The 56,895-nt window shown below is 57.2% G+C and carries 56 protein-coding genes and 1 other RNA gene (2 of these 57 running past the window's edge); 20 read left to right on the forward strand and 37 right to left on the reverse strand.

The window, feature by feature from the left end; translation table 11 throughout:
- Positions 1-412: the 3' portion of a 1-acyl-sn-glycerol-3-phosphate acyltransferase gene (locus L881_RS0101500; protein ID WP_025731955.1), read on the forward strand. It extends 770 nt beyond the left edge of the window; the window shows 412 of its 1,182 coding nt (coding positions 771-1,182); the start codon falls outside the window, past its left edge; the stop codon is at positions 410-412.
- A 111-nt stretch (positions 413-523) separates the two neighbouring features.
- Here L881_RS0101500 and L881_RS0101505 read toward each other — a convergent pair whose 3' ends face one another.
- Positions 524-2,023: a TrkH family potassium uptake protein gene (locus tag L881_RS0101505; protein WP_025731956.1), complete on the reverse strand. Its 1,500-nt coding sequence runs from the start codon at positions 2,021-2,023 to the stop codon at positions 524-526.
- A 372-nt stretch (positions 2,024-2,395) separates the two neighbouring features.
- Between L881_RS0101505 and L881_RS12620 the strand changes: the two genes are divergently transcribed.
- Together L881_RS12620 and L881_RS0101515 are read left to right on the forward strand one after the other, a co-directional pair.
- Entirely contained in the window at positions 2,396-3,571 is a 1,176-nt protein-coding gene (locus L881_RS12620; RefSeq protein WP_025731957.1) for a cation diffusion facilitator family transporter, read from the forward strand.
- A 61-nt stretch (positions 3,572-3,632) separates the two neighbouring features.
- On the forward strand, positions 3,633-3,908 hold the full coding sequence (locus tag L881_RS0101515) for a hypothetical protein (protein ID WP_025731958.1): 276 nt from the start codon (positions 3,633-3,635) through the stop codon (positions 3,906-3,908).
- 149 nt (positions 3,909-4,057) lie between these two features.
- Here L881_RS0101515 and L881_RS14020 read toward each other — a convergent pair whose 3' ends face one another.
- A complete protein-coding gene (locus L881_RS14020; RefSeq protein WP_281172164.1) occupies positions 4,058-4,552 on the reverse strand; it encodes a pilin in 495 nt (164 codons plus the stop codon).
- 134 nt (positions 4,553-4,686) lie between these two features.
- Here L881_RS14020 and L881_RS13315 point away from each other — a divergent pair, with 134 nt between their 5' ends.
- From L881_RS13315 to yacG, 4 genes are all read left to right on the forward strand, one after another.
- A complete protein-coding gene (locus tag L881_RS13315; RefSeq protein ID WP_051464760.1) occupies positions 4,687-6,141 on the forward strand; it encodes a GspE/PulE family protein in 1,455 nt (484 codons plus the stop codon).
- The gene (locus L881_RS0101530) at positions 6,131-7,324 is read left to right on the forward strand and encodes a type II secretion system F family protein (RefSeq protein ID WP_084055358.1); all 1,194 of its coding nucleotides are present in this window, start codon (positions 6,131-6,133) and stop codon (positions 7,322-7,324) included. The genes L881_RS13315 and L881_RS0101530 overlap by 11 nt, the downstream gene beginning before the upstream one ends.
- A gap of 25 nt (positions 7,325-7,349) precedes the next feature.
- Complete coding sequence (coaE, locus tag L881_RS0101535; protein WP_025731962.1) at positions 7,350-7,955, forward strand: dephospho-CoA kinase; 606 nt, start codon at positions 7,350-7,352, stop codon at positions 7,953-7,955.
- A gap of 98 nt (positions 7,956-8,053) precedes the next feature.
- Positions 8,054-8,281 (forward strand): DNA gyrase inhibitor YacG, encoded by a 228-nt coding sequence (yacG, locus tag L881_RS0101540; protein WP_025731963.1) that lies wholly within the window; start codon positions 8,054-8,056, stop codon positions 8,279-8,281.
- A 125-nt stretch (positions 8,282-8,406) separates the two neighbouring features.
- Here yacG and L881_RS0101545 read toward each other — a convergent pair whose 3' ends face one another.
- From L881_RS0101545 to L881_RS13320, 4 genes are all read right to left on the reverse strand, one after another.
- Positions 8,407-9,414, reverse strand: a complete 1,008-nt coding sequence (locus tag L881_RS0101545) for a Nudix family hydrolase (protein WP_025731964.1) — start codon at positions 9,412-9,414, stop codon at positions 8,407-8,409.
- 156 nt (positions 9,415-9,570) lie between these two features.
- Positions 9,571-10,779, reverse strand: a complete 1,209-nt coding sequence (gene argJ / locus L881_RS0101550) for a bifunctional glutamate N-acetyltransferase/amino-acid acetyltransferase ArgJ (protein WP_025731965.1) — start codon at positions 10,777-10,779, stop codon at positions 9,571-9,573.
- Positions 10,780-10,884: 105 nt separating this feature from the next.
- Entirely contained in the window at positions 10,885-13,626 is a 2,742-nt protein-coding gene (gene secA / locus L881_RS0101560) for a preprotein translocase subunit SecA (RefSeq protein WP_025731966.1), read from the reverse strand.
- Positions 13,627-13,725: 99 nt separating this feature from the next.
- Complete coding sequence (locus L881_RS13320; RefSeq protein WP_025731967.1) at positions 13,726-14,088, reverse strand: hypothetical protein; 363 nt, start codon at positions 14,086-14,088, stop codon at positions 13,726-13,728.
- 98 nt (positions 14,089-14,186) lie between these two features.
- Here L881_RS13320 and L881_RS0101570 point away from each other — a divergent pair, with 98 nt between their 5' ends.
- A complete protein-coding gene (locus L881_RS0101570; protein WP_025731968.1) occupies positions 14,187-14,681 on the forward strand; it encodes a DciA family protein in 495 nt (164 codons plus the stop codon).
- A gap of 87 nt (positions 14,682-14,768) precedes the next feature.
- Here the strand turns inward: L881_RS0101570 and lpxC are convergent, their stop codons facing one another.
- From lpxC to rsmI, 16 genes are all read right to left on the reverse strand, one after another.
- The gene (gene lpxC, locus L881_RS0101575; protein ID WP_025731969.1) at positions 14,769-15,677 is read right to left on the reverse strand and encodes a UDP-3-O-acyl-N-acetylglucosamine deacetylase; all 909 of its coding nucleotides are present in this window, start codon (positions 15,675-15,677) and stop codon (positions 14,769-14,771) included.
- A 210-nt stretch (positions 15,678-15,887) separates the two neighbouring features.
- Positions 15,888-17,090, reverse strand: a complete 1,203-nt coding sequence (gene ftsZ / locus L881_RS0101580; protein ID WP_025731970.1) for a cell division protein FtsZ — start codon at positions 17,088-17,090, stop codon at positions 15,888-15,890.
- 34 nt (positions 17,091-17,124) lie between these two features.
- On the reverse strand, positions 17,125-18,432 hold the full coding sequence (gene ftsA / locus L881_RS0101585; RefSeq protein ID WP_025731971.1) for a cell division protein FtsA: 1,308 nt from the start codon (positions 18,430-18,432) through the stop codon (positions 17,125-17,127).
- A 418-nt stretch (positions 18,433-18,850) separates the two neighbouring features.
- Positions 18,851-19,561: a cell division protein FtsQ/DivIB gene (locus tag L881_RS0101590; RefSeq protein WP_025731972.1), complete on the reverse strand. Its 711-nt coding sequence runs from the start codon at positions 19,559-19,561 to the stop codon at positions 18,851-18,853.
- A 24-nt stretch (positions 19,562-19,585) separates the two neighbouring features.
- Entirely contained in the window at positions 19,586-21,049 is a 1,464-nt protein-coding gene (gene murC / locus L881_RS0101595; RefSeq protein ID WP_051464775.1) for a UDP-N-acetylmuramate--L-alanine ligase, read from the reverse strand.
- 4 nt (positions 21,050-21,053) lie between these two features.
- Positions 21,054-22,148 carry an undecaprenyldiphospho-muramoylpentapeptide beta-N-acetylglucosaminyltransferase gene (gene murG, locus L881_RS0101600; protein WP_025731974.1) on the reverse strand — a complete coding sequence of 365 codons (1,095 nt, stop codon included), beginning with the start codon at positions 22,146-22,148 and terminating at the stop codon, positions 21,054-21,056.
- Positions 22,141-23,355, reverse strand: coding sequence for a putative lipid II flippase FtsW (gene ftsW / locus L881_RS0101605; RefSeq protein WP_025731975.1), 1,215 nt, complete (start codon positions 23,353-23,355; stop codon positions 22,141-22,143). The genes murG and ftsW overlap by 8 nt, the downstream gene beginning before the upstream one ends.
- A gap of 2 nt (positions 23,356-23,357) precedes the next feature.
- Positions 23,358-24,734 (reverse strand): UDP-N-acetylmuramoyl-L-alanine--D-glutamate ligase, encoded by a 1,377-nt coding sequence (murD, locus tag L881_RS0101610; protein ID WP_025731976.1) that lies wholly within the window; start codon positions 24,732-24,734, stop codon positions 23,358-23,360.
- 10 nt (positions 24,735-24,744) lie between these two features.
- Positions 24,745-25,827 carry a phospho-N-acetylmuramoyl-pentapeptide-transferase gene (mraY, locus tag L881_RS0101615; RefSeq protein ID WP_025731978.1) on the reverse strand — a complete coding sequence of 361 codons (1,083 nt, stop codon included), beginning with the start codon at positions 25,825-25,827 and terminating at the stop codon, positions 24,745-24,747.
- A gap of 136 nt (positions 25,828-25,963) precedes the next feature.
- Positions 25,964-27,337: a UDP-N-acetylmuramoyl-tripeptide--D-alanyl-D-alanine ligase gene (locus L881_RS0101620; protein WP_034578152.1), complete on the reverse strand. Its 1,374-nt coding sequence runs from the start codon at positions 27,335-27,337 to the stop codon at positions 25,964-25,966.
- A 1-nt stretch (position 27,338) separates the two neighbouring features.
- A complete protein-coding gene (locus L881_RS0101625; RefSeq protein ID WP_156926472.1) occupies positions 27,339-28,871 on the reverse strand; it encodes a UDP-N-acetylmuramoyl-L-alanyl-D-glutamate--2,6-diaminopimelate ligase in 1,533 nt (510 codons plus the stop codon).
- The gene (locus tag L881_RS12640; protein ID WP_084055359.1) at positions 28,864-30,705 is read right to left on the reverse strand and encodes a peptidoglycan D,D-transpeptidase FtsI family protein; all 1,842 of its coding nucleotides are present in this window, start codon (positions 30,703-30,705) and stop codon (positions 28,864-28,866) included. Before L881_RS12640 ends, L881_RS0101625 begins: the two co-directional genes overlap by 8 nt.
- Entirely contained in the window at positions 30,702-31,046 is a 345-nt protein-coding gene (ftsL, locus tag L881_RS12645; protein ID WP_025731981.1) for a cell division protein FtsL, read from the reverse strand. Before ftsL ends, L881_RS12640 begins: the two co-directional genes overlap by 4 nt.
- A 10-nt stretch (positions 31,047-31,056) precedes the next feature.
- The gene (gene rsmH, locus L881_RS0101645; RefSeq protein WP_025731982.1) at positions 31,057-32,031 is read right to left on the reverse strand and encodes a 16S rRNA (cytosine(1402)-N(4))-methyltransferase RsmH; all 975 of its coding nucleotides are present in this window, start codon (positions 32,029-32,031) and stop codon (positions 31,057-31,059) included.
- A 140-nt stretch (positions 32,032-32,171) separates the two neighbouring features.
- An RNA gene (gene rnpB, locus L881_RS13355) (RNase P RNA component class A) lies at positions 32,172-32,546 on the reverse strand.
- A 73-nt stretch (positions 32,547-32,619) separates the two neighbouring features.
- Positions 32,620-33,513 (reverse strand): 16S rRNA (cytidine(1402)-2'-O)-methyltransferase, encoded by an 894-nt coding sequence (gene rsmI / locus L881_RS0101650; protein WP_025731983.1) that lies wholly within the window; start codon positions 33,511-33,513, stop codon positions 32,620-32,622.
- Positions 33,514-33,782: 269 nt separating this feature from the next.
- Between rsmI and L881_RS0101655 the strand changes: the two genes are divergently transcribed.
- The 4 genes from L881_RS0101655 to L881_RS12650 are packed head-to-tail and all read left to right on the forward strand — an operon-like array spanning position 33,783 to position 37,126.
- Positions 33,783-35,492 carry a penicillin-binding protein activator gene (locus L881_RS0101655; protein ID WP_025731984.1) on the forward strand — a complete coding sequence of 570 codons (1,710 nt, stop codon included), beginning with the start codon at positions 33,783-33,785 and terminating at the stop codon, positions 35,490-35,492.
- A 12-nt stretch (positions 35,493-35,504) separates the two neighbouring features.
- A complete protein-coding gene (locus L881_RS0101660) occupies positions 35,505-35,873 on the forward strand; it encodes a YraN family protein (RefSeq protein WP_025731985.1) in 369 nt (122 codons plus the stop codon).
- Positions 35,874-35,913: 40 nt separating this feature from the next.
- Positions 35,914-36,507, forward strand: a complete 594-nt coding sequence (locus L881_RS0101665; protein WP_025731986.1) for a phosphoheptose isomerase — start codon at positions 35,914-35,916, stop codon at positions 36,505-36,507.
- Between the two features lie 58 nt (positions 36,508-36,565).
- The gene (locus tag L881_RS12650) at positions 36,566-37,126 is read left to right on the forward strand and encodes a BON domain-containing protein (RefSeq protein ID WP_025731987.1); all 561 of its coding nucleotides are present in this window, start codon (positions 36,566-36,568) and stop codon (positions 37,124-37,126) included.
- A gap of 266 nt (positions 37,127-37,392) precedes the next feature.
- On the opposite strand, the gene L881_RS0101675 is transcribed toward L881_RS12650, so the two are convergent.
- The 5 genes from L881_RS0101675 to zapE all read right to left on the reverse strand — a co-directional run bounded on the left by L881_RS0101675 (position 37,393) and on the right by zapE (position 40,983).
- Entirely contained in the window at positions 37,393-37,857 is a 465-nt protein-coding gene (locus L881_RS0101675; RefSeq protein WP_025731988.1) for a ClpXP protease specificity-enhancing factor, read from the reverse strand.
- Positions 37,858-37,941: 84 nt separating this feature from the next.
- On the reverse strand, positions 37,942-38,574 hold the full coding sequence (locus L881_RS0101680) for a glutathione S-transferase N-terminal domain-containing protein (RefSeq protein ID WP_025731989.1): 633 nt from the start codon (positions 38,572-38,574) through the stop codon (positions 37,942-37,944).
- Between the two features lie 200 nt (positions 38,575-38,774).
- Positions 38,775-39,161: a 30S ribosomal protein S9 gene (rpsI, locus tag L881_RS0101685; protein ID WP_025731990.1), complete on the reverse strand. Its 387-nt coding sequence runs from the start codon at positions 39,159-39,161 to the stop codon at positions 38,775-38,777.
- A gap of 16 nt (positions 39,162-39,177) precedes the next feature.
- Positions 39,178-39,606, reverse strand: coding sequence for a 50S ribosomal protein L13 (rplM, locus tag L881_RS0101690; RefSeq protein WP_025731991.1), 429 nt, complete (start codon positions 39,604-39,606; stop codon positions 39,178-39,180).
- A 213-nt stretch (positions 39,607-39,819) separates the two neighbouring features.
- On the reverse strand, positions 39,820-40,983 hold the full coding sequence (zapE, locus tag L881_RS0101695) for a cell division protein ZapE (RefSeq protein ID WP_025731992.1): 1,164 nt from the start codon (positions 40,981-40,983) through the stop codon (positions 39,820-39,822).
- Between the two features lie 313 nt (positions 40,984-41,296).
- Here zapE and L881_RS0101700 point away from each other — a divergent pair, with 313 nt between their 5' ends.
- Positions 41,297-41,749: a Z-ring associated ZapG family protein gene (locus L881_RS0101700; RefSeq protein WP_025731993.1), complete on the forward strand. Its 453-nt coding sequence runs from the start codon at positions 41,297-41,299 to the stop codon at positions 41,747-41,749.
- A 138-nt stretch (positions 41,750-41,887) separates the two neighbouring features.
- On the opposite strand, the gene L881_RS0101705 is transcribed toward L881_RS0101700, so the two are convergent.
- A complete protein-coding gene (locus L881_RS0101705) occupies positions 41,888-42,646 on the reverse strand; it encodes a Nif3-like dinuclear metal center hexameric protein (RefSeq protein ID WP_025731994.1) in 759 nt (252 codons plus the stop codon).
- Between the two features lie 266 nt (positions 42,647-42,912).
- Here L881_RS0101705 and L881_RS0101710 point away from each other — a divergent pair, with 266 nt between their 5' ends.
- The gene (locus L881_RS0101710; protein WP_025731995.1) at positions 42,913-44,058 is read left to right on the forward strand and encodes a S1C family serine protease; all 1,146 of its coding nucleotides are present in this window, start codon (positions 42,913-42,915) and stop codon (positions 44,056-44,058) included.
- A 109-nt stretch (positions 44,059-44,167) separates the two neighbouring features.
- On the opposite strand, the gene hisD is transcribed toward L881_RS0101710, so the two are convergent.
- The 9 genes from hisD to L881_RS0101755 form a co-directional block, all read right to left on the reverse strand.
- Positions 44,168-45,499 (reverse strand): histidinol dehydrogenase, encoded by a 1,332-nt coding sequence (hisD, locus tag L881_RS0101715; RefSeq protein ID WP_025731996.1) that lies wholly within the window; start codon positions 45,497-45,499, stop codon positions 44,168-44,170.
- The gene (gene hisG / locus L881_RS0101720) at positions 45,496-46,155 is read right to left on the reverse strand and encodes an ATP phosphoribosyltransferase (protein WP_025731997.1); all 660 of its coding nucleotides are present in this window, start codon (positions 46,153-46,155) and stop codon (positions 45,496-45,498) included. Before hisG ends, hisD begins: the two co-directional genes overlap by 4 nt.
- 63 nt (positions 46,156-46,218) lie before the next feature.
- The gene (gene murA, locus L881_RS0101725; protein ID WP_025731998.1) at positions 46,219-47,478 is read right to left on the reverse strand and encodes a UDP-N-acetylglucosamine 1-carboxyvinyltransferase; all 1,260 of its coding nucleotides are present in this window, start codon (positions 47,476-47,478) and stop codon (positions 46,219-46,221) included.
- Positions 47,479-47,496: 18 nt separating this feature from the next.
- Complete coding sequence (locus L881_RS0101730) at positions 47,497-47,748, reverse strand: BolA family protein (protein WP_025731999.1); 252 nt, start codon at positions 47,746-47,748, stop codon at positions 47,497-47,499.
- Positions 47,749-48,101: 353 nt separating this feature from the next.
- Positions 48,102-48,440 (reverse strand): STAS domain-containing protein, encoded by a 339-nt coding sequence (locus L881_RS0101735; protein WP_025732000.1) that lies wholly within the window; start codon positions 48,438-48,440, stop codon positions 48,102-48,104.
- Positions 48,440-49,087, reverse strand: a complete 648-nt coding sequence (locus L881_RS0101740; protein WP_025732001.1) for an MlaC/ttg2D family ABC transporter substrate-binding protein — start codon at positions 49,085-49,087, stop codon at positions 48,440-48,442. Before L881_RS0101740 ends, L881_RS0101735 begins: the two co-directional genes overlap by 1 nt.
- Before the next feature lie 87 nt (positions 49,088-49,174).
- Positions 49,175-49,660 carry an outer membrane lipid asymmetry maintenance protein MlaD gene (gene mlaD / locus L881_RS0101745; RefSeq protein ID WP_025732002.1) on the reverse strand — a complete coding sequence of 162 codons (486 nt, stop codon included), beginning with the start codon at positions 49,658-49,660 and terminating at the stop codon, positions 49,175-49,177.
- Positions 49,660-50,439, reverse strand: a complete 780-nt coding sequence (gene mlaE, locus L881_RS0101750) for a lipid asymmetry maintenance ABC transporter permease subunit MlaE (protein ID WP_025732003.1) — start codon at positions 50,437-50,439, stop codon at positions 49,660-49,662. The genes mlaD and mlaE overlap by 1 nt, the downstream gene beginning before the upstream one ends.
- Positions 50,436-51,248, reverse strand: a complete 813-nt coding sequence (locus tag L881_RS0101755) for an ATP-binding cassette domain-containing protein (RefSeq protein ID WP_025732004.1) — start codon at positions 51,246-51,248, stop codon at positions 50,436-50,438. Before L881_RS0101755 ends, mlaE begins: the two co-directional genes overlap by 4 nt.
- 311 nt (positions 51,249-51,559) lie before the next feature.
- On the opposite strand from L881_RS0101755, the gene L881_RS0101760 reads away from it, so the two are divergent.
- The 6 genes from L881_RS0101760 to L881_RS0101785 form a co-directional block, all read left to right on the forward strand.
- Positions 51,560-52,540 (forward strand): KpsF/GutQ family sugar-phosphate isomerase, encoded by a 981-nt coding sequence (locus L881_RS0101760; RefSeq protein WP_025732005.1) that lies wholly within the window; start codon positions 51,560-51,562, stop codon positions 52,538-52,540.
- A 52-nt stretch (positions 52,541-52,592) separates the two neighbouring features.
- A complete protein-coding gene (locus L881_RS0101765; protein WP_025732006.1) occupies positions 52,593-53,147 on the forward strand; it encodes a KdsC family phosphatase in 555 nt (184 codons plus the stop codon).
- 119 nt (positions 53,148-53,266) lie between these two features.
- The gene (gene lptC / locus L881_RS0101770; RefSeq protein WP_025732007.1) at positions 53,267-53,842 is read left to right on the forward strand and encodes an LPS export ABC transporter periplasmic protein LptC; all 576 of its coding nucleotides are present in this window, start codon (positions 53,267-53,269) and stop codon (positions 53,840-53,842) included.
- A 137-nt stretch (positions 53,843-53,979) separates the two neighbouring features.
- Positions 53,980-54,549 (forward strand): lipopolysaccharide transport periplasmic protein LptA, encoded by a 570-nt coding sequence (gene lptA / locus L881_RS0101775; RefSeq protein ID WP_034578156.1) that lies wholly within the window; start codon positions 53,980-53,982, stop codon positions 54,547-54,549.
- A 28-nt stretch (positions 54,550-54,577) separates the two neighbouring features.
- Entirely contained in the window at positions 54,578-55,303 is a 726-nt protein-coding gene (lptB, locus tag L881_RS0101780) for an LPS export ABC transporter ATP-binding protein (RefSeq protein WP_025732009.1), read from the forward strand.
- Between the two features lie 250 nt (positions 55,304-55,553).
- Positions 55,554-56,895, forward strand: the 5' portion of a protein-coding gene (locus tag L881_RS0101785) for an RNA polymerase factor sigma-54 (protein WP_025732010.1). 80 nt of this gene lie beyond the right edge of the window; 1,342 of the gene's 1,422 nt are visible here — the first part of the coding sequence; its start codon is at positions 55,554-55,556; the stop codon falls past the right edge of the window.

Raw genomic sequence — 56,895 nt, forward strand, 5'->3', positions numbered from 1 at the left:
CAATAAGGCGCGGGAGCTTGAGGCTGCTGCCGAGGGGCGCGAGTACCGCAAACAGGCGTTCGAGGATATGCGCTCTATCGCGGCGGGCATTACCGGCCAGAAAGGTCGTGTCAAAGTGTGCTTTGGTACTCCGCTGGATCAGCGCAGTTTCGATTCCACTGATGAACTGGTGCAGGAGATTGATCGCCAGGTATTAAGCGGCTACCGGCTCTTTCCTTCCCACTATCTCGCACTCGAAATGCTGGGCCAGCATCCACAGTTGCTTGATATGAGCGAAGTAACCGAGCAGGATCGGCAGCGCTTCAATGCTCGCTATGCTGACGTGCCCGACAATCTGAAAAACTGGTGGCTGCATCAGTACGCCAACCCAGTAATCAACTGCAAGGCCCCTGAGCTGCTTGAAGGAAGCTAGCACACGTGTGAACGTACTCTTCTTGCCAGTAGCAGTCACTCAAAGGCGCTCTTTCAAAGAGCGCCTTTATCATATGTGAAGTGCTATTCATCAACGTTGCCCCACCTGCCATCAACTGCGCCAGAACGCAGGCGTCAGCAAGACCAGCACTGTCAGAATTTCCAGACGCCCCAGCAGCATGGCAAACGATAACAGCCATTTCGCGGTTTCCGGCATGCTGTGATAATTACCCGCGGGGCCAATCATGCTTCCCAGCCCAGGCCCGACATTGCCCAGCATGGTGACCGATGCACTCAGCGCGGTTTGCATATCAAGCCCCAACGCCGACAGCGATACCGACAGCGCCACCACCATAAAGAAAAACAGCGATGAGAAGGCAACCACCGAACGGATGATATCGTCGCCGAGCGGTCGCCCGTTGTAACGTTGCGCAAACACGCCGGCCGGATGCACCAGATGACGCAATTGGTTAACCAGCATGATGACGCCAACCTGAAAACGGAATATCTTCATCCCACCGGTAGTAGACCCCGAACAGCCACCGATAAACAGCAGATAGAAGAACAGACAGACGGCAAAAGGCCCCCAGTCGTTATAGTCCGAGGTGGCATAGCCAGTGGTAGTAATCACTGACACGACGTTGAAGGTCACGACGGTAAGGTTATCGAAAAACGAAGCTGAACCAGCGTACATGCGCTCTGTTAGCATCAGGGCGATCACTATCAGCACCAGCACAAAGAATCCGCGCACCTGCTGATCGCGCCAGATGGTGAACGAACGCTGTGTCACCATGCGCAGGTAGAGCACGAAGGGCAAGGCGCCGCTGACCATAAAGACCACACATGCCCACAACAGCGCCTTGTTGTTGGCGTACTCTCCAAACGAAGCGTCGTAATTGGCAAAGCCACCTGTAGAGACCGAGGTCATTGCGTGCACCACCGCATCGAACGGTGTCATGCCCAGCAACCAATAGGTCACGATCGCCAGCGTCGTTTGAGTCAGATACACCAGCCCGATTGACTTGGCGGCGCCCCCCGCTCTCGGCACGATTTTATCCTGCCAGCCGGAAGATTCGGTGTTAAAGAGGCGCATGCCGCCCACCTTCAGGAACGGCAGGATCGCAATCGCCATGACGATAATTCCTACCCCGCCAACCCACTGCAACAAGCCGCGCCACAGCTTGATGCCATCAGAAAGATTATCCAGGTCCACCATCACCGTGGCACCTGTACTGGTAACTCCCGACACCGCTTCGAACACGGCATCGGCGACCGACAGGCGCGGCGACCCCATAATCAACGGCAGACTGGCGAAGGCCGAGAACACCAGCCACGCCAGCACGGTCAGAATGAACATCTGGCGTGGCCGCAGGTGCATATTGGAGTTACGGGTAATCACCAGAAGCAGCCCGGAGACTGCCAGGGTAATCAGCACGGAGCTGGCAAAGGCACGCAAATCGGGATCGTGCTCGGAGATCAGCAGCACCAGCGGCACCGACATCATTACGGCCAGCACCAGCAGCAGCACCGCAATGATCCGCAGCACCGGCGCAAGGCCCGCCTGATGGGTAATGGGATGAGGCAGGGAGCGCAACCACGAGGAGGGCGACATCACGGGAACTTACTTCCTCAATCTAAACGGTTTGCCGCGATGAAATAGCAGCAACACCAATATCTCGCGACCACCTAACCGCCAACTGGCCGACGCAGCAAAGAAAACCGCGTCAGTGTACAGCGCCGCGCACACCTTTTCGAATACTGAATAAAACAACCTTCTTCCTTGCCCAGTACTGGCAAGATCATGCCAAACAGGCGCCTGTAATCTGACGAAAATGGCTTGCACCACCGGTTTTTAGCGTCCTCCAGCCATTTCTTCGATAGGCACGATAGTGTTGTGACGTGACAGCGCTGCTCCATCACCACGGTTGCGCTTCCCTTTATAGTAGCCGACACTTGCGCCTTGTTTACCGACCAGTACCCCACCATGTCGCACCCCAGTATCTCTCCCCGCTCCCAGCAGCGCGAAGCCCAGCGCGTCAATCTGGCTACCGTTTTTACCGATGCGCTGCTTGCGCTTATAAAGCTGGTAGTAGGTTCGCTCACCTTTTCAAACGCCCTGATTGCCGACGGTATCCACTCTCTTGCGGATCTGTTGACCGATATTATCGTCATGGGCGCTACCCATTTTGGGCGGCGCGCGCCGGATCACGACCACCCTTATGGTCACGGGCGTATCGAAACCATGGCGAGCCTGTGGCTCGGCGTAGTGCTGTCAGTGGTTGCAGGTGCCATCATCTGGGAGAGCGTGCAGCAGCTCTGGTTAGGAGAGAGCGCCCATTACGCCAGCATCTGGGCGGTAGCGGCCACCATTGTGGCGCTGGTGGCGAAAGAAGCGCTGTTTCACTGGACCATGCGCATCGCCAAACGTCAGCAATCACCACTACTGGAAGCCAGCGCCTGGCATTCGCGCTCTGATTCACTCTCATCGCTGATCGTACTGGTAGGGCTGGTGGGTACCTGGTTCGGCCTGTTCTGGCTGGATTCTGTAGCAGCGCTGCTGGTCGCTCTGCTGGTGGCCAAAATCGGCTTCGATACGCTATGGCAAGCGGGCCGCGAGCTGATTGATACCGGTCTGCCGGAAGATCAGTTGGCAGAGTTGCGCGCCTGTGCCAACAACATACCGGACCTCAAGGGGCTGCACGACCTGCGCGCCCGGCGTATCGGTGGCGATATTTCGCTGGACGTGCACTTGCAGGTGGAGTCCGATATTTCCGTGACTGAAGCTCATGAGATCGGCATGGCATTTACGGCACGCCTGCGCCAGCAGCGTGACTGCCTGCGCGATATCACCTTCCACATTGATTATGAAAATGACGCCGCAGAAGAGTGGGGAGTAACGACGCGACTCATGCCGCTGCGCAGCGAAATCACCGCCCTGCTCGATCACTGCTGGAAAGAGCTTCCCTGCTGGCGCGAGCATATCCACCTGGGGCTGCAATACCGGCGTCTGCCTGGGGAGCCGACTCGCCGCATTGATCTGGATATTTACCTTCCCGAAGAGACACCTGCCACACCTTCCGACACCCTGCGCACGCTGGCAGGCAGCCCCTCATGGCTGGGCGATATTCGGCTCTGGCATGCAAATGACCAAACGCAGTAGAGCACACCGCCGCTTGCTCCTGTAAGCTGGCTCAATCTTCACTTATCCGGGATGACGTGACATGAACACTACCTCTGCTCTCCAGCAGTCTCGCACCATCAATGAATTGCGTTCATTCATCAAGAAGCTGCTGTACGACTCCTCTATTCTGGATACATCGCTTGCCATAGCGCGCGAGCATAGTGGTGAAAAGGATGCCGCCGAGCGTATCGCTGAAGCGATTACTGCGCGTACCAGTATCAACATTCCTGCGCAGCGCCAGCAGCAGTCGGCGGGAGATGTGCTTTTCCTTGAACTGTTGAAAGAAGTCGTCGAAGAAGAACAGGGCCTTTATTAAGAACCTGTTCAACGTCTCGTGAGCAAGCGCGATGCAAGGCAAAAACAGGCGAGGAAGCGGAGTTTACGCGTTGTAAATGCGCAAGCCGAGCCTGTTTTAACGACGCGCAGCAGATGTTGAGCAGGCTCCAGGACCCTGCTCAGGTTTTATCAGCCTGACACCGACTGGCACCCTACCGGCAACAGCTCCTCACTCAGCGCTGCGGAAGCGCTACACTGCCACTTTTGATCGGCCTCATTACTGGGCATTAACGCGAGCCAGGCACCCTCGCCTATATAGCGCGAGGCGCCCTTGCCGAAGGTATAGCGCAACGTGCCCGCCGCATCGACCTGCCACTCCCCGTAGGTATCAGTAGCGGCACTGCCTTCAACCCCCAAGGCTGCCATCGAGGGCGTAACGCCGCGCAACAGCAGATCTTCCACATTGACCTGCTGCCCTCTCAACACCATATGCGCCGATGATACTTGCGACTGCGCTACATAGCGCTGATAGCGCGGTATTGCCACCGCAGCAAGCACACCGATGATGGCGATTACCGCCATCATTTCCAGCAGCGTAAAACCGGCATCATCACATTGAGAACGCCGCCGTTTGAATTGATGATGCCCCACCGCCAATGCCGCCATTCGAGATGCAATGCTCATTCTGTTTTCCCCTGTGAAGTGAACACTCTCTGATCGGCAGGTCGGGCACCTTCCTTTAGCCTCAAGAAATCGCGTGTGCCGCCGATGAGGAAAATGCTTTTCCTCCATCAACCGGTATTCGCAAGGGGCTTATCATGAACCTGGCTCTGGTATCCGCGCCTGACAATAGCGCTACAGGTAGTACCAACATAGCGCCCGCGAACACTGCACCAACGCGACCGGTATTGCCCCACATTGATCTCGCCTCGTTACCACGGCACGGATTACCCACTGCTTTACTGGTGCGCCTCAATGTGCTGCCGCTGGAGTTCACAGATCACCAGTTGAACGTTGCCATTCCTGAAAACGCATCCGGCGCACTGATCCAACAGCTCAGTATTGCCTGCGGCTGCGATATCGAGGCGATAACGGTGCCAGAAGAGCTGCTTGCTCCCTGGATCACCTCCTACGCCGCGCTTGTTTCGGGCGACGCACCTGTTACTGATGAAAGCGCCTCCATTGATACCGTATTGCGGGATCTGGCAGCGAGCTGCTGCTACCGCCACGGTTCGGATATTCATATGGAACCAGCGCCCGATGGCTATCACGTCAGGCTACGTATTGATGGCATTCTCCAGCCGCTGGCACAGCTTCCCGTGGGTCAAGGACAACGATGCGTAATGCGTCTGAAGCTATTGGCAGGACTCGATGTCGGTGAACAGCGCCTCCCACAGGATGGCGCCCTCAATATCACTCTCGATGATGGCGAGCGCGCCTCCTTCCGCCTCGCGACGCTGCCTACCGTTGACGGCGAAAAGGTCACGCTGCGCTTGATTAACTCGCCCTCTCGCCAGCTCAGCATTACCGAACTCGGCATGTCACCGGAACAGTTGCAGCTACTGACGCAGGCGCTGCACTCAAGCCGTGGCCTGATTCTGGTTTGCGGGCCTACCGGCAGCGGCAAAACGGTCACGCTGTACAGCGCGCTCATGCATATCGACCGCCATCATCGCCATGTGGTCAGTGCTGAACATCCGGTTGAGCATCGCCTTCCCGGCGTTCAACAGGTGCAGGTAGAGCCTCGTATCGGCCTCGACTTCGCGACGGTGCTACGAGCGTTTTTACGTCAGGACCCTGACGTCATGATGATCGGTGAGATTCGCGATGCTGAAAGTGCTGAGATTACCCTCAAGGCTGCTCAAACCGGCCATCTGGTGCTGGCAACCGTGCATGCAACCAACGCTGGCGCATGCTGGTCACGCATGCGGCAACTGGGAATTGCTGAAGAGGATCTTCACGAATGCGTGAAGCTGATCATCTCGCAGCGGCTTGTTCCCGCACTATGTCGGCACTGCCGTCGGCCCGCTGATGCGCGCACCAAAATGAAGATTGCCCAACAGTTGCAGCCACCAATAGCAGCACTGGCCCCTGCCACTGCCACCGGTTGCCAACACTGTCATGATGGCATTCAAGGGCGATTGGGCATTTTCGAGTGTGCGTCTCCTCCCTTTACCGCGACTTACAGCGATATGGGGCCGCTGTACCAGGCGGGGCTTGTGAAAGCCGCTCAGGGATTAATCGACGTTCAGGCGCTCTCTCATGTCATCTGAGCAAGCACGCCTTCGCCCGCACGCCAATAAGGTATGGCGCTGGCAAGCAATCTCTGAAGACGGCACGACCTTAAAGGGGCGAATAGCCGCCCCCTCCAGACAAGAAGCGATGCAGCGCCTCTCTCGCCAATATCACTGGATAACAGACGTCAAACGGTCGTATCGGCAAAGGCGCACTCGCAATAATGCAAGTTGCTGGGCACAGCGCCTGACAACACTGAGCCAGTTACTGGCAGCGGGAATTGGATTAAGCGAAGCACTACAACAGCAGGCACAGGCCGCCGTCAGCGATCAGGAGTTTTTATTCTGGGATAGTCTGGTGGAGCGCATCACCTCTGGCATGCCCCTCTCTACTGCGCTGGAACATGCAGGCATCGCAACCACACTGGTGCTGGCCGGGCCGCTTGTATCACTCGCTGAACAGAGCGGTGGACTGACTCATACGCTGGCAAATTTGGCGAGTCAGCTCGAAAAACGTCTGGCATTGCAGCAGCGGTTGATCGCTCCGGCACGCTATCCCGCATTAATTGCCCTGGTCAGCATTTTCATGATGGTCGCGATGATGATCTACATCGTGCCGGTATTTCGCGACCTGTATGGCAATGAGAGCAGCGCGCTACCGCTTCCCACCAGCGTGCTGTTTTCGCTCTCGGCACTGCTGCACAATCACACCCTGCTGCTGCTGATACTGCTGTTTGCCACACTGGTGCCGAGCATCGTGGCCTGGCGCAAACGCAGACACTGGCTACATCGGCTCCCCTGGGCGGGCAGGATGGTGCGCTCGGCGGCACGAATTGAACTGCTCGACAGCCTGGCACTGGGCCAGCGCAGCAATATTGGTCTCGATGTTACTCTGTCACGTCTCGGCACCCACTACCACGGCATTGCCGTCGGGAAGATCCTGACCCGGTTGAACCTGGGGTTTAGCATCACCGAGAGCATTCGAGACAGCGGTGGCTTCTCGCCTCACACCTTGAGCATCATTGCCAATGGCACCCGCTGCGGTCAGTTGGCGTCCGCCTTCGAACACGCCGCGCTACTGGAACAGCGCCAGTTGGAACGACAGCTTGGAAGGGTGGAGCTACTCATCGAACCGGTCATGATGTTAGCCTTGACGCTGGGGCTAGGCGCTATTGTTGTGGCGCTGTACCTGCCCATTTTCGACCTGGGCCAGCGACTATAGCTTCATCACCGAATCAGGAAACAACATGCTAACGATTGGTCTGACTGGCGGCATCGCTTCGGGCAAGAGCCTGGTCGCTCACTACTTTGAAGGCTATGGCATTGGCTGTGTCGATGCCGATCAGGTAGCGCGCGAGGTAGTAAAACCGGGCCAGCCGCTGCTGGCGCTAATAGCCGAGCATTTCGGCAACGAGGTGCTGGAAAGCAGCGGTGCCCTCAACCGGCGCGAGCTGCGCCGCCTGATCTTTGCCTCCCCCGAACAGCGCCGATGGCTGGAAGCGCGTATGCATCCGGTAATCCGCAAGCGTCTCTTTGAGCAGCTGGATACGCTGACCGGCCCCTACCGTTTAATGATGGTGCCGCTGTTATTGGAATCCGAACACTATGCAGCCAGAGCAGACCGGATACTGGTGGTCGATGTCGATGAGCAGACCCAGATTGATCGGGTCACTGCCCGCGACGGCGGAAGTGAACAGCAGGCAGAGGCCATTATTGCTGCGCAAATGCCGCGCGCAGAGCGTCTTGCGCATGCGGACGACATCATAGATAACAGCGCGGGGCGACACTCTCTTCAACAGCAAATTGCTGATCTTCACGCCACCTATTGCGCGCTCGCCAACGGCAGGCAGTGATTGTTTCAGCCTGATATCATGGCGGCATAGTAGCGCCAGCGAGCTATCGCTTCCGTACCATGTTTTCCGTACCGTGTTTTCATCAGCAGGAGAGACAAATGGCTGCCAGCAAGGCACCGTTACAGGTCAAATGTCCGCAATGCGGCACTCAGGTGGTCTGGAATGAAGAACAGAGTCCCTACAGACCCTTTTGTTCAAAGCGCTGCCGCTTGATTGATTTGGGCGAATGGGCCAGCGAAGGACATCGCATTCCCGGAGAGCCAGCGATGGATGAAACGGATATCGACGCGCTAGTGGCGCGCCTTGAACGAGGTGAACAGCAGTAGCACTTTCTTCCTTCTGCCCCTGCTGTTCACTTCTACCGTGCTGATGCACATGGCTTACACCACAAGCACGCTCGGTTCCATTCCCCCCACCTATGCGGCCTGCCTCGACAGGCCGCTTTTGCACGCTATTGTGCGGGCAGGAAAGCCGAGATCGCCGCAATGCCTTGCGCCCCGATGGCGCGGGCACGGTCGATATCGTTCAGGGCCATACCGCCAATGGCAAATACCGGGATGTTAATGTCATCCAGGCGGCGCTGTAGCCCATTCCAGTAAATGGCGTCAGCGTCGGGGTGACTGGCGCTGGGAAGTACCGTACCCAACACCGCGAAGTCGCACTCAATCGCTTCCGCATGCTCAAGCGCTGCGCTGCTGTGAGCTGAAGCTCCCTGCCAACGGTTGGCAGGCAAGACCCGCTGGGAACAGCCAAGCAGCTGCGCTTCTGTGAGCTGTACACCGGCCAGATTATGCTGCTCGACCAGGGTGCTCAGCGCTTCGATATCGCACAGATGATGGCCAATCACCAGCTTCGCTCCCGCGTTGGCAGCAAGCTCGGCGGCTACCGGTACGCGCGCCTGATACTCATCAGCGCTCAAACTGCTGGCACGCAGCCGTACCAGTTCTGGTGAGTGCTCAGCCAGCGAAGCCTCGAACCTTTCACGAAAACGGGCATCGTCCTTTTCATCTTCGGTCACCATCAGCGCGTGAGGCAGCATAACTGCCTTGACCACTGCATCATTGGCAGAAGGAAAGTGATAACGCGCCAGCTCCACATGCGGCACCCAGCGCACCACCTGTCCTTCTGCACCGTAGGGGTCGCCGCTGAAGTCACGCACTTCCCAAACATCAAGCAGAATGCGCTTATCACTGTATTCATGCGTGACCTTGATCAGCGGGCTTGCTCGATGCACCTGAATACCCAGCTCTTCCTGAAGCTCACGCTTGAGGGCTTCCAGGCTGGTTTCATGAGCGTGCAATTTCCCCCCGGGAAACTCCCATAATCCGCCCTGATCGACGTAGGAGGGCCGGCGTGAAAGAAAAACGCGATCGTCGCCGTTATAGATCACCGCTGCTACGACGTGCAGACGCCGTTTGGGAACCACAAATTGTTCAGAAGTAGTGTGCCCGCGTTTCATTGATCAGAGATCCCCCGGGACCGAATAATCATTGCCATGCGCAGAGATAGGATGCCCCCGCTGTACATCATGCCTTTCACAGTAACTGCCTATTATCAATAACGCTGTATTCACCGCGACGCTGCTACGCCGCGAGAACTGCTCGTGCTGATACCCTTAACTGCGGTAGTCAGCGTTAATGCTTACATACTCATGGGAGAGATCGGAGGTCCACACCCGCTCGCGCTCACTGCCGCGCGCCAGGCTCACCACAATCTCGATATCTTCCCTGGCAACAGCCGCGCTGCCAGCCTCTTCGCTGTACTCTTCAGCGCGAGCGCCATTGCGTGCGATCGTCACACCATTCAGCGCAATACTGACCTGATTGACATCAAGATCGTCAATACCGGCTTTTCCTACTGCCATCAGCAGCCTTCCCCAGTTGGCATCACTGGCGTAGAGCGCTGTTTTCACCAGCGGTGAGTGAGCGATGCTGTACGCCACCGTCAGCGCTTCGGCAGAAGAGGCTGCTTCACGCACATCCACGGTGATGAACTTGGTAGCCCCCTCTCCATCACGAATAATCGCCTGGGCCAGCTCAAGCATTACCTCTTGCAAGGCATCGCGGAACAGCCGCTCATCTTCCGCCGTGATGACCGCACCACTGGTGCCGGTAGCCGCCAGCATGCAGGCATCGTTGGTGGAAGTATCGGAATCGACGGTAATGCGATTAAACGAACGCTCCGTGGTATGCGTCAGCAAGCGTTGCAGCATCTCTTGCTCAATCGCGGCATCAGTAGCCACGAAGGCCAGCATGGTCGCCATATTGGGACAGATCATGCCGGAGCCTTTGCTGATGCCGTTGATGGTAACTTGCTGCCCACCGATCTCGATGGAACGAGTAGCTCCCTTGGGACGCGTATCGGTGGTTAAAATTCCCCATCCCGCCTGCTCCCACTGGTCTGCTGCCAGTTGTTCAAAGGCCAGGGGAATAGCGGTAGTGATCTTGTCTACCGGCAACGGCTCACCAATAACCCCAGTGGAGAATGGCAGAACGCTGTTCGCTTCAAGCTGCGCCTGATGTGCAACTGCCGCAGTACAGGCGTGCGCCGCTTGCAGCCCCGCCTCACCCGTGCCCGCATTGGCATTACCGGTATTGATCAGCCAGTAGCGCGGCTGGGCGGTCGCGAGATGCTGTTTGGCAACACTGACAGGCGCTGCGCAAAACGCATTTTTGGTGAAGACGCCCGCCATGGTAGTGCCTTCAGCGAACTCGAACAGCACCAGATCGTTGCGGCCCGGCGTTTTGATACCCGCACTCGCGATGCCAATGGTGACACCTTCGAGCGCTGGCAAAGCAGGAAAACTGGAAGCTCCGGTAGCCATGATAGGGTCTCTGCTCCTCAACATATGGGGGGCTGACAGCATTACGCTGGCCGCCGCATGTGATCTGAATACGCCGCTTGAGTTTTCAAGCGGCGCAGGTGTGAATTAGCTCAAACGGCCATGACACTGCTTGTATTTCTTGCCGGAACCGCACGGGCAAGGATCATTGCGCCCTACCTTGGGTTCTTCGCGCTTCACCGTGGCAGGCGCTGACTGAGCCACCTCTTCACCACTGGCAAGCGCCGATTCGTCCAGCGCTACTTCGCTGATATCACTCTCATGGGTTTCAGACGCAGCAGCCTGCTCACGCTCCAGGGCAGCCCGACGCTCACGCTCGAACTCATCAATCTCTTCTTCGCGGCGCACCTGAACATGGCTGAGCACTCGAATAACGTCACTCTTGATGCTCGCCAGCAGCGATTCAAACAGGTAAAACGCTTCGCGTTTATATTCCTGCTTGGGATTCTTCTGCGCATAGCCACGCAGGTGAATGCCCTTGCGCAGGTGATCCATCGACTGCAAGTGCTCTTTCCAGCGGCTATCGAGAATTTGCAGCATCACCTGGGTTTCAAAGCGATTCATCACTTCATCACTTAGCTGCTCGCGCTTCTCGGCAAACAGTTCGGCGTGCTCTTTCTGCAACTCTTCAAGCAGGGTCTCGGCAGCAAGGCCAGGCTGCTCTTCAAAGAGTGCGTGCAGATCTATTTCGAGATTGAAGTTTTCCTTGAGATCAACTTCCAACCCTTCGATATCCCACTGCTCTGCCAGCGTGCCTTCAGGAATATGACGCTGGAAGGCGGTATCCAGCACCTGACGACGAATATTGCGAATATTGTCCGCAATATCGGGGCTTTCAAGGATTTCATCGCGCTGGGTATACACCACCTGACGCTGGTCATTGGCAACATCATCGTATTCGAGCAGCTGCTTACGAATATCGAAGTTGCGCCCTTCCACTTTCTTCTGCGCGCGTTCAACGGCATTGGTTACCATACGGTGTTCGATGGCCTCACCACGCTCCAGCCCCAGTGCCGTCATCAGTCGCTGCACACGATCGGAACCGAACAGACGCATCAGGTTATCTTCCAGCGACAGGAAGAAACGGGTCGAGCCAGGATCACCCTGACGCCCGGAACGACCGCGCAGCTGGTTATCAATACGGCGCGATTCGTGACGCTCGGAGCCAATAACGTGCAGACCGCCCGCTTCTACCACAGCATCGTGACGCAGCTTCCAGGCCGCCTTGATCTCGGCAATTTGCGCATCGCTGGGATTTTCCAACTGAGCAACTTCAGCCTCCCAGTTACCTCCCAACAGAATGTCGGTACCACGGCCAGCCATATTGGTCGCGATGGTAACTGCTCCCGGCTGCCCTGCCTGGGCGATGATATGCGCTTCACTCTCGTGATGCTTGGCGTTCAGTACATTGTGCGGCACCTTCTGCTGGCGCAGCATCGCATCAAGCAGCTCGGAGCTTTCGATCGAAGCAGTACCGACCAGTACCGGACGATGGGCGGCGACCTGCTCCTTGATATCCTCGATGATCGCTTCGTACTTCTCCTGCGCACTCATATAGACCAGATCGTTATGATCCTTGCGCACCAGAGGCCGGTTGGTCGGGATCACCAGCACGTCGAGCTTGTAGATTTGCTGGAATTCGTAGGCTTCGGTATCGGCAGTACCGGTCATGCCGCCCAGTTTGTTGTAGAGGCGGAAATAGTTCTGGAAGGTAGTCGATGCCAGCGTTTGGCTCTCTTTCTGCACTTCCACGCCTTCCTTGGCTTCAACTGCCTGGTGCAGACCTTCCGACCAGCGCCGCCCCGGCATGGTACGACCGGTGTGCTCATCAACGATCACCACCTCGTTGTTGGCAACAATATAATCGACATCGCGGCTGTAGAGATGACGTGCTCTCAGCGCAGCATTGGCGTGATGCAGAAGGTTGAGGTTTTGCGCGGCATAGAGCGAATCATCGTCCTTGAGCAGGTCAGCGTCACGCATCATCTGCTCGATTTTCTGATGGCCCTGTTCGGTCAGCTCAATCTGTTTCTGCTTTTCATCAATGATGAAATCGCCGGTCTCGCTGTCTTCAGGATCGCTGCACGCCTGCATACCGCTGACCAGACGATCAATGCTCTGGTACATCTCGGTATTGTCTTCCGCCGGGCCAGAGATGATCAGCGGGGTACGCGCCTCATCAATCAGGATCGAGTCAACCTCATCAATCAAGGCAAAGTTAAGCTTGCGCTGCACCTTGTCTTCCAGAGAGAAGGCCATGTTGTCGCGCAGATAGTCGAAACCGTATTCGTTATTGGTGCCGTAGGTGATGTCCGCTGCGTAGGCATCACGTTTTTCATGCGGCAACTGGCCGGCAAAAATAACCCCGACACGCATGCCCAGGAACTCATACAGCGGACACATGATGGCAGCATCACGGCTCGCCAGATAATCGTTGACCGTGACCACATGCACGCCGTTGCCCGACAGCGCATTAAGATAAGTGGGCAGCGTACCTACCAGCGTTTTACCTTCACCGGTTTTCATCTCGCCAATGCGCCCTTCATGCAGCGCCATACCACCAATCAGCTGCACGTCGAAATGACGCATGCCCAGTACGCGCTTGCTGGCTTCACGCACCACCGCAAAGGCTTCGGGAAGCAACGCATCAAGGGTCTCGCCCTTCTCGATTCGCTGGCGGAACTCATCGCTCTTCGCTCGCAGCGCGGCGTCATCCAACCCTTCGAACTGTTGTTCGAGCGCGTTGATACGAGTGACCACTTTCTGCATGCGTTTGAGATCGCGCTCGTTCTTGCTGCCGAGCACCTTGCGGACTAGAGAAGTTAACATCGTGTCATCCTGTACTCGCTTGCTATCATCCACTGCGCGCAAGCGATCATTGTAGTGTGCGTATGATGCCCGACCATGCAGGGCACCAGGGAAGTTGGACTAGTGGCGGAAGACACCTGGCGGGCCACGACGCAGGAAACACCGCTGCCCCGTCGTCATGGCGATAAACAGTGCTTGTGGCAGTGCCACACAGCGCAGAATTACCTGTCCCAGATAAACCCGATGCGCGCGTCGCCCTTGTCGCACGCTGCGACGACGTGACACCGCACGAATGGTTTCAGGTACCTGGAAGGCGATACGCGAAAGCTCAGCCGTCATCAGCTCCAGTCGGTGTTGCATCAGCGCCGACGACATGGCGATGGGCAGCAGACAAGTCACCAACAGGCCAGTTAACAGCCAGCCATGACGGCGGCGGCTAAACGAAGGACGGTAACTTCTGTTGTGGGAAGCTGACTCTGACATGATAAATTATGCTGTATTCCCTGCTTGCAGCGCGTTGCGCGATATCAGGGGCAATAAGACATTACCTTGAGCATTTATAACGGGTTGATGATAGGCCGATGAGTATAAAGGTTAAGAAACGGAACGCACAGCCCGTCTCGCGTTTACTCGCGAATTCGTCCCGTTCCCAGGTGTCCCGCAGCGAACTTGCACCCCTGCTGAGCAAGGCTCAGGCGATTGCCAAAGCGCAGCAGCAGCTAGAAGAGCACCTGCCTGAAGAACTCAAGGGGCATGTGCTGGTGGGCGGTGTGACCGACGGCTGCCTGACCATTCTGACCGACCGCGCCGTCTGGCTTACCTGGCTGCGCTTTGAGCGGGCGCGCCTGCTGGCGCTACTGCGCTACCTGCCTGAGATGGCCAGTGTCAGTTCGCTCTCTTTCAAGGTAAGGCCGCTCAAACCAACCCACGTAGCCCCTCAACAGCGACGCTATCTATCGGCCTCCGCCGCTGAGCATATCAAGGAGTGCGCCGACTATACCGACGACCCTCAGCTCAAGGCAGCGTTGGCGCGCCTTGCTGCCCATACCACGACCGACAGTGACTCCAGTTGCTAGTGTTTGGGCTGAGCTATAAATACAAAATGCCGCTCATTGAGCGGCATTGTCTGGCCTGACGACAACATCCCGTTACTTTTCAGTGAATCAGGCGGTCGCAGGTGCCGAATAGTTGACAGGAGCTTCTTCGCCCTCTTCGAAGGTCGCAATTTCCCAGCATTCAGGGTGTTGCAGCAGACTGCGCACTAGCTTGTTATTAAGCCCATGACCTGACTTGTACCCATAAAATTCGCCAATCAGGCTATGGCCCAGTTGGTAGAGATCACCAATGGCATCAAGCACCTTATGACGCACAAACTCATCGTCATAGCGCAGCCCGTCTTCGTTAAGGATACGATATTCATCTACCACGATGGCGTTATCCAGGCTGCCACCCAGCGCCAGATTGCTGGAACGCATACGCTCAAGATCGCGCAGGAAGCCAAAGGTGCGTGCGCGACTCACTTCCTTAACGAAGGAGGTGGTTGAAAAATCGACTTCCATCTTCTGGCGCTGTGATGCAAATACCGGATGATCGAAATTGATTTCGAAGCTGACCTTGAAACCATCGTAAGGCAAAAAGCCGGCAGTTTTATCGCCATCTTCGACTTCGATCGGTTTGGTGATGCGAATGAATTTTTTCGCCGCTTGCTGCTCAACAATTCCCGCTGACTGAAGCAGGAAGACGAAGGGACCAGCGCTGCCGTCCATGATAGGAATCTCTGCGGCACTCACCTCAACGTAAGCGTTATCAACCCCCAGACCCGCAAGCGCTGACATCAAGTGCTCAACCGTCGCAACCCGAGCATCACCTTCGGCAACAGCGGTACACAGCATGGTGTCATGCACACGCTCAGGGTGTGCAGGAATCTGAACCTGTGGAGAGAGGTCGGTACGAACAAATACAATGCCCGTGTCGACGGGTGCCGGGCGCAAGGTCAGATACACCTTTTTTCCCGAGTGCAGCCCCACTCCAGTGGCGCGAATGATGTTTTTGAGGGTACGTTGGCGAATCATGACTACCTGTCATTCAAAAAGCGGGATGATACCCATTCAGCTTATCAGCTTGCGCAAACGTCTACAACGAACGGTGTTCGAAAAACCAGACCACTACTTGTTTAACCCGGGTTAAGCGGCTATCCATTACACCCGCTAAGTGACATAAAGACGAAAACGCCGATGCGGGCACTGGCACACATCGGCGTTTTCATGTCATCGCTACTGCGATTAATCAGCCTGGCGACGCAAGAAGGCCGGTATATCAAGGTAATCGTCAAGATCACGAGACTTGGCAGCGGCGTTGCCACGACGCTCGCTGAACCGCTCATCACGATCTCGGTCGCGATCACGCTCACGAGCAGCTACGGAAGGACGGCCACCACTAGGCTGCTGAAGCTTGCGGTAATCGCTGTCACTACGCGCAGTACGCGCTTCGTGCTCAGCCGCACGCCCTGCACCTACCGGCGTGCGAGCATCTTCAAGACCTGCAGCCACCACCGTGACACGCAGTTCGTCGGACATATCCATATCAATGGAGGAGCCCACGACCACGGTAGCATCTTCGGAGGCGAATTCCTGAACCGCGATACCCACTTCGTTGAACTCACCAATGGCAAGATCAGGACCAGCAGTAATGTTAACGAGAATACCGCGCGCGCCGTTAAGATTCACATCTTCAAGCAGCGGCGAGCGGATTGCTTTCTCGGCAGCCTCGCGAGCGCGATTCTCGCCCGTCGCGGTGCCAGTACCCATCATCGCCATGCCCATTTCTGACATCACGGTGCGCACATCGGCAAAGTCGACGTTGATCAGGCCCGGGCTGGTAATCAGCTCAGCAATACCCTGCACAGCGCCCAGCAATACATCGTTGGCAGCACTGAATGCAGTCAGCAGGCTGGCGTTCTTGCCCAGCACTGTCAGCAGTTTTTCATTCGGAATGGTAATCAGAGAGTCAACATGCTCTGACAGCTCTTTCATACCCTCTTCTGCGGCGCGCTGACGCTTGGGCCCTTCGAAGGGGAACGGACGCGTTACGACTGCAACGGTCAGGATTCCCAGTTCCTTGGCCACCTGGGCAACAACAGGTGCACCACCGGTACCGGTACCGCCCCCCATTCCCGCAGTGATAAATACCATATCGGCGCCTTCAAGCAGTTCCGCAATACGATCGCGATCCTCTTGCGCCGCCTGGCGTCCTACCTCGGGGTTGGCACCTGCACCAAGCCCTTTGGTGATTTCAGTACCCAACTGAAGCACTGTTTTTGCAGCAACTCGTTTCAGGGCCTGCGCATCGGTGTTCGCGCAGATGAATTCAACCCCTTCGATACTACTCTCAACCATATGGTTGACAGCGTTGCCACCTCCGCCGCCAACGCCGATCACTTTGATGACCGCATTGTTGGATGGCGCATTGTCAACTAATTCAAACATAAGCCCCGTCTCCCTAAACCGCTATGCGGTCTTTTCAAAAATTGCCCTTGATCCAGCCGCGAATTCTATCAATGGCAGATGGCAACGAGTTACCGATAGAGCGAGTTCCTCGTTCGGAATAACTGCGATGGGACTGCCCCTCACCGCGTCCGACGTTCTTCTCGAACGAAGCCTCGTCGTAACCCTGCTGAGGGTGGCGCAGCCCATACAACAGCAGCCCCACCCCAGTGGAATAGATAGGATTGCGCACCACATCGGCCAGGCCACGCACGTTCTGTGGTACTGCAATACGGACTGGCATGTGGAAAATCTCTTCTGCCAGTTCGGTGACGCCTTCCATGCGAGAAGTACCACCTGTCAACACGATACCGGCAGCTACCAAATCTTCGTAGCCGCTGCGGCGAAGTTCCTCACGCACAAGGGTAAAAAGTTCTTCATAACGTGGTTCGACTACCTGTGCCAGTTCCTGGCGAGAAAGCTCACGAGGAGCCCTTTCGCCGACACCCGGCACACGAATGATGTCATCACTTGCGGCCAGCTGCGTCAACGCACAGGCATACTTCACCTTGATATCCTCAGCGTACTGCGTAGGTGTGCGCAGCGCCATGGCAATATCGTTGGTTACCTGATCACCGGCGATGGGTATAACCGCTGTATGTCGAATGGCACCTTCCGTGAACACCGCCATATCGGTGGTGCCACCACCGATATCTACCATGCAGACACCCAGCTCACGCTCATCGTCCGTCAGGACTGCGTAGCTGGATGCGAGCTGCTCAAGAATGATGTCGTCTACTTCAAGGCCGCAGCGACGTACACACTTTTCGATGTTCTGCACTGCATTAAGTGCGGCAGTGACAAGATGGACTCTCGCTTCGAGTCTGACTCCCGACATACCCAATGGTTCACGAATCCCTTCCTGGGAATCAATCGCATACTCCTGCGGCAGCACGTGAAGGATACGCTGACCTTCCGAAACAGCACGAGCACGCGCGGAGTCGATTACACGCTCAATATCGTAGGGAGTGACTTCACGCTCCTTGATCGCCACAACGCCGTCTGAATTCATTGAGCTGATGTGGCTACCCGCGATACCAACGAATACCGAATGGATATCGCACCCTGCCATCAGTTCAGCTTCTTCGATGGCGCGCTGAATCGACTGCACGGTGGACTCGATATTAATCACGACGCCTTTCTTCATCCCATGGGAAGGATGGGAACCAATACCGGCGATTTCGATACCACCATCGTCTGTTGGCTGACCGACAATGGCGACGACTTTGGATGTTCCAATATCCAGACCGACCACCATGTTGGAAGCGTTGGAATGTCCAGCCATATGTCGGCGTTACTCCCTGTAAAATTTCGTAACTAAAATTGAACCAAGATGACCATTGCGTAAACACGCCGATAAACCGGTACCAGCCACTCGTTATTAAACGTTATCAAACTTGCCCGGGGAACGGCGTGCGAGCCAGGCGAGTGAAACCGCATAAGCAGCTGGCACCTTCGTGCCGCGCCTCGTTCAGGGCGCCACTGGCATCCCCTCGCGGCACGATGGCCCTAAAACACATCTTACATGAGCGTATTGCGGTTTGAAAATACTTTTATTGCAAATAAAAAGAAATAGCCCCTCGTGCGACGAAAGACTATCCCTTTATTTAAGCCACCCTTTACGTTAGGGCGAACTTAATTATCTACAAATTTTATTTTTACTGCTAATTAAGCATGTTAATAAACAGCACTATCAATATAAATCAAGGTGCATGTGTTTCACCGTGCCAGCCAACGGCAAGACCATTGGGATAACGCAAATCAACATAGCGAATATTATTGGCATCCTTCGATAGCGCTCGCTGCCAGGCCACTATAAAGCGCTGTACGCGCACGTCGAGATCGCCTCTTCCCGGTACAACCCAGAAGTTGTTGTTCACCTGGAAACGCCAAGCCCCGCGGGCCTCAAGGCGCACCTGGGTAACCGTCATGCCGAGCGGTTTAAGGCGTTTTTCGAGACTGCGATAAAAGCCCAGCACATCAGCACCACGCTCATCAGGACCAGCCAAATAAGGCATATCATCAGACAGGTTGCCACTATTAAGCACCTGGAATGATTCACCCTTATCGTTCAATAAATAGTTATCGTTCCACCAGGCTACCGGCCGCTGTTCCTGTAGTTCAAATTTCAACCCACGGGGCCAGACGCGAGTAATGCGCGCCTCATCCACCCATGGGATTTGCAACGCTTGCTCACGCAAGGCATTCAGATTAACCGACAGCCAATGCTGCCCGGTCACATTGCGGGAGAGCTGACGACTGAGATCGGCGCTATGGATGTACTTGAATTGACCATCCACCTGCACCGACTGAATCGGTTGATCGAGCCAGAACCACAGCACTCGCCCGCCTGCGCCCAGCACCACGACAATCAGCACCACACCGAGCAGACGGTTAAACAGACTATTGGGCATTAGGTTTCTCGCAATTCACGTCGATTACAGCTCCACATGCTTGAGATCGAGCTTGCTACGTGCCAGTGCAAGACTGATCGAGCCGACATCACCCGCGCCCTGAGTAATCAAGATGTCACCGTCACGCAATACTCGTTCCAGCATGTCGGGCAGTGCGGCCTTCTCTTCAACGAATAGCGGATCCAATTGCCCGCGCTGTCTGATCGAGCGCGCCAGTGAATGACTGTCGGCACCGCTGATAGGCGCTTCCCCCGCCGAGTAGATATCCAGCAGCAGCAGCGTATCAACGCCTGAGAGCACACGCACGAATTCATCGTAAAGTTCGGCGGTGCGGCTATAGCGATGCGGCTGATAGACCATCACCAGACGTCGCTCCGGCCAGCCCTGGCGAATCCCCTGAATCACCATCTCGACTTCACGCGGGTGGTGGCCGTAGTCATCGACCAGCATGATCTCCCCTGCCCCATCAGCGAGTGCGAAATTGCCATGGACCTGAAAGCGCCGCCCTACTCCCGCAAAGCTTGCCAGCGCACGCTGGATATCCTCATCGGCTACTCCAGCATCCGTCGCGATCGCGATGGCGGCCATCGCATTCAGCGCGTTATGACGCCCCGGCATGGCGAGAACCACTTCAAGGGAAGGCAAACCGTTGGGGCGTACCGCATCAAAGTGTATCTCGCTGGCAAACTGACGGAAGTTTTCGATACGGAAGTCAGCATCTTCGGCAAAGCCGTAGGTCACAAACTGGCGATGGATACGCGGCAGCAGCTCACGCACGGTGCTGTCATCAATGCACACCACCGCCTGACCATAAAAGGGCAGGTTATGCAGGAAGGAGATGAAAGCGTCCTGCAAGCGTGCAAAATCACCTTCATAGGTAGCCATGTGATCAGCATCTATATTGGTGATGATCGAGCTCATCGGCTGAAGGTGCAGGAAGGAAGCATCCGACTCATCGGCCTCGGCCACCAGATACTCGCCCTCTCCGAGCCGCGCATTGGTGCCGGCACTGGTCAGAAGGCCCCCAATCACAAAGGTAGGATCAAGGCCGCCTTCTGCCAGCAGCGTTGCCACCAGACTAGTGGTGGTGGTCTTGCCGTGAGTACCGGCGACCGCGATGCCATTGCGGAAGCGCATCAGCTCCGCCAGCATCTCTGCACGTCGCACAATAGGAATACGGCGCTCACGCGCATACTCTATCTCGGGGTTGGTCGGATCAATGGCGCTCGATACCACGATCACATCCGCCCCTGCGGCATTCTCGCGCTGATGACCGATAGCTACCGAAATTCCCAGTTGAGCCAGGTGGCGGGTTACCGACGAGCGACGCTGGTCGCTGCCGCTGACCTCAAACTCAAGGTTGTGCAGCACTTCGGCGATTCCGCACATTCCCGAGCCTCCGATGCCCACGAAATGGATGCGGCGAATTCTTCCAGTGCTACTGCGCGAGAGAAATTGCGGACGTTTTTCCGCGCGCAGCGCGTTCAATTCTTCATTTTTCAATGGCTATCTCCATACACCCATTGGCCATCTGTTCCATTGAGCCAGGCCGCGCACGTCCCTGTGCAGCGGCGGCCATCCGATGCAGGCGTTGCGGATCAAGCAGATCAACGATTTCTCTGGCCAGACGCTCGGCACTCATCTCGGACTGCGGCAGCAGCACTGCTGCATCATGATCACTCAGGTCACGCGCATTAACAGTCTGGTGGTCATCTACCGCATGAGGGAAAGGCACCAGAATCGACGGCTTGGCAGCCGCCGCCAGCTCTGCCACGGTCAATGCTCCCGAACGGCACACGACCAGATCGGCCCATTCGTAGGCTTGCGCGACATCATCAATAAATTCACTACAGAATGCTTCTACCGACGCCTTTTCATAAGCGGCGCGAGTCGCTTCCAGCTTGTTGCGCCCCGCCTGATGACGCACTTCGGGGCGCTGTTCCAGCGGTAATGTTGCCAGCGCGGGAGCCACCGTCTCGTTAAGCGCCACTGCGCCCAGCGAGCCACCCATCACCAGCAGGCGCACGCGCCGCGCTTGCAGCTCTTCGATACTGCGCACATGGTGGCCCACTTCAGCAACTTCCGCACGCACCGGGTTACCAATCACTTCAGCATGGCGCGAAGCAGGAAAAGCCCCAGGAAAGGCGGCGTACACTCGGGTAGCGAAACGGGCCAGCGTGGAATTGGTCATTCCAGCCACCGCGTTCTGTTCATGAATCACCAGCGGCGTGCCGGTCAATTTCGCTGCCAGTCCGCCAGGGCCACTGGCAAAACCGCCCAGCCCGATTACCAGCGATGGCTGCACCTGCCTGATAATCGCGCGCGCCTGAGCCACTGCCCGCGACAGACGCCACGGCAGCTTCAGCCAACCAGCGGCACCATTGCCCCGCAGTCCACTGATCGCAATGCGATGAAGCGGGATACCGGCCTGAGGCACCAGTTCGTTCTCGATACCGCGCGGCGACCCCAGCCAATGAATTTCAACACCACGCGAAGCCAGCTCGCGAGCCAGCGTCAGTGCGGGAATCACATGGCCTCCGGTGCCGCCCGCCATAATCAGCATACGCATGGGTGCTTGTTCAGACATGGTGGTCTCCCCCGCTGAAAGGACGGTGATCATCGCGCTCGCGCCGCTTTCGCCCCTGACGCGAGGCATTGAGGAAGGCGCGGGTTTCACCATCGACACGCAGCAATAGCCCCACCATGACGCCCGAGATCAACATGCTCGATCCGCCGTAACTGACCAGCGGCAGCGTTAGCCCTTTGGTGGGCAGCATACCGGTGTTCACCGCCAGATTGATAAATGCCTGAGCGCCGAAAATAACGGCAAGGCCGTAGCAGACGAAGGCCGAAAACAAACGGCCGGTCAATTCAGCCGTGCGCCCGATGCGAAAGGCGCGGTATACCAGAATGGCAAACAGCACCACAACGCCGACTGCCCCGATAAGCCCCAACTCTTCAGCAAGCACTGAGTACACGAAGTCGGTGTGTGCCTCGGGGAGGAAGAACAGCTTCTGAATACTGTTACCAAGCCCTGTGCCGGTCCAGCCGCCGCGCCCGAAGGCGATCAATGCCTGAGTCAGCTGATAACCGCTCGCGTACTGGTTGGCCCAGGGATCAAGGTAGCTGGTAATACGCTGCACGCGATAAGGCTCAGCAAAGGCGACAAAGACGCCTAGCACAATCACCCCGCCCGATAGCAGAGCGAAGCGCCACAGCTTCACCCCAGCCATCAACAACATACCCATCGCCGCGGACAGCACTACGACCGTTGAGCCATAGTCAGGCTCCATGATCAAGAGCACCCCCTGAAGAAACACCAGCAGCAGCGGTAGACCAAAGCCGCCCCAGGTATTTCTTACCCGCTCGATATGGCGAACCATATAGCCCGCCAGATAGACCACCAGACAGATCTTGGCGACCTCTGACGACTGCAAATTGATAATGCCCAAGGGTATCCAGCGTCGCGCACCGTTAACCGAATGCCCCATCACCGGTGTCACAACCAGCAGTATCAGCCCCACCAAAAAGAAGGTAGGGCCATTGGCACGCCACCATGACATGGGCACTCGCATCACCACCATGCAGGCGATAAAGCCGAGCACGATATAGATACCGTGGCGAATACTGTAATAGTACGGATTGCCAGTGGAACTGGCCGCCACTTCGGTGGATGCGGAAGTCACCATCACCCACCCGAGTGCCGCCAGCGTCAGCGCCGCCAGCATCAGCCATCCATCAAGGAGCTGATCGCGGGTTGAAAAGCGGTGTTCCAGCCGTGAAAGAAGACTCATCGTCACTCCTTGACCGCGTGGGCGCTGGGTTCGCCCTGACGCTCAAACCACGCGCGGAAGGCATCGCCCCGCGCTTCGTAATTGGCAAATTGATCGAGACTGGCACAGGCAGGCGACAGCAGCACGGCATCACCAGCCTGTGCCAGCTCAGCGCCTCTTGCGAGCGCTTCCTCCATGGTAGCGAAACGCTGACATGCCACGGCGTGCCCAAGGGCTGCCTCCAGCAGTGCCGCATCGCGTCCGAACAGCAGCGCAGCCTTGGCATGTGCTGCCAGCGCTGGCGCCAGAGGAGAGAAATCCGCCCCTTTGCCCACACCGCCGCCCAGCCAGATAATCCTGCCCGTGAGAGTAGCGGCAATACCTTCAATGGCCGCCAGACTAGCTCCCACGTTGGTGCCTTTTGAATCATTGATGTAACGCACGCCAGCGTGCTCACCCATCACCTCGACACGGTGCGGCAAACCGTTGAAGCGCTGCACGGCTGTCAGCACCGCCTCACGCGGCCAGCCCATTGCCACACTGATCGCCAGCGCAGCCAGCACATTCGCGACATTGTGAATACCCGCCACGCGCAGGGCGGAGGCCGCCAGCCAGGGCTGATCGCCCTGACACAGCCAGGATTCACCGTTATGCACGGCAATCCCCCACTGGTCAGCCGCGGGCGCTCCGATGCCAAAGGTGTGCGTGGGCAGCGTTACCTGCGGCCAGGTGACGCTGTCATCGCGATTGACCACAGCGCACTGCGCACCTTCAAAAATGCGCTGCTTGGCCGCCTGATAGCCCGCCATATCACCATGTCGATCCAGATGGTCTTCACTGAGATTCAAAAAGCACGCTACTTCGGGTGCCAGTTGCTCCACCATTTCCAGCTGGAAGGAAGAGAGTTCGAGCACATAAAGATCGTGCCCCTGCTCCAGAAGCGTTAGTGCAGGCGTACCCAGATTGCCGCCAACGCCGGCATCAACGCCACAGCAGCGCGCGATATCGCCCACCAGTGTTGTAACGGTCGACTTGGCGTTGGAGCCGGTAATCGCAATCACTTTGGCGTTATGAGGCAGCGCACGCTTGAATAGCGTCAGCTCCCCGATCAGCCGCTCCCGTACGTCCTCAAAGACCGCCTGCTGAGGGTTAACCCCAGGGCTTATCACCACTTCGCGGGCAGCACTCATGTCGATCAGGGCCAAATCGCCACAATGGAGCGGCACCTCGCCAAATTCGCGCCTAAACTGCACCGCCCCCGCAGGCTGCTCGCGGCTGTCGGCCATGACAAAGGCGATCCCGTGGCGCTTTAAATGTCGCGCGATCGCAAGACCAGACACACCTAGCCCGACCACCAGCAGATGGTCGGACGGTACGTGGAAGGTACATCCTTCAGCCATTCAATACGCCTCAGCGGAATTTAAGCGTTGCCAGGCCAACCAGCACCAGCACGAAGGTGATAATCCAAAAACGCACGATAACGCGAGGCTCGGGCCAGCCTTTCAGCTCGAAATGGTGATGCAAGGGCGCCATGCGGAAGATACGTTTTCCGGTCAGCTTGTAAGACCCCACTTGCAGAATCACCGAGACCGTTTCGGCCACGAAGATGCCGCCCATGATCACCAGCACAATCTCCTGGCGCACAATCACGGCCATGATGCCAAGCGCAGCGCCCAGCGACAGCGAGCCTACATCCCCCATGAACACCTGCGCGGGATAGGTGTTGAACCACAGGAAGCCAAGCCCGGCCCCCACAATGGCCGCAGCAAAGATACACAGCTCATTGGCCCCATTGATGAAGGGAATATGCAGATAATCAGCGAATACGGCATTCCCGCTGGCGAAGGCGAAAATACTCAGCCCCAGCGTTACCAGCACGGTCGGCATGATAGCCAGTCCATCGAGACCATCGGTCAGGTTCACTGCGTTGGAGCTGCCCACAATCACGAAGTAGGTGAAGACGATATAGAAAAGCCCCAGGGGAATCGCATAATGCTTCAGCAGCGGAATAATCAAGGCCGTTTCAGCAGGCGTTTGCGCATGCAGGTAAAGCACAATGCCCGCCACCAGCGCTATGACCGATTGCCAGAAATACTTCCAGCGCGCCGGCAGACCGCGCGAGTTCTTCTCGACCACCTTGCGATAATCATCGACCCAGCCGACCACGCCCATGCCCAGGGTCACCAGCAGCACTACCCACAGATAGAGGTTACTCAGGCTGCCCCACAGCAGCGTGGTCACGGCAATCGAGATCAGGATCATGCCGCCGCCCATGGTGGGAGTACCCGCCTTGGAGAGATGCGACTCAGGACCGTCCTGACGCACCGACTGTCCTATCTGACCGTCAATCAGGCGGCGAATAAACCAGGGCCCCACCACCATGGAAGTGACCAGCGCCGTCAGCGCACCCAGTACCATTCGAGTGGTGGTATATCCAAACACGTTAAAGGCTGAAGAGAAGTGAGACAGCCATTCCGTCAGAAGTAGAAGCATTTACTCAATCACAATGTTGTTAGTTGGCCGAACAGCATCATTCGGCGAAAACAGCCGCTGTCAGTGCTGCACAACGGACTGTCCATCAATCTTCCTGTCGTTAGGCTATGACGCCTGGACAGACTCTACTGACACCTTATTCGGCAAAATGCTCAACCGCTCGTTCCATCAAGGTGCTGCGCGACCCTTTGATCAGCACGGAAGCATTGGCAGGAAGCTTCTCATCAGCTGCTGCCAGAAACGCTTCCCAGTCATCAAAACACTCGCCACCAAAGGCGTGGGCCGCCGCAGTGGCAGACTCGCCATAAGCGATCAGGCCATCAATGCCAAGCGCTTTGGCATAGTGACCAATCGCAGCATGCTGTGCAGCGCTCTGCTCACCGAGTTCACCCATTGCCCCCAGCAGACACCAGCGCGGCCCAGGCTGTAGCGCCAGCGTCTCAAGCGCCGCACGAAAAGCCCCAGGGTTGGCATTATAGGTGTCATCCAGCAGCGTTCTGGCGCACTTGCCGCGCCGCAGCGCCATGCGCCCACCCACCGAGGCTACTCGCTCCAGGCCGCGCACAATCACGTTAGGAGCAACACCCAATGCGCTCGTTGCCGCCGCTGCCGCCAGCGCATTACGCACGTTATGTTCGCCCAGCAGCGCAAGAGACACCGTCCCGGCATCAGCATCGCCGAGCTGAAGCTCAAAATGGTAGCGACCGTGGGCATCATGCCCAACATTGCGTGGGTGTGCATAGGCAGCGGAGGATATGCCGAAGTCGCGAATGCACTCTTCACCACCGCGCAGTATCGCCAGACGACGCCATAGTGGGTAAAAGGTATCGTCGCGGTTCAGTACCGCGATTCCACCTTCCGCCAGACCGGAGAGAATCTCCGCCTTGGCCTGCGCAATACGCGCAAGGCCGCCAAATTCTCCCATATGGGCACCGGTCACATTGGTGATAACCGCTACCTGCGGCTGTACCAACGGCGCGGTCCACGAAATTTCACCTACATGGTTAGCGCCCAGCTCGACCACGCCCCACTGATGCTGCGCCTGAAGCCGACACAGTGTGAGGGGTACTCCGACGTAGCTATTAAGATTGCCGTGGGTAGCCACGACCTGCTCCTCGGAAGATGCCTCTTCGAGAATGGCCTTGATCATCTCCTTGACGGTGGTCTTGCCGCTATTGCCGGTGACAGCCGACAGCGAGCCGCCCCACTGCTGGCGCACGCTGCCGCCCAACAGCCCGAGCGCCAGGCGGGTATCCTTGACCACCAACTGACGCCCTATGGCGGCTGGCACCTGAACGCTTATATCGTGATCGACCACCACTGCTGCCGCACCAGCTTCCAGCGCTGTCGCTACAAAGAGATGGCCATCCATTGCTTCGCCGCGCATGGCAAAAAACAGGTCGCCTTGTGCTACGGCACGGCTGTCGGTGCGCGGCGCAACAAACGGTTGATCAGTGCCTTCAAACTGGGCGCCCATGGCGTCAGCGGCTGCCTTCAAGGACGTTATCATGTTAACCACCCTGGCCTACCCGCCGCTGCACAGCGGCGCGGGCAATATCAATATCGGAGAAGTCGTGACGGATACCGTTGATCTCTTGATACGACTCGTGTCCTTTACCGGCAATCAAAATCATATCCTCGGCACTGGCAGTGGCAATGCTGGACTCAATCGCCTGACGCCGGTCGCCTATCTCTTGTATATCAATGGCTGCGCGTACCTGCTCAGAGATACCGGTACCAATCTGCGCACGAATGGCGGCGGCATCTTCACTGCGCGGGTTATCATCGGTAATCACTACATGCTCAGCCAGACGCGCAGCGACTTCGGCCATCATGGCGCGCTTGCCCGGATCGCGATCACCGCCGCAACCGAACAAACACCAAACCTTGCCGCCAGCGTGATCGCCGAGTGCCGTCAGCGCATTTTCAAGAGCATCAGGAGTGTGGGCGTAATCCACCACGACCAGCGGTGCCCCCTTCTCTGCGATACGCTCCATGCGACCAGGCACCGGACGCAGTTCAGCGGCAGCATCAAGCAGCCTGTCGAGAGGGTCGCCCAGCGCGTATAGCGTGGCAATCGCTAGCAGTGCGTTATCCAGATTGAAACGTCCCAGCAGCTTAAGCGACAGTTCACGCAGCCCTTCCGGCGTATCCAGCGTGGCATGTTGATCACTGCTGCCGGCACGCCACTGGGTTACGCCAAAGTCCGCATTTTCTCCTGCCACGCGCAGCTTGCGAGCGCCTGACGGCGTACCGGCGGACACAAGGTTAGCGTAATCATCAGCACCATTGACGACCGCCACCTTAAGTTCACTGCGTTTGAACAGTTTTGCCTTGGCGGCAGCATACGCCATCATGCTGCCGTGATAATCAAGATGATCGCGGCTCAGATTGGTCAGTACGCCTGCATCAATCGACAACGCATCAAGGCGGTGCTGATCCAGCGCATGGGAGGAAGCCTCAAGTGCCAGCCGTTGGCAGCCGTTGGCAGCCAGCTCGCCTGCTACGGCAGCTAGCGTAATCGGGTCAGGCGTCGTTAAACCAGTATCGAGCAGAGCGTCGGGATGCCCAACCCCCAGGGTGCCCGCGACACTCGCGGAATGCCCCAGTGCATTGGAGAGCTGCGCCATATAGTGGGTAACGGAACTTTTACCGTTGGTACCGGTAACCGCGATGGTGGTCATCTCTGCCACCTGCGGCGGCAGTAACTGCTTAAGGAAGTCGCCCAGCCAGACAGCGGATTCAGGCACTTCGACAATTCTTTCGCTCGCCAGGGGAGCGCTGCCTTCACACAGCACCAGTGCTGCTCCCGCACTCAATGCACTCTCGATAAAGGTGCGTCCATCGCTACGGCTACCCTGACGGGCAATAAAAATGTCACCGCACTCAACCGCGCGGGAATCCAGCCGTAAGGCCGCACCTTCATGCAACAATGCAAAGGCAGGCTCGGGGGCAGAGACACCCGATGCTGCCAGCGCTTGCCTCAAGGCCATCGGCGTTACTCGCAGCACACCCGAGAGCGCCACCGGTGCCATATCAGTCATTGGTGCCTCCACTCGCCGCCTCTTGCGCTGCCTGCCGGCTTTGCAGTCCGGTAATTTCCCTGGCCTGTTCAGCGTCCTTCACCTGTTGAGCAGGAGATTCAGGATTATAGGGAGCTGCATCGCTATCAGGCGGAACATCCAGCATGCGCAGCGCGGGGCCAGCCACACGGGAGAATACCGGCGCTGAAACGACACCGCCGTAGTAGCCACCCTTGCGCGAGTTATCAATGGAGATCACCACAATCAAGCGTGGGTCAGAGGCGGGCGCAATGCCCACGAAGTTGGAACGATAGGAGTTACGCTCGTAACCGCTCGCGCCCACCTTGCGCACCGTGCCGGTTTTACCGGCAATACGATAGCCGTCGATATTGGCACGCCCGCCACCACCATAAGGGCCAACCACGGTTTCCATCATGTTAACGACCTTGTGCGCCGTTTCTGGCGAAATCAACTGATCGCACTGCGGCTTCTTGTCCAGTCTGAGCAGCGACGGCTGCAAGCGGCACCCATCGTTGGCCAGCGTGGTATAGGCGGTCGCCAGCTGCAAAGGAGATACCGACATGCCATAGCCATAAGCGAGCGTGGCACGCTTCGCTGCGGACCAGCCGCTGGGTGGCGGCAGACTACCGGTGGCCTCTCCGGGGAAACCTGTACCCAGGCTGTGTCCAATACCCATCTGGTTGTAGCGGTTCCAGATAGTGTCATTGGGCACCGACAGTGCCAGCTTGGTCATGCCCACGTTGGAGGACTTGGTGATGATGCCGGTCAGGGTCAGGCGACCAAAATTGCGCACATCGTGAATGGTGTAGCCATCAACCCTGACATAGCCGGGCGAGGTATTGATAACCTGATTCGGTGAGACCTTGCCTGAATCTATGATCGCCGACATCGCCAGCGGTTTCATGACCGAACCTGGTTCAAAGGCATCGGTCAGCACACGTTCACGCAGCCCTTCCGAGTCCATCCCTGCACGGTTATTGGGGTTGAAAGAAGGCACGTCAGCAGAAGCGAGCACTTCACCGGTACGCGCATTCATCATTACCAGACTTCCCGCATCCGCATTGTGCTCTTCAACGGCACGGGCCAATTCGCGATAAGCCAAAAACTGCAAACGCTGGTTGATCGAGAGATGCAGCTGACCGCCAGGGTGAGCGTCCTGCATCAAGTGCAGATCACGCACCAGACGCCCCTTGCGGTCCACCAGTACGCGGCGCTGCCCTTTGGTGCCCGTCAGCCAGCGATCATAGGCAAGCTCAAGTCCTTCCTGCCCTTTATCATCAATGTTGGTTACCCCGAGAAGCTGGGCTGTCACCTCGCCAGCGGGGTAATAACGCTTGTATTCATGCTGTCCATACACGCCCGGAATATCGAGATCGAGTACCCGCTGCCCCAGTTCAGGCGTCATGCGCCGGTGCAGGTAGATAAAGCCGCGCGAACGCAGCCCGTTGACATGATTAATGAAGTCGCTGGGATTTTTTCCCAGTGCCTGGGCAAGACGTGTCAGTTCAGTGCGGTCGGTCGGTAGCTGTTTGGGGTTGGCCCAGATAGTGATAACCGGAGTCGAGACCGCCAGCGGCTCGCCATCGCGGTCGGTAATCATGCCACGGTGGGCGTCGATACTTTCCACACGCACGGTGCGTGCATCGCCCTGCCCGGCAAGGAAATCCTGGGTGACGACCTGTAGATCAACGATACGCCAGACCAGCGCCGCCAGAGCTGCCAGTATCACCACCAGCATCACGTTGAAGCGCCACGATGCAGCGGCCAGCGGACGGGCACGCTGGCGACGCGAGTCGGAGCGTTCGTTATTCTTGCGGTTGTTATACTGACTCATGGTTTCAGCACCCTGGTCGCATCGGCCGCGGGCACTTTCATTTGCAGGCGCTGCTGGGCAATTGCCTCAATGCGGGAAGGTGACGACCAGGTACTCTCTTCCAGCAACAGACGGCTCCAGTTGGCCTGAAGCGCATCACGCTCGTGCTCAAGGGTTTGCAGACGTGCATATTGGACGCGCGTCTGGTGGGTCACGGTGACCACCGCGAAGGCGGTCATCAGGTTGATCACAGCGAGCACCACTACGCTAAATAGCGTAGCGCCAAAAAACAGTTTGCGATAAAGCCCACCCACGCGCGCGTTGAGTCGCCCGGTCTTTCTTTGCTCAGCAACCGCTGCCATAGCGTCCTCGTCATAATTTGCGTGCGACGCGCATCACAGCACTGCGCGCACGCGGATTTTCATCAACTTCCGCTTCACTGGCACGCTGAGCCTTGCCTACCAGCGCCATATGCCGTTCAAGCTGATCTTCTCGAACTGGCAGGTTGGCCGGCAAATGCGTATCGCCACGCGATTGATCACGAAAGAAGCGCTTCACCAGTCGATCTTCAAGGGAGTGAAAGCTGATAACGACCAGGTGCCCGCCCGGCGCCAATACCTCAAGCGCCGCCTTGAGTGCGCGCTCAAGCTGCCCCAGCTCATCGTTGAGGAATATCCTGATCGCCTGGAATGCCTTGGTAGCGGGATGCTTGAATTTATCCCACGCAGGGTGTGCTGTCTTGAGCACTTCAGCCAGATCAGCGGTACGGGTGAAGGGGATTTCGCGACGCCGCTCGCATACCGCACGCGCCAACCGCTTGGCAAAGCGCTCTTCGCCATACACCTTGAACACCCGCGCCATTTCGCTTTCGGAAGTCGTCGCAATCCACTCCGCTGCCGACATCCCCGAGTCAGGGTCCATGCGCATGTCCAGCGGGCCATCACGCAGGAAGCTGAAGCCGCGCCGCGCATCGTCCAGCTGCGGTGACGAGACGCCAACATCCAGCAGCACGCCATCGACGCGCCCCTTGATATCCGCCTGTTCAGCAACAAGGTCCATCTCAGCAAACGTCGCCCGGTGAATGGAGAAGCGCTCATCGGTAATGGCCGCAGCCGCCGCCAGCGCTTCGGGATCGCGGTCAATCGCCAGCAACCGACCGGAAGGAGAAAGGGAGTTCAAAATGGCACGGCTATGCCCACCGCGCCCAAAGGTGCCGTCTATGTATAGACCATCGGGGTTACCGACCAGCGCGCTCACCGCACCATCGAGCAGTACGCTGACATGTTTGTACGCTGCATCCGCGGCAGCGTCTGGAGAGGTGTGCGTCCCAGCTACTTCATCCCTCAACGCGATGACACCTGTTGACTTGAGTGGAAATAAAATAAAAGTGCGAACGGGAGCCTGAAACCCACCGCCGCACCTGCTAAAGGCCGCGTCCGCAACGTCATCCTGACGACTACGGTGGTGCTGCCTTACAAGAATTTCAGGGAGAGAGCTGGCCGATAAGCCGGGTTCTGTCGTGGACAGCCATTCCTCTAGGGCAGGCGTCGCCGCCTGCCTCAAGCAACCTACCCGCCCCCATGTGTGGGCCGCACCAAAGGGGGCCTATTCGGTCTTGCTCCGAGTGGGGTTTACCATGCCACGCCTGTTGCCAGCCGCGCGGTGCGCTCTTACCGCACCCTTTCACCCTTACCGGCAGCCCGTCTGAAACGGACCTGCGTAGGCGGTCTTCTCTCTGCTGCACTTTCCGTCGGCTCACGCCGCCCAGGCGTTACCTGGCACTCTGCCCTATGGAGCCCGGACTTTCCTCCCCCGCCATACTGCCGAAGCAGCATAACGGCGGCGACTGTCTAGCCTGCTCTCTCGGCTCGGAGAATACCAGCGCTCCCCCCTTCTCTCAAGGTAAAAACGCATCAAAACGGCCCTTAATGAGCGCTACCCTTGTGCATCCTTAAGCTGCTGGGCACGTTCGTACCATTGTTGCTTCCTGCCCCCCAATAGCCGCGTCGCTACCGTCGCTATCTGCTTGGTGCCCACTCCCGCCTCAAACATCGCCATCAGCAGCTGCTCTGCGTCGACACTGCCTTCCTCTTCCGACTGCTCTGGAGCACCTTCCACAATCACCACGAATTCACCGCGTGCCTGATCGGGGTCGTCCGCCATGATCGCGAGCAATGCTTCGGCACTGCCTTCCAGAAAGGTTTCAAAGCGTTTGGTCAATTCGCGCGCCAGCACCAAACGCCGTTCACCAAAGACCGCTGCGATGTCGGTCAGGCTATCGGTGATGCGGTGGGGGGATTCGTAAAACACCAGAGTGGCGCTCTCCCTGACCAGCGCTTCCAGTGCGTTTTTGCGCGCACTGCTACGGGCCGGCAGAAAGCCTTCGAAACGAAAGCGGTCAGTGGCTACCCCCGCTCCGCTTAGCGCCGCAACCAGGGCGCAGGGGCCAGGCACAGGCACCACACGCAGGTCGGCACTACGCAGCTGGGCCACCAGACGATAACCTGGATCGGAGATCAAGGGCGTGCCCGCATCACTGATCAACGCGATTCGCTCGCCCTGCTCAATACGCGCCACCAACTGCTCCGCTCGGGTACGCTCGTTGTGATCGTGCAGCGCCAGCATCGGCGTACGAATATCAAAGTGCGCCATGAGTCTGGCACTGTGTCGCGTATCTTCAGCGGCAATCACATCGACACTGCGCAGGATATCGAGCGCGCGGGTGGACATATCGTCGAGGTTACCAATCGGCGTGGCGACAACGTACAATGCCCCCGGCTCTCCCGATTCAGCTCGGGATGACTGCATGACATGGGAGGCTTGGCTCATGAAAACTCCAGTTAGGGTCGGGCACACATGGGTAGCGGCAAAGATTGATGGGCGGCAGGAATGCGCCATGCGATTGTACCCGCGCTGGCGCATCTGGCAATTCGCAGCGACGTGTTACTCACGCGAGTTCACAATTGGCGATATCCAGATACATGCAACTAAACTACCTTCACGCAAGCTAATGGTATAAAGACCTGTTCTTTACACCATGCACTCTTGGCGCGTTCGCTTCCTTACCGCCAAATCAAGGGGATCAGGAGACATTTTTTATGCGAGATACGCTGCACCGTTTGAGCGGCCTAACGCTGGCATCACTCATCCTGAGTGGATGCGCATCTTCACCGTTTGGAGGCGATCAGTCTTCTTCTACAGACCTGCTCCAGAATGCTGACCAGCAACAGGGAAGCTCCGCCGCGCAGAGCCGTCTACAGGCGGCGGAAATGCTGATTCAGCAGGGTGACCAGCAGCACGCCGCCGAGATCATCAATAAAATTGATGGCCGTGATCTCGATGCCAACGGGCGCGCTCGCTTTGCCGTTATCAAGGCTGAAAGCGCCTACAACAGCGGTGATTACGCCTCTGCGTTGAGCATTGCCAATGGCGCACTCGATCAGCTCAGCTTCTCAAGCGAGCAGCGCTATCGACTCGAAGCAGTACAAGGGCAAGCACTGGGGCGTCAGGGCGATCATATGAAAGCTGCCGCGGCTCTTATCAGTGCCCAGCGCAATAACAACAACGACCCAACGCTCAACGATGCCATCTGGCGCGAACTGGCGGCACTGAACGAAAGCCAGCTGAGCCAACTCTCCAACCCGGATGCCCTGTCGGATGGCTGGATTACCCTCGGCCAGCTACGCCTGCAAAATTCGGGCGATCTCGCTGAATTCAAGCAGCAGGTCGAACACTGGCGCTCAGCATATCCCGAGCACCCTGCGTCGCAGCGCCCGCCCCATGAGCTGACCGCTGTACAAAACCTGAACGCAGAAGAAGTCACACGGGTTGCAGTGCTGCTGCCACAAAGCGGGCCTTATGCCACCGTCGCTGACGCGATCCGACAGGGCATGGAAGCGCAGAATCAGGCGCTGGCTGCCAGCGGCAGTAGCGCCCCTACCCTTGATTTCATCGACGCCGCCAACGGCTCGCTCGACGATCTTTACAATCAGGCCAAAGCTCAGGGCGCTCAGGTAGTCATCGGCCCGCTCGACAAGGATCAGGTGACTCAGCTCGAAGGCCGTCAGCAGCTACCGCTACCGACTCTGGCACTCAACTACGGTAACGCAGCCACCAACCAGGCCAGCAACCTGTATGAATATGGGCTTTCTGCAGAAGATGAAGCGCGCCAGGTAGCCAACTTCGCGTCCCAGCAGGGCCATCACACCGCTAGCGTGCTGGTGCCGGACAATGGCTGGGGTGGCAGGGTACTGGATGCCTTCTCACAGCAGTGGCAGGCCAACGGCCAGCAGGTAGGCAACATTCAGCGCTACCAGCCCAACGGTTCCGCCACATCAACCGTAAGGTCCGCCATTCAGGGCGGCACCGACATGCTGTTCATGTTTGGCCTGCCACCCTATGCTCGCCAGGTTCCTCCGGCACTTCGCTACTACAATTCGAACGTGCCGGTATACGCCACGTCACATGCCTACTCGGGCAACCCCTCACCCAGTGATGACAGTGATTTGAACGGCGTGTACTTCCCCAATATCCCCTGGGAAATACCCAATGTGGTAGGCGACAATCTGCCCTACCCCGAGGCGTATCATGCTCTGCATGGTGATGACGACCTGCCGGCTTCCGCACTCAAGCTGGCAGCCATGGGTGTAGATGCCTATGAACTCGCCAAGCGCCTGCCGGTCTATCAGAGTATCCCCAGCATTCAGTTGCAAGGGGCCACCGGTACATTGACGGTAGGCGACAATCGCCGCTTTTCACGTCAGCTTCCGTGGGCAGTATTCCGCGGTGGCGTGCCAGCCACCCCCTGATAGCGCTCGTTCATGTTGCGCAATCAGCGCGCCTTCGGGCAACGCATGGAGACCGAGGCTGCCCGCTTTCTCGTCCAGCAGGGGCTAGAGGAAGTGGGTCGCAATGCACATGCCCGAGGCGGGGAAATAGACCTGGTGATGCGTGATCACAACACACTGGTGTTTGTCGAGGTGCGCTATCGCCGCAACAATCGCTACGGGTCGCCGCTGGAGAGCGTTACCGCCACCAAACAGCGGCGGCTTATTACCGCGGCAAGCGCTTATCTACAGAGGCACACCCTTAACTGCCCATGCCGCTTCGATGTGGTTGCGGTAACAGGGGGCGCATCCCATACGCTAGATTTTCACTGGATCAAAAACGCTTTCGAGCTTGCGCTTTGACCAGTCAATCGCACTACACTCATCTGAAACAACGGTAATCATGGATTTGCAATCACGCATCATCGACCACTTCAACGCCAGCATTGATACCAAAACCTATGCCAGCGAAGTACTTCCCGCTTATATCGAAGCGGCCAGTCACAAAATGGTTCAGTGCCTGATCGACGATGGCAAGATTCTGTCGTGCGGCAACGGCGGCAGCGCGGGCGACGCCCAGCATTTCTCCTCGGAGCTACTGAATCGCTTTGAGCGTGAACGCCCCGGCCTGCCGGCTCTGGCGCTGACCACAGACTCTTCCACCATCACCTCCATTGCCAACGATTACAGCTACAGCGACGTGTTCGCTCGTCAGATCAGGGCGCTGGGGCAGCCGGGCGATATCCTGCTGGCAATCTCCACCAGCGGCAACTCATCCAATGTGGTGCAGGCAATTCAGGCGGCCCATGATCGCGAAATGAGCATCATTGCGCTCACTGGACGCGATGGAGGCAATATGGCGTCACTGCTTAGCCAGGAGGATTGCGAGATTCGCGTCCCGGCCACCTCCACTGCGCGTATTCAGGAAGTTCACCTGCTGGTGATTCACTGTTTATGCGATATGATCGACTATCAGTTGTTTGGCGAAGCCGAGTAAGCGCTTCATCCTGCGACACCTCTTTACAGCCATTTTGACAATACAGCGAGTGAATCCAGTGAACTCCACATCGACGCTTAAAACCATCGCGGCCGCCATCGCACTGGCTTCCATCACCTGCATAGCGGGCTGCAGCTCAACCGGTACGACCGCCGAAGGTCAGCCACCTGTACGCAGCGCACAAACGGTCGACAAGGATGGCCAATTGGCGGGCGCCATTTACAGCGAATACATGAGGAAGCCGATTGCCAGCCAATCACACGTTAATGTGAGCGCATTCAACGGCTATGTATTACTGACCGGTCAGGTACCCAGCAAGGAGCTGAAACAGCAGCTGGCAGATATCGCGCGCAACGCCCAGGGCAATCGCGGCATCTATGATGGAGTGAAGATTGCAGTAAATACTTCCAACTGGCGCCGCATGCAGGATACCTGGGTCACCAGCCGCGTGAAGCATTCGCTGGATATTGATAGCAATCGGGTACTGGTCTTGACCGAAAACAGCACGGTTTACCTGATGGGCATGGTGTACGACTACGAAGCCACCAAACTGGCTAACCAGGCAGCGGGCGTGGACGGTGTTAATTCGGTAGTCAAAGCGTTCCAGATCATCAAGTAAAAAGAGACATCCGGAAAAACTTCACCGCCCGCGCTGTAGCGCCAGCTCTTCCAGAATCGGCAGCATAAGCCGGATAGCAGAATGGATGAGCTGGCTCTAACGCAAAGCACTGCCTGCAAGCACTTCCGCCTGCCACAAAAGCGGCAAGAACACAGGTCAGCGCAGCGGTTCTGAACCCCATCAATAAAGAGAGGCTGGTGACATAATCACCAGCCTCTTCTTTTCTGCCTGCTGCTTGACGACGCGCCTGGCGCTACTACTTGATCCTACTTGATCACACGCAAGGAGGGACGTTTGCGTTTCTTGTCGTCGTCTTTCTTCCCTTCACCGGTCGTTTCGGACGATGCTTCTTCATCGCTCTTGCCCGGTACGCTTTCAAGAGACGGCCCTTGCTCCTCTTCAACCTCGGCATCAGGCAGCACTGGCTCCTGACCAAAGGCCATGCCCGCGCCTGTTTCGCGTGAGTAGATAGCCATCAGCGCTTCGATAGGCACCCACACTTCCATCGGCTCACCGCTGAAACGTGCGTTAAAGCTGATCATCGCGTTTTCAATACGCAGATCGCGCACGGCCGTCGGGGTAATGTTCAGGACAATCTGACCGTTCTGCACAAACTGGGTAGGCACCACCACATTCTCACGAGTGGCATCCACCACAATGTAGGGAGTGTGGTCGTTGTCCAGAAGCCAATCATAGAGAGCGCGAGTGATATAGGGGCGGCTGGAACTCATGGTGTATTACTCCTTGCTGAATGCAGGGCGCCGAAGCAGATTACGTTCGGCAAGACGCCTTGCGGCGTCAGGATGACACTTGGATCAACGGCGCAGCTCACGCTCCGCCTCAAGCAGCGAGTCACGGAAGGATTCACGCTCGAAGAGGCGATCCATATAACCGAGCAGCGGTTTGACCTGCTTCTCGGGCAGCTCGACGCCCAGACTGGGCAACCGCCACAGAATAGGTGCTACGCAGCAATCGACCAGTGAAAACTCTTCATTCATGAAGAATGGCATCTCTTCAAAGATGGGAGCGATGCCGGTAAAGCCTTCACGCAGCGCCTTGCGGGCTGCTTCAGTATCTTTCTTGGTTGCCGTACCAGAGACAATGGTATCCACCAGGGAAGACCATTCACGCTCGACGCGGCACATCCACAAACGGCTTTGCGCACGTGCTACGGGATAGACCGGCAGCAGCGGCGGATGAGGAAAACGCTCGTCGAGATATTCCATCATCACTTTGGACTCATAGAGCGTCAGATCACGGTCAATCAGCGTTGGTACGCTATTGTAGGGATTCTGATCAATCAGCTCTTCTGGATGATTATCTTCATCCACTTCAATTACATCTACAGACACGCCTTTCTCAGCCAGAACGATACGTACCCGATGGCAGTAATGATCATCACGGCCTGAATAGAACGTCATCGAAGAGCGCTTGGCTACGACTCCCATGGAACACTCCTTGAACTAAGCGAACCTAAATAATACCACGCTCGCTGACGTTGGTGGTGAGCAATTGACTGCGACACGCTGCGAGGATGGATAACCTGATACAAATATCGCCCAACACTGCCACGGCAATAAGGCCCGAAGCTGCATTGAGCGATATAAAAAGGGCGTGCCCGAAGGCACGCCCCTGCCGCTGACTGGAATCAGCGTTTGGAGAACTGCGGACGACGACGTGCTTTGCGCAGGCCGACCTTCTTACGTTCAACCTTACGAGCATCACGGGTAACGTAACCCGCTGCACGCAGAGGAGAGCGCAGCTCTTCATTGTAGTCGATCAGTGCACGGGTAATACCGTGACGAATCGCGCCTGCCTGGGCAGAACCACCACCACCGGCAACGGTGACAGTAATATCGAACTGCTCGGTAGTGTTGGTCAGCTCGAGCGGCTGACGAACGACCAGGCTAGCGGTAGGACGGCCGAAGTAGCTGTCCAGTTCACGTTGATTGACGGTAATCTTGCCAGTGCCCGGCTTGAGAAACACGCGAGCAGTAGAGGTTTTGCGGCGACCGGTGCCGTAATACTGAGCCATGAGCTTCGTCCCTTAATTAGATGTTCAGTTCTTTGGGCTGCTGTGCAGTATGCGGATGCTCAGCGCCAGCATAGACGCGAAGCTTCTTGTGCATTGCACGACCCAGCGGGCCTTTGGGCAGCATGCCTTTGACGGCGAGTTCGATAACACGCTCAGGCGCGTGGTCGATCAGCTGGTCGAAGGACATGGAACGCAGACCACCGGGGAAGCCAGTGTGGCGATAGTACTGCTTATCGGACGCTTTATTACCGGTTACACGCACTTTGTCTGCATTGATAACGACAATGTAGTCGCCAGTATCAACGTGAGGAGTGTATTCAGGTTTGTGCTTGCCGCGCAGGCGACGAGCGAGTTCAGTGGCAAGACGACCGAGTGTCTTGTTGGTAGCGTCTACGACGTACCAGTCACGCTGAACTGACTGCGGTTTAGCGCTGAAAGTTTTCATCGAAAATACCTTAGTCGAGCACTATCAATCCTTGCGAATTGAAAAATGCCAATCCCTATTTTTCTTGGTTGCCTGAACTCGCTGAACGCGCCAGCGGGACAAACAACATTTGAGCGAGCGCGCATTGTACAGGGTTTATCTACTGTCGTTAACCCCATGCGTAGAATATTTATCAGCGCCCTGCCCGTTTAGCTCACTGCTACCTGCCCCTCATCACCCCGCTTGCTGCGACTTGTGCGGCACATTGAGAAATTCCTTGCTTTCCATCTCCTTGAGACGCGACAGGGTGCGCTCGAATTCGAAGACCAGATTTCCGTCGCTGTAAATGGCGTCCACCTCACTGGCAAGGGTCATGGCCATTTTGACGGCACGGTCATAGAACTCATCGACCATGCTGATAAAGCGACGCATCTGGTCATCCTTATAGCCATCCATCTGCGGCACATGGGAAACCAGCACCGTATGGTAACGATTGGCCAGCTCGATATAGTCATTCTGACTGCGCGGGCCATCGCACAGCGCCTTGAAATCAAACCAGATCACACCGCCCGATTCACGCTTTACATCGAGCGCACGCCCATTGATCCGCACCTCGCCATCGCGCTCACCGTCATTTTTTGCCACCTGGGTGAATAACCGCTCCAGGGCCGCTTCGTTATCACTGTCATCAGGCGTCAGAAACAGCTCCACCTGCTCCAGCGCACGCGAACGGTAATCAATCCCGGAATCCACATTGACCACTTCACAGTGGCGATTCAGCAGGGCGATAGCCGGCAGAAAGCGGGCGCGCTGCAAACCATTCTCGTAGAGCTTGTCGGGCACGATATTGGAAGTTGCCACCAGCACTACCCCTTCAGCGAACAGCGCTTCAAACAGGCGCCCAAGAATCATCGCATCGGTAATATCATTCACATAAAACTCATCGAAGCAGATAACGCGCGCTTCCTGCGCAAACCGCGCCGCCACCTTCTTCAATGGGTCGGATTCACCCTTGAACACACCCAGTTCGTGGTGAACACGCTGCATAAAGCGGTTGAAATGGGTACGCATCTTGTCGCTGAAAGGCAGTGCAGCGAAGAAGGTATCCACCAGCCACGTTTTGCCGCGCCCTACTCCGCCCCAAAAATAGAGGCCGCGCACCGTGGGAACAGGTGAGTCAGCCGGATCGTGGGTTTCAGGCTCGGCCCGGGAGCGCGAAAAAAGCCCGCCCAGCATCGACTTCGCCGGTTTCTCTGAAGTTTTTGCGGCCGGTTTTAACTGCTCTCGTGGCGTCGAGGTCAGCTCTTTATAAAGCCGCTGCAAATGCTCGACTGCCTTTTCCTGCGCCGCATCGTACTGAAATCCGTCCTGCTCAAGATCGTGCCGATAACGCTCCATTGGCGAAGCAGATCGCCCCGTACCAGTCACATTGCCATTGGAGGAACCACCAGACGCTGAGCCAACTGAATCAGACACCATGAATTTTATCCACTCTCGACTATCGGTTTTATTGATCATCATCCAAGCGCCAGCCTTGCTGGAGGGCGCTCGTTTCACTACTTTCGCACAGAGCATTGGCTCTTGTCGTTGCTGCCCCTGTATAATATACGACAGCCTTGTAGACGATGGCTTATAGAGGGCCTAAGTTATAGCGCTGCCGGTGATGCCTTGAGCTAGCCGCGCGCACGTGTATTGGTAGAAAGGAGCGGCGATGAGCAACAGCGTATGGATTTCAGGTGTTATCTGTCTGGTGGTGGGTGCCGTCATCGGCATCATCATTGGCCGATTGATGAGCAGCCGCCGCAGCGCGGGTGACAGCACCAGCAGCGAGCAGCGCAATCAACAGCAACAGTTGCGCCAGGATATCGACGATCACTTCCAGCAGCTGACGCATATCGCCGATCAGCTAAGCCAGCAGAGCAAGACGCTCAACGGCACCCTTGCTGAGCAGGCGAATCGTCTTAGCCAGAATGACAGCGTCAAACGCCGTCTGGCAGTCTTGTCAGGTGCGCGCTCGGCCGAAGAGGTCGCCGAGGAAGAAGCCGCGACGCTTGGCGTGCCGCGTGACTATGCCGACGCCAAGGGCACCCTCTCGGAAGGCTTCGGTATACGTCATCCTCAGGATGAATACGGCGAGCAGGTCAAGGAGCCACCGCGCTTTTAACGCCAGTCGGTCGCCTGAACCAGATAGCCCGCGCTATTGATTTGGCGCGGGCTACTTTTATTGGCCTTCCTGATGTTCAGGGGGAGCCGTTCCTCCTTTCACTGAACAGCAAACGCTGCCAGCTTCCGGTGTAGCGATTCAGACAGGGTTATCAATATCGACAAAGCGGTGCTCAATATCGAACTGCGATGCCAGCCACTCTCCCAGCGCAATGATGCCATCGCGTTCGGTGGCATGATGACCGGCAGCAAAGTAGCTGATACCCAGCTCGCGAGCCAGATGTGTGGTGCGCTCGGAGATTTCACCGGAAACAAACACGTCAGCCCCGCCTTCCGCAGCCTGCTCAATCATGTCCTGAGCGGCTCCCGTACACCAGCAGATGCGCTTAAGCGGACGCGAATGCCCTTGAATACCCAAGGGAGGGCGCTGTAGCTGCTGGTGCAAATGCTCGCCAAACTCGGCGTGGGAAAGCGCCTGATTAGCATCACCGATATAGAGAAGCCCCTGCCCCAACGGGCCATCCAGCGCTTTGTCTACCTGCCACCCCATCCGTTTGCCAAGCAGCGCGTTGTTTCCAATGTCAGGATGTGCATCCAGCGGCAGGTGCCAGGCGACCAGATTGATATCGTGGCCCAGCAGGGTAGCAAACCGACGGTGTTTGATACCGGTTACGCTGGCCGGTTCGTTTTTCCAGAAGTAGCCGTGATGCACCAGCACCATATCCGCTTCCCAGGCCACCGCCTCATCGAGCAGCGCCTGACATGCGGTAACACCGGTCATCACGCGCTGTACGCGCTCGTTTCCTTCTACCTGTAGCCCATTGATGGTGAAATCCTTGAAGCGGGCAGCGCTGAGCTTATCCTGCATTGCATCCACCAACTGCTGACACGCGACCATACGACTCTCCTTTCACCTCTTGAACATCATGAGCGCTGCGTGCACTCTGCGTGTTTTACAGACGCTGGATTTTAATCATACCAGCGGTAAGATAAAGCGCCTTCGTACCGAAGGCTCGGCAGTATTACCTCTGGCAGCGGTGTCTCAACGGACTGAGCGACTTCTGCCAGCGGCTGGGTAGCGACTCAACGCTGAGCATTTTCATACGATCTGCACCAAACTCATAGAATAACGACTCAGCGACATTCAAGGGATTTTTACCAACCATGAGCAAAACTCTGGCAAAGCTCATTTGGCCTGTTATCTGCGGCGTGCTGCTGGCCATAGTGCTGCTCGCGTATTTGCCCGGCCTGTCAAGCTATCGAGGCACGCACGGCGCACTCTCTTCTTCACCCGCCAGCTACGCCGACAGCGTCGAACGCGCGGCACCAGCGGTCGTGATGATCTCATCCCAGCAGCAGGTCAATGCAGCAGGCGGTTCACCACTCGGCGATAATCCGCTCTATCAGCAGAATCAGGCATCCAACACGCCGAATCAGCCGGTCAATCTGGGGTCGGGGGTTATCGTCAGCGATGACGGCTACCTTCTTACCAACAACCATGTGGTAAAGGAAGCAGATGATATTGTCGTCACTTTGCCCGATGGACGTGTTGCCAACGCTACCGCCATCGGTTCGGACCCCGATACCGACCTGGCGGTCCTAAAGATCAATCTGCCTGATCTACCCATCATTGACTTCGCCAACTCGGACACCATTCGCACCGGCGATGTCGCCCTTGCCATTGGCAACCCGTTCAATATCGGGCAAAGCGTGACCATGGGAATCGTGAGCGCGGTAGGACGTGCAAGCCTTGGCTTGAGTGCCTATGAGAGCTTTATCCAGACCGATGCGTCCATCAACCCCGGCAATTCGGGCGGCGCGCTGATTAACAGTAACGGCAAGCTGATCGGTATCAATACCGCTATCTTTTCGACCAAAGGCAGTTCACAGGGAATTGGTTTTGCGATTCCGACCAACGTGGCGCGCCGTGTGCTTCGCGATATTATTGCCCATGGTCATGTAGTACGCGGCTGGCTTGGCATTGAGGCACAGCTGCGCGCTCCCCCTGCCGAAGTCGAGGATTTGAAAACCAACGATAACCTGATTATCACCAAGGTAACGCCAGGCGGTCCGGCAGCCGAAGCGGGTGTCCGGGAAAACGACTATATTCTGGCGCTGGACGGCGCGCCCATGTTGAATCCAAGCAGGGCGCTGCGCGACATTGCCGGCCTGCGCCCCGATTCAACCGTCACCCTGACGTTACTGAGAGATGGAAAGGTAGTGATGACGCCCATCAAGGTAGGCTCCCGACCCGAAAATATCGCGCCGGTCTTCAACGCGTCGGAATCTTCTCAAAGCTCCTCACCGTAGCCTCGATCAAAGGCGCGCTCTCAGGCTCCCCTGCTTCTTTCAGACGCGCCAACAACAAAGCGGATGCTGGTGTCAGCATCCGCTTTGTTGTTTTACCTTCCGAGAAACACTATTTTTTGCGGGCGATCCGGTTTTCCGCTGCTCTTGCATGGGCCGTCAGCGATTCACCGCGCGCCAGCACCGAGGCTATCTCGCCAAGCTCAGAAGCCCCTTCGGCAGAGCACTGAATGATGGACGAACGCTTCTGGAAGTCATACACCCCCAGTGGTGACGAGAATCGCGCTGTTCCCGAGGTCGGCAAGACATGGTTCGGGCCAGCGCAGTAGTCGCCCAGCACTTCAGCGGTATAGCGCCCCATAAAGATAGCACCAGCGTGACGCACATCAGGCAGCAATCTTTGTGGCTCGGTAACGGATAGCTCAAGATGCTCTGGGGCAACCCGATTGATGATCGCCAGCGCCTCCTGCTCATCGGCCACCTGAATCAGTGCACCACGCTTGGCCAGCGACGTGCGAATGATATCGGCACGCTCCATCTGCGGAAGCTGACGCGCAATACTCGCTTCAACAGCGTCGAGGTGCTCACTGTCCCAGCTAATGAGAATCGCCTGCGCCTGCTCGTCATGCTCGGCCTGCGAGAACAAATCCATCGCCAGCCAATCCACGTCAGTGGTGGCATCCGATACCACCAGGATTTCCGAAGGCCCGGCGATCATGTCGATGCCCACCTGACCGAATACCGCACGTTTGGCAGTCGCAACGTAAATATTGCCAGGGCCGACGATCTTGTCGACCTTCGGCACACTCTCGGTACCGTAGGCCAGTGCAGCTACCGCCTGAGCACCGCCAATGGTAATCACCCGATCAACACCTGCCACATAGGCGGCGCCCAGCACCAGCTGATTCACTGCGCCGTCCGGAGTAGGCACCACTGTAACGATTTCGCTGACGCCCGCGACCCGCGCCGGCATCACGTTCATTAACAGCGATGACGGATAGGCCGCCTTCCCGCCCGGCACATAAACGCCGACCCGATCAAGCGGCGTTACCTTCTGCCCCAGCACCGTACCGTTATCTTCGGTGTACTGCCAGGAGTCAGCGCGCTGGCGCGTGTGATACTCATGAATACGCTGCGCCGCTGCCTGCAAGGCATGCTGCTGCTCTTCTGGCAGGCCATCGAAGGCTTCCTTCAATGCAGGCCCGCTCAGCGTCAGTTCATCGAGCGAAGCAGCCTTGAGGCGGTCAAACTGTTCGGTATAGCGCAGCACCGCTGCATCACCTTCACGCTTAACGGCATCAATGATGCTATCAACGCGGGTTTGAACATCGCGATTGGAGACCCCCTCCCATGACAGCAGGTCATCAAGGCGCTGCTGGAAGTTACCATCAGAGGTGGATAACCGTGCAATCAGCGGATTACTGGATGCCGTAGTGCTACTCATGCGTTCTCCTCCTGGCGTTCACGACGTGCTTCAACCGCTTGCGCCATCCGCTTGATGAGCGGTTTGAGGCGTTGGTGCTGCATGGTCATTGATGCCTTATTGACGACAAGGCGCGTGCTGATATCAGCGATCAGTTCACGCGGCTCCATACCATTTGCCTTCAGCGTATTGCCGGTATCGACGATATCCACGATTTCATCGGCGAGATCCATCAAGGGCGCCAGTTCCATCGCCCCGTACAGCTTGATGATTTCAGCCTGAATTCCCATGGAGGCGTAGTAGCGCTTGGCAGTATGCACAAACTTGGTCGCCACACGACGGCGCGAAGTGCCCGGCTGCTTGCCGGCCACGCCCGCGGTCATTAGGCGACAGCGCGAGATATTCAGATCCAGCGGCTCATAAAGCCCCTTGGCGCCATGTTCAAGCAGCACATCCTTGCCCGCCACTCCGATATCAGCAGCACCGAGCTGCACATAGGTAGGAACGTCGGTGGCGCGAATCACAATCAGCTTGACGTCATCCAGCGTCGTATCGAACAGCAGCTTGCGGCTTTCGCTCAGCGACTCGGTAGGCTCAATGCCTGCTGCCGCCAGAAGCGGCAGTGTTTCCTTCAGAATTCGCCCCTTGGAGAGGGCAATAACCAACGGCTTACTCATGATAACGGCTCATATGTGCAGATCTGTGTGCAGAGCACGGTAGTGCTGGGGTCGCCTGCCGGTTTAGCCCGCCACGCGACGAATTTTGACACCCATTGATTGCAGTTTTTCTTCGATGCACTCATAACCGCGATCAATGTGGTAGATGCGATCAACGATGGTCTCGCCCTGTGCAGCGATGGCAGCAATAACCAGGCTCGCGGAGGCGCGCAGGTCAGTAGCCATTACCGGCGCACCCGACAGACTTTCAACGCCCTTGATAAGAGCGGTATTGCCTTCCAGCGCGATATCGGCCCCCATGCGATTCAGCTCCTGAACGTGCATGAAGCGATTTTCGAAAATCGTCTCGACCACGCGGGAAGTACCTTCGGCCACGGCATTCATGGCGACAAACTGCGCCTGCATATCGGTAGGAAAAGCGGGATAAGGTGCCGTGCGCAGGCTCACCGCGCGCGGGCGCTTGCCGTGCATATCGAGGGTGATGGTCGATTCGGTCACTTCCAGCGAAGCGCCCGCTTCTTCAAGTTTTACCAATACCGCTTCAAGAGTATCCGAGCGGGTATTGCGAACCTTGACGCGCCCACGGGCAGCTGCCGCCGCCACCAGAAAGGTACCGACTTCAATGCGGTCAGGCATCACCGAATATTCACAGCCATGCAGCCGTTCGACACCTTCCACAGTGATGGTGCCAGTACCATGGCCCTTGATTCTGGCTCCCATGGCAATCAGGCATTCGGCCAGATCGACGATTTCCGGTTCACGGGCAGCATTCTCAAGAATGGTGGTGCCCTTCGCCAGCGCCGCTGCCATCAGCAGGTTTTCAGTACCGGTAACGGTCACGACATCCATCATGAAGTGAGCGCCATGCAAGCCGCGCGGCGCACGCGCCCGCACATAGCCGTTTTCGACCTCAATCTCGGCGCCCATCGCTTCAAGGCCACGCAGATGGATATCCACCGGACGGCTGCCAATCGCGCAGCCGCCGGGCAGGGAGACATCGGCACTGCCGTAATGCGCCAGCAGCGGCCCCAGCACCAGAATGGAAGCGCGCATCTTCTTGACCAGATCGTAAGGGGCGCGACAGTCGTTGACCTTGCCACCAAGCTCAACGCTCATTTTGTCGCCCACGACGCAATCAATTCCCATGCGCCCGAGCAGCTCAAGCGATGTGGTGATGTCCTGAAGGTGCGGCAGGTTATGAATGGTGATGCGATCAGAAGTCAGCAGTGTGGCAGCAAGAATCGGCAGTGCGGAGTTCTTGGCGCCAGAGGCCCAGACCTCACCATCAATGGGAGCACCACCGGTAATAATCAGTTTGTCCATGTACTTGATTCGCTGGCGTCAGTTGGACGCGGGTGGTTGTTGCGCCCACTGTTCAGGCGTAAAGGTTTTGATACTAATGGCGTGCAGCTCACCGCTGGCGATCTCGTCGTTCAGTGCGCTGTATACCAGCTGCTGGCGCTTGACGGGACTTAGCCCTGCAAAACGCTCGCTAACCGCCGTTACCTGAAAATTGCAGCCTTCACCCTGAATGTGGAATTCGCAGTCATCCAGGTGGGCGTCGAGTTTTGCCTTTACATCGCTAGGGTGCATGACCGAAGCCCCTTCTTCTGAATACTCGCGCAGTGTCGGGACAAGATTTGCCCTGCTGGCTGCCGAGCCACGGAAATAAAGCAATCGAAGGCGCTCTCGGCAGAAATTTCATGCCGAACAGAAGCACCGTCAATCAATGTGAGGGCATACATAGTAAACGACGCGGCAGCGGATCGAAAGCCAAAGGCTGTGACGCAGGCGTGTACGCCATTCTCGCTTCAGCCTTGATGGCTGGCAGCTCGTCATCTTCCCAACGGGAATCGTGCTCGCCTCGTTGAAACTGCGCCCACAAAAAAGCCGCCCCAATAAGGGGCGGCTAGCGTGTGCCGACAGGTTACGGCAACTGACCGACGTTAGCCGGCCAGCGACGGCGCTGCGTTAAACACCGGCGCAAGTCCTGATACATGAACCAGCTCCTGCAAGCGCTCGGGCAGCTTTACCTGCTGCACCGCCACCTGATGCCGACGCGCCTGGCGCAGCCATTCAAGCAGTACACAGAGAATGCCGCTATTGACACTCTCGGTAGCGGTCACATCCAGCACAACGCTACTGCCAGAGTGACGTGCCAGCCAGGCTGTGCCTGCATCGGCCAGCGCCCTGGCATTATCAAACCCGGGACGCCCCGCAACATGCAACTGGTCATGTGAGACGCTCAGCTCAACGTCCGAGGAGTGATAAAGACGCTCGCTCATTAGCTGTCGCCACCGTCCTGGATCTTATCGATCGCCTGGCTCGGATCCCAGCTATTGATCACGGCATCGAAGTCACGGTTGTGCTGACGCATGGACTGATCGAACTGATTACGGAACGTCAGGCCAAGGTTAATGCCGTTAACAATCACGTTGATCACTTTCCATTCACCGTTGCGTTTCGACATGGTGAAGCTAACCGGATAGTTCTGGCCGTTGGTGCCTTTGACTTCAGCACTCACGTTGGCCTGGTCATCATAACGCTGCTGCTGGTTCAGGTTATTCACTTCCAGGCTATCGTAATTGATGCTCAAAAGCCCCTGAGTCAGCGTATCAATGGTCGATTTCTCAAAGACCCTGGCGAAGTTGGCGCGCTGCTCCGCCGATGCAAGACGGTTGTAACGCCCCATCACCATCTGGGAAATACGCGGAAAATCGGCAATGGGCGAGATGTTTTTCGCCAGCAGATCGCGCAGCTCGTTGGGATGCTGCTTGAATTCTGCCGCGCGGCCATGAGTGTCCTGCTGCAACTGCGTGATCCGCGTTTTCACCAGATCAACAGGGGACTGCTCGTCTGCACGCACATTGCCCGCCATTACCAGCGCAGCCACTGCGCCTATCGCCACACACATTTTGAAGAATAACTTCATTGCAAACCTCCTGAATCAAACTACCGACCTGGCATATGCCTACCGGTTTTTGGAAAGGAATCCTGACCTTCCCCTCTTGGGTGCGAGTTACTGACCACTCTCGCTGTCATCCTGGCCGCCCATGCCAGAAACGAACTGCTGAATAAGAGACTCCAGCCCCATCGCCTGTTGGGTATTACGGATAGTACCGCCATCCTTGATCATCTCGGTATCGGCACCCGTGGTCAGCCCTACATACTGCTCACCCAGCAAGCCCGAGGTAAGAATCGCCGCCGTACTGTCAGAACTGAGCTTGTCCTTGAGTGTATCGGAAATTTCCATGGTCACACGACCATCAAGCCACTTGGGATCAAGGTCAATATTGACTACGCGCCCTACGGTCACGCCCGACATGGTGACGCGGGAATTGGGCTTGAGGCCACCAATATCACCGAAATCAGCCGTCACGGTATAAGTACTGCCGCCTGACGTTGGTACCAATCCACTTACCTTGAGGCCAAGGAACACCAATCCAAGGAAAGCCACCACTACAAATAGACCAACACCAACTTCCAAACCTCTGGTGCGTTTCATCAAGCGCCTCCGAACATCAGCGCTGTCAGCACGAAATCGAGCCCCAGCACTGCCAATGAGCCATAAACAACGGTGCGCGTAGTCGCGCGAGAAATACCTTCAGACGTGGGAACCAGGTCATAGCCCTGGAAGACTGCAATCCAGGTGACTACCAGACCAAATACCACGCTTTTGATGATGCCATTGACGACATCGTGACCGAACTGAACGCTCGACTGCATGTTGCCCCAGTAGGAACCGGAAAATACACCCAGCCATTCAACGCCCACAATATAGCCGCCATAAATGGCCACTACAGCAAAGATGATACTCAGCAGCGGCAGGGAGACCAGCCCAGCCCACAGACGCGGCGACAGCACGCGCTTAAGCGGATCGACACCAATCATCTCCATGCTGGAAAGCTGCTCGGTGGCCTTCATCAGCCCGATCTCGGCGGTAATCGCCGACCCCGCACGACCGGCAAACAGCAGCGCTGCCACCACCGGCCCCAGCTCGCGCAGCAGTGCCAGCGCTACCAGCTGCCCCAATGCGGCGTCGGCACCATAATCGACCAGAATCATGTAGCCCTGTAGCGCCAGCACCATGCCGATAAAGAGCGCCGATACCAGAATAATGGGCAGCGACAGCACGCCGACCACATGCATCTGGGTGATCCACAGACGCACGCCTGACCAGCGCGGCACGCCAAACAGCGAGCGCAGCAAAATGAATGCCGAGCGCCCAACCGCTGCCAGTACGTCTAGCGTCCGGCGCCCTATTGAACCAAACCACGCAATCATCGCTGGCCTCCTGTACCGAGCAGCTCCTCGGCAAATGGCGGCGCGGGGTAATGGAACGGCACAGGGCCATCCGGCTCGCCGTGAATAAACTGACGAACGCGCTGGTCGGTCGAGGCGTTCAGCTCAGCGGGTGAGCCTTCTGCCATCACACGGCCATCGGAGAGCAGGAAGACGTGATCGGCAATCGACAGGGTTTCGCTGATATCGTGCGACACCAGTACCGATGTGGTATCGAACGCGCTGTTCAAGTCCTTGATAAGCTTGACCAGCACCCCTTTCGACACCGGGTCCTGCCCGACAAACGGCTCGTCATACATGATCAGCTCAGGGTCCAGCGCAATCGCTCGCGCCAGCGCCACGCGACGGGTCATGCCTCCCGACAGCTCTGCCGGCATCAGCTCGCGCGCTCCGCGCAGCCCTACCGCTTCCAGCTTGACCAGCACCTGATCTCGAATCATGGATTCAGGCAGATCTGTGTGCACCCGCAGCGGAAAGGCGACGTTTTCATAGACAGAAATATCCGAGAACAGCGCCCCGCTCTGAAACAGCATGCCCATGCGCCGACGCAGCGCAAAAAGAGCGCGACGCGACAGCCGATGCACATTGTGACCATCAACATTGATCTGGCCTGTATCGGGCACAAGCTGACCACTGATCAGCTTCAACAGTGTCGTTTTACCAGTACCACTCGGCCCCATGATCGCGGAGATCTTGCCACGCGGAATACGCAGCGATACGTCGCGAAAGATCGCGCGCCCCCCCCGATAAAAGCTGAGATTGGATACTTCGATTAAATCAGAGTGCGTCATGCCACTCCCATGAAAAGCCTGACGTTAGCGCGCCCAGGAAGGGAACACGCGCGTCGCTGGGACAAAGAAAAACCCTTTTTCGACAGTGGTGTGGGGGAAAAGTTGCCTTCGACAACGAAATGCCATCATCGGGCCTTGTATCCCGCTCCCCGAAAGCGTTACGCGCCGGGAAAACTGCCGTAAAAGAAAGGGTTTATCACCCTACAATTACCGAACACTGTACATTAACATAACGTTCATCTCTACTAATGCAGCCGTTGGGCGATAGATTCGCTTGATGCTCAGGGCAACTCGGGCGAGAATCCTGCACCATGAATACCAACCTTGATTTCGACTTTGCACGCAGCGCCGAACGTACCCTGACGCTTGAACGTAACGCCATTGATGCGCTGATTCCGCGCCTGGATGGTCAGTTCACCCTCGCGTGTCAGTTGATTTTAAAGTGTGAAGGCCGCGTCGTCGTTACCGGGATGGGAAAATCCGGGCATATTGCCCGCAAGATTGCCTCAACCCTCGCCAGCACCGGCACACCAGCGTTTTTCCTGCACCCTGCGGAAGCCAGCCATGGCGATCTGGGCATGCTCACCGAACGCGATGTTGTGGTCGCCCTGTCACATTCGGGAGAAACCGCTGAAGTTACCCGTTTGCTGGCGCTTTTCAAGCGCAAGGGCGTCAAGCTGATCGCGCTTACCGGAGCCTCCGCTTCAACACTGGCGAATCACGCGGATGCCCTGCTTGATGGTGCCGTGGAGCAGGAAGCCTGCCCGCTCAACCTCGCGCCCACCTCTTCTACTACGGTGGCATTGGCGCTCGGCGATGCCCTCGCCATTGCCTTGCTGGAAGCACGCGGCTTCAGCAAGGAAGACTTCGCGCTGTTTCATCCCGGCGGCAGCCTGGGGCGCTACCTGCTGCTGACCGTCAACGATGTGATGCGCAAGGGAGTCGAAATCCCTCACGTATCGCCCTCTGCTTCAGTCAGGGTAACGTTGTTTGAAATCACCACCAAAGGGCTGGGCTTCGCTTGTGTGACCGACGACGACAATCGCTTGATCGGCGTCTATACCGATGGCGACCTGCGCCGCACGCTGGACCGTAACCTTGATATCGACACCACCCTGATCGGTGATGTCATGAGTGTACAGCCTGTCAGCGTACCGCCCAAAATGCTGGCTGCCGAGGCGCTGCGCATCATGGAGCAGCGTCGTATTACGGCGTTGAGCGTCGTTGATGAAGAGCAACGGTTGCTGGGCGCTCTCAAGATCGAAGATCTCTTGCAACGCAGCGTTGTATAGCCACGCTGAACGCTACTATAAAAGCCCACACCCTTTGTTATCAGGAACCCTTATGTCCAACACCGCCCCTTCTCTTGCTGCCCGCGCTGCCAACATCAAACTGCTGGCGCTCGACGTGGATGGTGTGCTGACTGACGGTACGCTTCTCTACAGTGCCGATGGCGGCGAGAGCAAATGCTTCACTACTCAGGATGGACTGGGCATCAAGCTGCTGATCGACCACGGTATCGAGGTGGCTATCATTACCGGTCGCCGCTCTGCCATGGTGGAGCGACGCGCCAAAGAACTTGGCATTCATCATCTGGTACAGGGACGCGATGACAAGCTGGCCGCACTGCGTGAACTTTGCCAGACGCGCGATATCGCGCTGTCAGCCTGTGCCTATTGTGGCGATGACCTGCCCGACTTGAGCGCCATCGCAGCAGCAGGACTCGGCGTCAGCGTCCCCAACGCTCCCGCCTACGTGCGTGATCGTGCCGACTACGTCACCGAACATCCGGGCGGAAAAGGAGCGGTACGGGAACTGAGCGAGCTGCTGCTCAATGCGCAAGGCCGCTGGGGAGAGATTGTGGAAGGCTTTCTTACCACTGAGGCCACCACTCGCTAGGCTATATGCCCTATACTTGGGGGCACTGAACGCTGCCGAACTGAACCTTGGCCTCTCAATGGCATCAAAAACGGCAATACAAGTGTCATCGACTGCATAGACTGAGGAATGAGCAACCTATGGCGTGGTTAAAGCAAAACGCATACCGAATCGGGATCGTGCTGCTGCTGTTGATAGCGGGTGCCTTTCTTGCGCTGATTGATCAACGCTCAAGCCTCGTCTCTCAGCACTCGCCTATTCCGGAAGGTGATCACGGCACGCCTGATCAATACCTTGAGCAGGTCGTGTATACCCGTTACGACGATCAGGGCCGACCATATCAAGTCCTTGAATCACCCAAGATCAGCAACTTTTCACAAGCAGATGAAAGCATTGCCGATCAGCCTAAACTCGCCATGCTGGATAGCAACAACCGCCACTGGCACGCTACCGGCGACACGGGCGTTGTCAATCAGGACAACACTCACGTTGTGTTGAAAGGCAACGCGCAGGTCACCGAGCCAGAGCAGCAGTGGCGGCTTACTACCGATATCCTCAATTACAACCGCGACCAGGGACGTATCTGGAGCGATAGCGAGTCAAACTTTTTCCAGGGCCAGCACAAGACAAGCGGCGACCGCTTCCAGGCGTGGACAGATACCAGCCGCGCCTTGCTGGAAGGCAATATCAGCAGCACCTTTATGCCACGACATTAAACGCTGCCCAGCACGACGTTCAGGCATTGGGAAAATGAGTACCGCCACGCGCCGAGAGTGCAGTGGCAACGCAACCCACCCCACTGCCAGCAGCACATTGACCATTTTTACGTGACTTATCGCAAGGATTTTCGGCCATGACCCTGAAAAGGTGTATCGCTCCCGTCCTCACCGCAGGCGCCCTGCTCGGCAGCGTAGTCTGCGCACCGCAGGTGCTGGCCCAGGCCAGTACTTCCAGCCAGCCCATCAATGTCTCGGCCAACACCCTGAGCGTTGATGACCGTGCAGGTACGGCCACCTATACAGGAGCGGTGCATGTCACTCAGGGCGACCTGACGCTCGACTCACAGCGTCTTGACCTTTATCGAAATAACAGTACCGGTGAAGCCACTCGTGCCAAGGCGACCGGCACCAGCAGCAAACGCGCCTTCCTGAAACAGGACGCCACCCAGAGCGATCCGGAAATGCACGGCTGGGCCAATACCATTACCTATCAGATCCCCCAGCGCAAAATGATCATGCAGGGCAATGCTGAGCTGCACCGTGGCAATGACACCTTCCACGGCGCTTATGTCGAGTACTACATCGACTCACGCCGCGTAAACGCCAATGGCGGCGGTGGCAGCAGCACGAGCGGCGGCAATCAGCAAAGCACGTCCGGAGGACGCGTCAACATGACCATCACTCCGAAAAGTAACCAGCAGTAATGCGCCTGCATTGCGGAGTCTTTGATTGATGAAAACATTGCACGCCACCCACTTGGTGAAAAGTTTCAAGAAACGCCGCGTGGTCCAGGATATCAGCGTCAGCATCGAACAAGGTCAGGTCGTTGGTTTGCTGGGGCCTAACGGGGCTGGCAAGACCACTTCGTTTTACATGATCGTGGGACTGGTTCAGGCGGATGCAGGCAAGGTAGGCATTGATGATGTCGATTTGAGCACTGCCCCCATGCACGTTCGCTCACGCGCGGGTATCGGCTATCTGCCGCAGGAAGCCTCTATCTTTCGCAAGCTGACCGTTGCCGACAATATTCTGGCGATCCTGGAAACGCGCAAGGATCTCGACCGTCAGCAGCAGCGCCAGCGCCTTGATCAGCTCCTCTCCGAGTTCAGTATCGAGCACATTCGCGACAACAAGGGCATGAGCCTGTCAGGGGGGGAGCGCCGCCGCGTCGAGATCGCTCGCGCCCTGGCCACCGAACCCTCCTTCGTTCTGCTTGATGAGCCGTTTGCGGGGGTTGACCCCATTTCGGTCAATGAGATCAAGGGCATCGTCCGCCAGCTACGCGACCGCAACATAGGCGTGCTGATTACCGACCACAACGTGCGTGAAACCCTGGATATCTGCGACAACGCCTATATTGTCGGTGAAGGGCGCATTATCGCCGAAGGTGATGCTCACAGCATTCTGGCGAACCAGCATGTGCGCGATATCTATCTTGGTCAGGATTTCCGCCTCTAGTTCTTCCTGTTACATCAACGGCGCTGCCTGATGGCTCGGGATATCACCAGCGTTATCCTGCCGGCAGCGCCGTTCTCCTCTTCTGTTCCTCCCACTGCGTGGCCCTTATGCAAGATGGCACGCTGCTTGCTAATCATTTACCGCCAGCTATTGCGCGACGCGCCCCAATAAGGGTAGCGTTATCGGTACCGTTCGCACGCTATCCTCCACGGTGCGCGGCTTTGCTCAACGATCAACGCTGGTTCTCCCGATGATGAAATCCTCTCTCCAACTGCGCACGGGCGCGCATCTTACGATGACGCCTCAATTGCAGCAGGCCATTCAGCTGTTGCAGCTTTCAACGCTGGAGCTTCGTCAGGAGATTCAGACGGCGCTGGAGAGCAACCCTATGCTGGAGATCGAGGAAGAGTTCAGTGATGAACCCAGCGAGCCAGAGGCGTCCGATGACGATAGCTGGACAGAGGAGATCCCTGAAGAGCTGGCGCTTGATAACGAGTGGAGCGACACCTTCCAGGATGCCACCCTGGGTGACTTCTCTTCGATGTCGGGAGCAACCGAAACGGCTGATTTCGAACGTGACAGCAGTAGCGAAAGTCTGGTCGATCACCTCACATGGCAACTGTCGCTGCTCGATTTCTCCCCCCAGGAGCAGCAGATCGCCGAAGTCTATCTGGACGGGCTTGATGAGAACGGCTACCTGCGTATCGACCCTGCCGATGTCAGCACAGTCGTCACCCTTGAAGAACACCAGCAAGACTTGCCTGAGCAGGTGCTGGCACGTCTTCAGCAGCTTGATCCAGCGGGCGTCTTTGCGCGCAGCCTGCAAGAGTGTCTGCTGCTACAGCTTGATCTATTGCCGCCACACACTCCGCTGCTGGCACAGGCGCGCCGCCTGGTGCGACAGTTTCTGGACGCTCTGGCTGCGTGCGACACCCGGCTTTTGCAGCGCCGCCTTAACCTTAGCGCTCCGGAACTCGATCAAGTGATCGCGATGGTGCGCGCGCTAACGCCCCACCCAGGCCATCAATATGCCAACGCGCAATCCCCCTATGTGATTCCCGATCTCACCCTGCGCCATCATCATGAACGCGGCTGGCAGGTCGAGCTGAACCCCGAGGCGCTGCCACGTGTACGCATTCAACCCGACTATGCCAGCCTCATCAAAAGAGCCGACAAAAGCGCCGACAACACCTTCCTTAAACAGCATTTGCAGGAAGCGCGCTGGCTGCTGAAGAGCTTATCAAGCCGTAATAGAACCTTGCTCAAGGTGGGCTGCGAAATCATGCAGCGTCAGCATGACTTTATTGCCCACGGAGAAGAAGGTATGCGCCCGCTGGTTCTGGCTGATATCGCAGAAGCGGTCGAGATGCACGAATCGACCATTTCACGCGTCACCACCAATAAATATATTCACACTCCCCGCGGCGTATTCGAGCTGAAATACTTCTTCTCCAGTCAGGTCGGCAAGGATGGCGATAGCCACGCCAGCACCGCCATTCGCGCTCGCATCAAAAAACTGATCAGCGAAGAGCCCGCTCGCCGCCCGCTCTCTGATGCCAAACTGGTCACCGCCCTTGCGGATCAGGGCATGG

Source organism: Carnimonas nigrificans ATCC BAA-78 (assembly GCF_000526695.1).
Classification (GTDB): Bacteria; Pseudomonadota; Gammaproteobacteria; order Pseudomonadales; family Halomonadaceae; genus Carnimonas; species Carnimonas nigrificans.

Coding starts and splice junctions, on each gene's coding strand:
- L881_RS0101505 (WP_025731956.1), bottom strand. CDS start 2,023: ATGTCGCCCTCCTCGTGGTTGCGCTCCCTGCCTCATCCCATTACCCAT.
- L881_RS12620 (WP_025731957.1), top strand. CDS start 2,396: ATGTCGCACCCCAGTATCTCTCCCCGCTCCCAGCAGCGCGAAGCCCAG.
- L881_RS0101515 (WP_025731958.1), top strand. CDS start 3,633: ATGAACACTACCTCTGCTCTCCAGCAGTCTCGCACCATCAATGAATTG.
- L881_RS14020 (WP_281172164.1), bottom strand. CDS start 4,552: ATGAGCATTGCATCTCGAATGGCGGCATTGGCGGTGGGGCATCATCAA.
- L881_RS13315 (WP_051464760.1), top strand. CDS start 4,687: ATGAACCTGGCTCTGGTATCCGCGCCTGACAATAGCGCTACAGGTAGT.
- L881_RS0101530 (WP_084055358.1), top strand. CDS start 6,131: ATGTCATCTGAGCAAGCACGCCTTCGCCCGCACGCCAATAAGGTATGG.
- coaE (WP_025731962.1), top strand. CDS start 7,350: ATGCTAACGATTGGTCTGACTGGCGGCATCGCTTCGGGCAAGAGCCTG.
- yacG (WP_025731963.1), top strand. CDS start 8,054: ATGGCTGCCAGCAAGGCACCGTTACAGGTCAAATGTCCGCAATGCGGC.
- L881_RS0101545 (WP_025731964.1), bottom strand. CDS start 9,414: ATGAAACGCGGGCACACTACTTCTGAACAATTTGTGGTTCCCAAACGG.
- argJ (WP_025731965.1), bottom strand. CDS start 10,779: ATGGCTACCGGAGCTTCCAGTTTTCCTGCTTTGCCAGCGCTCGAAGGT.
- secA (WP_025731966.1), bottom strand. CDS start 13,626: ATGTTAACTTCTCTAGTCCGCAAGGTGCTCGGCAGCAAGAACGAGCGC.
- L881_RS13320 (WP_025731967.1), bottom strand. CDS start 14,088: ATGTCAGAGTCAGCTTCCCACAACAGAAGTTACCGTCCTTCGTTTAGC.
- L881_RS0101570 (WP_025731968.1), top strand. CDS start 14,187: ATGAGTATAAAGGTTAAGAAACGGAACGCACAGCCCGTCTCGCGTTTA.
- lpxC (WP_025731969.1), bottom strand. CDS start 15,677: ATGATTCGCCAACGTACCCTCAAAAACATCATTCGCGCCACTGGAGTG.
- ftsZ (WP_025731970.1), bottom strand. CDS start 17,090: ATGTTTGAATTAGTTGACAATGCGCCATCCAACAATGCGGTCATCAAA.
- ftsA (WP_025731971.1), bottom strand. CDS start 18,432: ATGGCTGGACATTCCAACGCTTCCAACATGGTGGTCGGTCTGGATATT.
- L881_RS0101590 (WP_025731972.1), bottom strand. CDS start 19,561: ATGCCCAATAGTCTGTTTAACCGTCTGCTCGGTGTGGTGCTGATTGTC.
- murG (WP_025731974.1), bottom strand. CDS start 22,148: ATGTCTGAACAAGCACCCATGCGTATGCTGATTATGGCGGGCGGCACC.
- ftsW (WP_025731975.1), bottom strand. CDS start 23,355: ATGAGTCTTCTTTCACGGCTGGAACACCGCTTTTCAACCCGCGATCAG.
- murD (WP_025731976.1), bottom strand. CDS start 24,734: ATGGCTGAAGGATGTACCTTCCACGTACCGTCCGACCATCTGCTGGTG.
- mraY (WP_025731978.1), bottom strand. CDS start 25,827: ATGCTTCTACTTCTGACGGAATGGCTGTCTCACTTCTCTTCAGCCTTT.
- L881_RS0101620 (WP_034578152.1), bottom strand. CDS start 27,337: ATGATAACGTCCTTGAAGGCAGCCGCTGACGCCATGGGCGCCCAGTTT.
- L881_RS0101625 (WP_156926472.1), bottom strand. CDS start 28,871: ATGACTGATATGGCACCGGTGGCGCTCTCGGGTGTGCTGCGAGTAACG.
- L881_RS12640 (WP_084055359.1), bottom strand. CDS start 30,705: ATGAGTCAGTATAACAACCGCAAGAATAACGAACGCTCCGACTCGCGT.
- ftsL (WP_025731981.1), bottom strand. CDS start 31,046: ATGGCAGCGGTTGCTGAGCAAAGAAAGACCGGGCGACTCAACGCGCGC.
- rsmI (WP_025731983.1), bottom strand. CDS start 33,513: ATGAGCCAAGCCTCCCATGTCATGCAGTCATCCCGAGCTGAATCGGGA.
- L881_RS0101655 (WP_025731984.1), top strand. CDS start 33,783: ATGCGAGATACGCTGCACCGTTTGAGCGGCCTAACGCTGGCATCACTC.
- L881_RS0101660 (WP_025731985.1), top strand. CDS start 35,505: ATGTTGCGCAATCAGCGCGCCTTCGGGCAACGCATGGAGACCGAGGCT.
- L881_RS0101665 (WP_025731986.1), top strand. CDS start 35,914: ATGGATTTGCAATCACGCATCATCGACCACTTCAACGCCAGCATTGAT.
- L881_RS0101675 (WP_025731988.1), bottom strand. CDS start 37,857: ATGAGTTCCAGCCGCCCCTATATCACTCGCGCTCTCTATGATTGGCTT.
- L881_RS0101680 (WP_025731989.1), bottom strand. CDS start 38,574: ATGGGAGTCGTAGCCAAGCGCTCTTCGATGACGTTCTATTCAGGCCGT.
- rpsI (WP_025731990.1), bottom strand. CDS start 39,161: ATGGCTCAGTATTACGGCACCGGTCGCCGCAAAACCTCTACTGCTCGC.
- rplM (WP_025731991.1), bottom strand. CDS start 39,606: ATGAAAACTTTCAGCGCTAAACCGCAGTCAGTTCAGCGTGACTGGTAC.
- zapE (WP_025731992.1), bottom strand. CDS start 40,983: ATGGAGCGTTATCGGCACGATCTTGAGCAGGACGGATTTCAGTACGAT.
- L881_RS0101700 (WP_025731993.1), top strand. CDS start 41,297: ATGAGCAACAGCGTATGGATTTCAGGTGTTATCTGTCTGGTGGTGGGT.
- L881_RS0101705 (WP_025731994.1), bottom strand. CDS start 42,646: ATGGTCGCGTGTCAGCAGTTGGTGGATGCAATGCAGGATAAGCTCAGC.
- L881_RS0101710 (WP_025731995.1), top strand. CDS start 42,913: ATGAGCAAAACTCTGGCAAAGCTCATTTGGCCTGTTATCTGCGGCGTG.
- hisD (WP_025731996.1), bottom strand. CDS start 45,499: ATGAGTAGCACTACGGCATCCAGTAATCCGCTGATTGCACGGTTATCC.
- hisG (WP_025731997.1), bottom strand. CDS start 46,155: ATGAGTAAGCCGTTGGTTATTGCCCTCTCCAAGGGGCGAATTCTGAAG.
- murA (WP_025731998.1), bottom strand. CDS start 47,478: ATGGACAAACTGATTATTACCGGTGGTGCTCCCATTGATGGTGAGGTC.
- L881_RS0101730 (WP_025731999.1), bottom strand. CDS start 47,748: ATGCACCCTAGCGATGTAAAGGCAAAACTCGACGCCCACCTGGATGAC.
- L881_RS0101735 (WP_025732000.1), bottom strand. CDS start 48,440: ATGAGCGAGCGTCTTTATCACTCCTCGGACGTTGAGCTGAGCGTCTCA.
- L881_RS0101740 (WP_025732001.1), bottom strand. CDS start 49,087: ATGAAGTTATTCTTCAAAATGTGTGTGGCGATAGGCGCAGTGGCTGCG.
- mlaD (WP_025732002.1), bottom strand. CDS start 49,660: ATGAAACGCACCAGAGGTTTGGAAGTTGGTGTTGGTCTATTTGTAGTG.
- mlaE (WP_025732003.1), bottom strand. CDS start 50,439: ATGATTGCGTGGTTTGGTTCAATAGGGCGCCGGACGCTAGACGTACTG.
- L881_RS0101755 (WP_025732004.1), bottom strand. CDS start 51,248: ATGACGCACTCTGATTTAATCGAAGTATCCAATCTCAGCTTTTATCGG.
- L881_RS0101760 (WP_025732005.1), top strand. CDS start 51,560: ATGAATACCAACCTTGATTTCGACTTTGCACGCAGCGCCGAACGTACC.
- L881_RS0101765 (WP_025732006.1), top strand. CDS start 52,593: ATGTCCAACACCGCCCCTTCTCTTGCTGCCCGCGCTGCCAACATCAAA.
- lptC (WP_025732007.1), top strand. CDS start 53,267: ATGGCGTGGTTAAAGCAAAACGCATACCGAATCGGGATCGTGCTGCTG.
- lptA (WP_034578156.1), top strand. CDS start 53,980: ATGACCCTGAAAAGGTGTATCGCTCCCGTCCTCACCGCAGGCGCCCTG.
- lptB (WP_025732009.1), top strand. CDS start 54,578: ATGAAAACATTGCACGCCACCCACTTGGTGAAAAGTTTCAAGAAACGC.